General features: G+C 72.2%; 55 protein-coding genes (1 of these 55 cut by a window edge). 35 read left to right on the top strand and 20 right to left on the bottom strand.

Going from position 1 to position 57049, the window contains the following annotated elements; genetic code table 11:
* Nucleotides 1–177: the 3' portion of a D-aminoacyl-tRNA deacylase gene (dtd, locus tag AC07A4_RS40950; protein WP_478609588.1), read on the top strand. Its footprint begins 249 nt before the window's first position; the window shows 177 of its 426 coding nt (coding positions 250–426); its start codon lies beyond the left edge, outside the window; its stop codon occupies nt 175–177.
* 263 nt (nt 178–440) lie between these two features.
* Here dtd and ygfZ read toward each other — a convergent pair whose 3' ends face one another.
* From ygfZ to AC07A4_RS40895, 11 genes are all read right to left on the bottom strand, one after another.
* Nucleotides 441–1406, bottom strand: coding sequence for a CAF17-like 4Fe-4S cluster assembly/insertion protein YgfZ (ygfZ, locus tag AC07A4_RS40945; protein WP_478609586.1), 966 nt, complete (start codon nt 1404–1406; stop codon nt 441–443).
* A gap of 34 nt (nt 1407–1440) precedes the next feature.
* A complete protein-coding gene (locus tag AC07A4_RS40940; protein ID WP_478609634.1) occupies nt 1441–1920 on the bottom strand; it encodes a Fur family transcriptional regulator in 480 nt (159 codons plus the stop codon).
* 20 nt (nt 1921–1940) lie between these two features.
* The gene (locus AC07A4_RS40935) at nt 1941–2513 is read right to left on the bottom strand and encodes a heme-binding beta-barrel domain-containing protein (protein ID WP_478609585.1); all 573 of its coding nucleotides are present in this window, start codon (nt 2511–2513) and stop codon (nt 1941–1943) included.
* Between the two features lie 250 nt (nt 2514–2763).
* Nucleotides 2764–3021, bottom strand: coding sequence for a DUF3099 domain-containing protein (locus AC07A4_RS40930; protein ID WP_478609583.1), 258 nt, complete (start codon nt 3019–3021; stop codon nt 2764–2766).
* A gap of 86 nt (nt 3022–3107) precedes the next feature.
* A complete protein-coding gene (locus AC07A4_RS40925; protein WP_004986406.1) occupies nt 3108–3395 on the bottom strand; it encodes a DUF1416 domain-containing protein in 288 nt (95 codons plus the stop codon).
* A 36-nt stretch (nt 3396–3431) separates the two neighbouring features.
* Nucleotides 3432–4277: a sulfurtransferase gene (locus AC07A4_RS40920; protein WP_478609581.1), complete on the bottom strand. Its 846-nt coding sequence runs from the start codon at nt 4275–4277 to the stop codon at nt 3432–3434.
* A 142-nt stretch (nt 4278–4419) separates the two neighbouring features.
* Complete coding sequence (locus AC07A4_RS40915; protein ID WP_361843195.1) at nt 4420–4500, bottom strand: putative leader peptide; 81 nt, start codon at nt 4498–4500, stop codon at nt 4420–4422.
* 260 nt (nt 4501–4760) lie between these two features.
* Entirely contained in the window at nt 4761–5513 is a 753-nt protein-coding gene (locus AC07A4_RS40910) for an LmeA family phospholipid-binding protein (RefSeq protein ID WP_478609578.1), read from the bottom strand.
* Nucleotides 5514–5662: 149 nt separating this feature from the next.
* Nucleotides 5663–6916, bottom strand: coding sequence for a hypothetical protein (locus AC07A4_RS40905; RefSeq protein ID WP_478609576.1), 1254 nt, complete (start codon nt 6914–6916; stop codon nt 5663–5665).
* 1 nt (nt 6917) lies between these two features.
* The gene (locus tag AC07A4_RS40900; protein WP_478609574.1) at nt 6918–7172 is read right to left on the bottom strand and encodes a MoaD/ThiS family protein; all 255 of its coding nucleotides are present in this window, start codon (nt 7170–7172) and stop codon (nt 6918–6920) included.
* Nucleotides 7173–7203: 31 nt separating this feature from the next.
* Nucleotides 7204–8049, bottom strand: coding sequence for an alpha/beta hydrolase (locus tag AC07A4_RS40895; protein WP_478609572.1), 846 nt, complete (start codon nt 8047–8049; stop codon nt 7204–7206).
* Between the two features lie 303 nt (nt 8050–8352).
* On the opposite strand from AC07A4_RS40895, the gene AC07A4_RS40890 reads away from it, so the two are divergent.
* The 6 genes from AC07A4_RS40890 (at nt 8353) to abc-f (ending at nt 15573) form a co-directional block, all read left to right on the top strand.
* Complete coding sequence (locus tag AC07A4_RS40890) at nt 8353–9153, top strand: response regulator transcription factor (RefSeq protein WP_478609570.1); 801 nt, start codon at nt 8353–8355, stop codon at nt 9151–9153.
* Nucleotides 9154–9176: 23 nt separating this feature from the next.
* A complete protein-coding gene (locus AC07A4_RS40885; protein WP_478609568.1) occupies nt 9177–10199 on the top strand; it encodes a LacI family DNA-binding transcriptional regulator in 1023 nt (340 codons plus the stop codon).
* Nucleotides 10200–10324: 125 nt separating this feature from the next.
* On the top strand, nt 10325–11284 hold the full coding sequence (locus AC07A4_RS40880; protein WP_478609566.1) for a S1C family serine protease: 960 nt from the start codon (nt 10325–10327) through the stop codon (nt 11282–11284).
* Nucleotides 11285–11590: 306 nt separating this feature from the next.
* Nucleotides 11591–12331 (top strand): response regulator transcription factor, encoded by a 741-nt coding sequence (locus AC07A4_RS40875; protein ID WP_478609563.1) that lies wholly within the window; start codon nt 11591–11593, stop codon nt 12329–12331.
* A complete protein-coding gene (locus tag AC07A4_RS40870) occupies nt 12328–13797 on the top strand; it encodes a HAMP domain-containing sensor histidine kinase (protein ID WP_478609560.1) in 1470 nt (489 codons plus the stop codon). The genes AC07A4_RS40875 and AC07A4_RS40870 overlap by 4 nt, the downstream gene beginning before the upstream one ends.
* 138 nt (nt 13798–13935) lie before the next feature.
* Nucleotides 13936–15573 (top strand): ribosomal protection-like ABC-F family protein, encoded by a 1638-nt coding sequence (gene abc-f / locus AC07A4_RS40865; protein ID WP_478609557.1) that lies wholly within the window; start codon nt 13936–13938, stop codon nt 15571–15573.
* A 160-nt stretch (nt 15574–15733) separates the two neighbouring features.
* Here abc-f and AC07A4_RS40860 read toward each other — a convergent pair whose 3' ends face one another.
* Nucleotides 15734–16948, bottom strand: a complete 1215-nt coding sequence (locus AC07A4_RS40860) for an LmeA family phospholipid-binding protein (RefSeq protein ID WP_478609555.1) — start codon at nt 16946–16948, stop codon at nt 15734–15736.
* 88 nt (nt 16949–17036) lie between these two features.
* Nucleotides 17037–18896 carry a bifunctional metallophosphatase/5'-nucleotidase gene (locus AC07A4_RS40855; protein WP_478609553.1) on the bottom strand — a complete coding sequence of 620 codons (1860 nt, stop codon included), beginning with the start codon at nt 18894–18896 and terminating at the stop codon, nt 17037–17039.
* A gap of 305 nt (nt 18897–19201) precedes the next feature.
* Between AC07A4_RS40855 and mshD the strand changes: the two genes are divergently transcribed.
* From mshD to AC07A4_RS40795, 12 genes are all read left to right on the top strand, one after another.
* Nucleotides 19202–20146, top strand: coding sequence for a mycothiol synthase (gene mshD / locus AC07A4_RS40850; RefSeq protein WP_478609550.1), 945 nt, complete (start codon nt 19202–19204; stop codon nt 20144–20146).
* 105 nt (nt 20147–20251) lie between these two features.
* Nucleotides 20252–20671, top strand: a complete 420-nt coding sequence (locus AC07A4_RS40845) for a GntR family transcriptional regulator (RefSeq protein ID WP_478609547.1) — start codon at nt 20252–20254, stop codon at nt 20669–20671.
* The gene (locus tag AC07A4_RS40840; protein ID WP_478609545.1) at nt 20668–21570 is read left to right on the top strand and encodes an ATP-binding cassette domain-containing protein; all 903 of its coding nucleotides are present in this window, start codon (nt 20668–20670) and stop codon (nt 21568–21570) included. Before AC07A4_RS40845 ends, AC07A4_RS40840 begins: the two co-directional genes overlap by 4 nt.
* Nucleotides 21567–22511 (top strand): ABC transporter permease, encoded by a 945-nt coding sequence (locus AC07A4_RS40835; protein WP_478609543.1) that lies wholly within the window; start codon nt 21567–21569, stop codon nt 22509–22511. Before AC07A4_RS40840 ends, AC07A4_RS40835 begins: the two co-directional genes overlap by 4 nt.
* Before the next feature lie 98 nt (nt 22512–22609).
* Nucleotides 22610–25000 carry an RNA degradosome polyphosphate kinase gene (locus AC07A4_RS40830; protein ID WP_478609540.1) on the top strand — a complete coding sequence of 797 codons (2391 nt, stop codon included), beginning with the start codon at nt 22610–22612 and terminating at the stop codon, nt 24998–25000.
* Nucleotides 24981–26042 carry a CHAD domain-containing protein gene (locus tag AC07A4_RS40825; protein ID WP_478609537.1) on the top strand — a complete coding sequence of 354 codons (1062 nt, stop codon included), beginning with the start codon at nt 24981–24983 and terminating at the stop codon, nt 26040–26042. Before AC07A4_RS40830 ends, AC07A4_RS40825 begins: the two co-directional genes overlap by 20 nt.
* Nucleotides 26039–26470 (top strand): NUDIX hydrolase, encoded by a 432-nt coding sequence (locus AC07A4_RS40820; RefSeq protein ID WP_478609535.1) that lies wholly within the window; start codon nt 26039–26041, stop codon nt 26468–26470. Before AC07A4_RS40825 ends, AC07A4_RS40820 begins: the two co-directional genes overlap by 4 nt.
* Before the next feature lie 388 nt (nt 26471–26858).
* On the top strand, nt 26859–27980 hold the full coding sequence (gene pstS, locus AC07A4_RS40815) for a phosphate ABC transporter substrate-binding protein PstS (RefSeq protein ID WP_478609532.1): 1122 nt from the start codon (nt 26859–26861) through the stop codon (nt 27978–27980).
* A gap of 105 nt (nt 27981–28085) precedes the next feature.
* Nucleotides 28086–29111: a phosphate ABC transporter permease subunit PstC gene (gene pstC / locus AC07A4_RS40810; protein WP_478609529.1), complete on the top strand. Its 1026-nt coding sequence runs from the start codon at nt 28086–28088 to the stop codon at nt 29109–29111.
* A complete protein-coding gene (pstA, locus tag AC07A4_RS40805) occupies nt 29108–30163 on the top strand; it encodes a phosphate ABC transporter permease PstA (protein WP_478609527.1) in 1056 nt (351 codons plus the stop codon). The genes pstC and pstA overlap by 4 nt, the downstream gene beginning before the upstream one ends.
* 74 nt (nt 30164–30237) lie before the next feature.
* Entirely contained in the window at nt 30238–31014 is a 777-nt protein-coding gene (gene pstB / locus AC07A4_RS40800; protein ID WP_478609524.1) for a phosphate ABC transporter ATP-binding protein PstB, read from the top strand.
* Between the two features lie 216 nt (nt 31015–31230).
* Nucleotides 31231–32661, top strand: coding sequence for an integrin alpha (locus AC07A4_RS40795; protein WP_478609522.1), 1431 nt, complete (start codon nt 31231–31233; stop codon nt 32659–32661).
* A 77-nt stretch (nt 32662–32738) separates the two neighbouring features.
* Here the strand turns inward: AC07A4_RS40795 and AC07A4_RS40790 are convergent, their stop codons facing one another.
* Nucleotides 32739–33737, bottom strand: a complete 999-nt coding sequence (locus tag AC07A4_RS40790; protein ID WP_478609519.1) for an inorganic phosphate transporter — start codon at nt 33735–33737, stop codon at nt 32739–32741.
* A 9-nt stretch (nt 33738–33746) separates the two neighbouring features.
* On the bottom strand, nt 33747–34367 hold the full coding sequence (locus tag AC07A4_RS40785) for a DUF47 domain-containing protein (RefSeq protein ID WP_478609517.1): 621 nt from the start codon (nt 34365–34367) through the stop codon (nt 33747–33749).
* Between the two features lie 167 nt (nt 34368–34534).
* Between AC07A4_RS40785 and AC07A4_RS40780 the strand changes: the two genes are divergently transcribed.
* Nucleotides 34535–34915, top strand: a complete 381-nt coding sequence (locus tag AC07A4_RS40780; RefSeq protein ID WP_478609515.1) for a metal-sensitive transcriptional regulator — start codon at nt 34535–34537, stop codon at nt 34913–34915.
* Nucleotides 34916–36076: 1161 nt separating this feature from the next.
* On the opposite strand, the gene AC07A4_RS40775 is transcribed toward AC07A4_RS40780, so the two are convergent.
* A complete protein-coding gene (locus AC07A4_RS40775) occupies nt 36077–36268 on the bottom strand; it encodes a hypothetical protein (protein ID WP_478609512.1) in 192 nt (63 codons plus the stop codon).
* A gap of 141 nt (nt 36269–36409) precedes the next feature.
* Nucleotides 36410–37231 carry an SCO4651 family lipoprotein gene (locus tag AC07A4_RS40770; protein ID WP_478609630.1) on the bottom strand — a complete coding sequence of 274 codons (822 nt, stop codon included), beginning with the start codon at nt 37229–37231 and terminating at the stop codon, nt 36410–36412.
* A 136-nt stretch (nt 37232–37367) separates the two neighbouring features.
* On the opposite strand from AC07A4_RS40770, the gene AC07A4_RS40765 reads away from it, so the two are divergent.
* Entirely contained in the window at nt 37368–37520 is a 153-nt protein-coding gene (locus AC07A4_RS40765) for a hypothetical protein (protein ID WP_478609509.1), read from the top strand.
* 88 nt (nt 37521–37608) lie between these two features.
* Nucleotides 37609–39192: an FAD-binding oxidoreductase gene (locus AC07A4_RS40760; protein ID WP_478609628.1), complete on the top strand. Its 1584-nt coding sequence runs from the start codon at nt 37609–37611 to the stop codon at nt 39190–39192.
* Between the two features lie 375 nt (nt 39193–39567).
* On the opposite strand, the gene AC07A4_RS40755 is transcribed toward AC07A4_RS40760, so the two are convergent.
* Nucleotides 39568–40269 carry a phosphatase PAP2 family protein gene (locus AC07A4_RS40755; RefSeq protein WP_478609507.1) on the bottom strand — a complete coding sequence of 234 codons (702 nt, stop codon included), beginning with the start codon at nt 40267–40269 and terminating at the stop codon, nt 39568–39570.
* Between the two features lie 281 nt (nt 40270–40550).
* Complete coding sequence (locus tag AC07A4_RS40750) at nt 40551–41684, bottom strand: C40 family peptidase (protein WP_478609625.1); 1134 nt, start codon at nt 41682–41684, stop codon at nt 40551–40553.
* Between the two features lie 197 nt (nt 41685–41881).
* Here AC07A4_RS40750 and AC07A4_RS40745 point away from each other — a divergent pair, with 197 nt between their 5' ends.
* From AC07A4_RS40745 to AC07A4_RS40705, 9 genes are all read left to right on the top strand, one after another.
* Nucleotides 41882–42133 (top strand): DUF397 domain-containing protein, encoded by a 252-nt coding sequence (locus AC07A4_RS40745; RefSeq protein WP_478609505.1) that lies wholly within the window; start codon nt 41882–41884, stop codon nt 42131–42133.
* Between the two features lies 1 nt (nt 42134).
* A complete protein-coding gene (locus AC07A4_RS40740) occupies nt 42135–42683 on the top strand; it encodes an N-acetyltransferase family protein (protein WP_478609503.1) in 549 nt (182 codons plus the stop codon).
* A gap of 336 nt (nt 42684–43019) precedes the next feature.
* On the top strand, nt 43020–44696 hold the full coding sequence (locus tag AC07A4_RS40735) for a hypothetical protein (RefSeq protein ID WP_478609500.1): 1677 nt from the start codon (nt 43020–43022) through the stop codon (nt 44694–44696).
* 310 nt (nt 44697–45006) lie between these two features.
* Nucleotides 45007–45315, top strand: coding sequence for a hypothetical protein (locus AC07A4_RS40730; RefSeq protein WP_478609497.1), 309 nt, complete (start codon nt 45007–45009; stop codon nt 45313–45315).
* Nucleotides 45316–45507: 192 nt separating this feature from the next.
* A complete protein-coding gene (locus tag AC07A4_RS40725; protein ID WP_478609495.1) occupies nt 45508–46353 on the top strand; it encodes a DUF8175 domain-containg protein in 846 nt (281 codons plus the stop codon).
* Nucleotides 46343–47671 (top strand): hypothetical protein, encoded by a 1329-nt coding sequence (locus AC07A4_RS40720; RefSeq protein ID WP_478609492.1) that lies wholly within the window; start codon nt 46343–46345, stop codon nt 47669–47671. Before AC07A4_RS40725 ends, AC07A4_RS40720 begins: the two co-directional genes overlap by 11 nt.
* Nucleotides 47668–49227, top strand: a complete 1560-nt coding sequence (locus tag AC07A4_RS40715) for an SCO6880 family protein (protein ID WP_478609489.1) — start codon at nt 47668–47670, stop codon at nt 49225–49227. Before AC07A4_RS40720 ends, AC07A4_RS40715 begins: the two co-directional genes overlap by 4 nt.
* A 100-nt stretch (nt 49228–49327) precedes the next feature.
* Nucleotides 49328–50758 carry an ATP-binding protein gene (locus AC07A4_RS40710; RefSeq protein WP_478609487.1) on the top strand — a complete coding sequence of 477 codons (1431 nt, stop codon included), beginning with the start codon at nt 49328–49330 and terminating at the stop codon, nt 50756–50758.
* Nucleotides 50759–50849: 91 nt separating this feature from the next.
* Nucleotides 50850–52337: a type IV secretory system conjugative DNA transfer family protein gene (locus tag AC07A4_RS40705; RefSeq protein WP_478609623.1), complete on the top strand. Its 1488-nt coding sequence runs from the start codon at nt 50850–50852 to the stop codon at nt 52335–52337.
* Nucleotides 52338–52341: 4 nt separating this feature from the next.
* On the opposite strand, the gene AC07A4_RS40700 is transcribed toward AC07A4_RS40705, so the two are convergent.
* Nucleotides 52342–52893, bottom strand: a complete 552-nt coding sequence (locus AC07A4_RS40700) for a GNAT family N-acetyltransferase (RefSeq protein WP_478609484.1) — start codon at nt 52891–52893, stop codon at nt 52342–52344.
* A 278-nt stretch (nt 52894–53171) separates the two neighbouring features.
* Between AC07A4_RS40700 and AC07A4_RS40695 the strand changes: the two genes are divergently transcribed.
* The 4 genes from AC07A4_RS40695 (at nt 53172) to AC07A4_RS40680 (ending at nt 56947) form a co-directional block, all read left to right on the top strand.
* A complete protein-coding gene (locus AC07A4_RS40695) occupies nt 53172–54116 on the top strand; it encodes an ABC transporter ATP-binding protein (RefSeq protein ID WP_478609481.1) in 945 nt (314 codons plus the stop codon).
* Complete coding sequence (locus AC07A4_RS40690; RefSeq protein ID WP_478609478.1) at nt 54113–54919, top strand: ABC transporter permease; 807 nt, start codon at nt 54113–54115, stop codon at nt 54917–54919. Before AC07A4_RS40695 ends, AC07A4_RS40690 begins: the two co-directional genes overlap by 4 nt.
* Before the next feature lie 61 nt (nt 54920–54980).
* Complete coding sequence (locus AC07A4_RS40685) at nt 54981–56273, top strand: sensor histidine kinase (protein WP_478609621.1); 1293 nt, start codon at nt 54981–54983, stop codon at nt 56271–56273.
* Nucleotides 56270–56947 (top strand): response regulator, encoded by a 678-nt coding sequence (locus AC07A4_RS40680; RefSeq protein ID WP_478609476.1) that lies wholly within the window; start codon nt 56270–56272, stop codon nt 56945–56947. Before AC07A4_RS40685 ends, AC07A4_RS40680 begins: the two co-directional genes overlap by 4 nt.
* Nucleotides 56948–57049: the final 102 nt, after the last annotated feature.

Raw genomic sequence — 57049 nt, 5'->3', positions numbered from 1 at the left:
GGCCGCAGGCCCACGTGGAACGCGGCCGCTCCCGGGGACGTGGCGGAGCCGCTGGTCGAGGAGGTGGTGGCGCGGCTGCGGGCGCTGGGGGCGACCGTCTCCACGGGGCGCTTTGGAGCGGCCATGCGGGTGGGGCTCACCAACGACGGCCCGTTCACGGTGCTCCTGGACCTCTGACCTGCCGTGTGGCCTGCGGGCCCCGCTCACAGCCTGTCGGCGCTCCGCGCCTCGTCCTCAAACGCCGGACGGGCTGAAATACCCGCGCTGGCGCGCTTGTCCTCAAACGCCGGACAGGCTGGATGTTCGCTGGCGCGGCTGTTTTTCCCACCCACCCACGCGAGAGCCGCTAGGTCGGGGGGTGCGGAGCAACCGCAGGTGTAAGGGCGGGCGGGTGGGGAAAATAGCCCGTCCGGCGTTTGAGGACGAGGGGCGCGCACAGGCTACGGCTCGACCACGGTTTCCTGGGCCGCGGCGGTGGTGCCCGCGAGAAGCTCCGCGTCCACGGGCACGTTCCGCTTCACCAGGGCCAGAGCGATCGGCCCCAGCTCGTGATGGCGTACGGACGTCGTGATGAACCCGAGCTTCCGCCCGTCGGGCCCGTCCGCGGCGAGGTGCAGCGGCGTACCGTGCGCCGGCAGGTGCACCTCGCTGCCGTCGAGGTGGAGGAAGACCAGGCGCCGCGGCGGCTTGCCGAGGTTCTGGACGCGGGCGACGGTCTCCTGGCCGCGGTAGCAGCCCTTCTGGAGGTGCACGGCGGTGCCGATCCAGCCGAGCTCGTGCGGGATGGTGCGGTGGTCGGTCTCGAAGGCGAGCCGCGGCCGGTGGTGCTCCACGCGCAGCGCCTCGTAGGCGAGGAGCCCGGCGGCGGGCCCGTGCGACGCGGCGAAGGCGGGCAGCCCGGCGCGCGGCAGGAAGAGGTCGCGGCCGTGCGGGGTCTCGCGTACGGCGGCGCCCTCGGGCACGGGGCCGATCGACCCGGCGGGCAGGTGCACGACGGCGAACTCGTCGGTGCGGTCGGCGACTTCGACGCGGTAGAAGAACTTCATGCTCTCCAGGTACGCGAGGAGCGCGCCCTGAGTGCCGGGCTCGACGTGCGCCCACATCGTCTCGCCGTCGTCGACGAGGTACAGGGCGTGTTCGATGTGGCCGTTGGCGGAGAGGATCAGGGCCTCGGTGGCCTGGCCCGCCGGGAGCTCGCTGACGTGCTGGGTGAGCAGCAGGTGCAGCCAGCTCAGCCGGTCGGCGCCGGTCACGGTGAGCACGCCGCGGTGCGAGAGGTCGACGAATCCGGTGCCGTCGGCGAGGGCGCGCTGCTCGCGGAACAGATCGCCGTAGTGGGCCGCGACGCCTTCGTCCACGCCCTCGGCGGGGACGGCGCCGGGCAGGGACAGCAGAGGGCTCTTCATGTTCACAAAGACTACGACCCGCCGGCGGCCGTGTTTATTTCTCCGGGGAGCCGTCCGGCCCGCACTTCTCGCACCGCCCGAAGATCGCGAAGTGCTTCATGTCGGTGTCGAAGCCGAACTGCCGCCGCAGCTTGTCGGTGAACTCGGCGGCGACCGCCACGTCGGCCTCGATGACGCCGGTGCAGTCCCGGCACACCAGGTGGATGTGGTGGTGGCGGTCCGCGAGGTGGTACGTGGGCGCGCCGTGCCCCAGGTGGGCATGGCTGACCAGGCCCAGCTCCTCCAGGAGCTCCAGGGTGCGGTAGACGGTGGAGATGTTGACCCCCGACGCCGTCCTGCGCACCTCGCAGAGGATGTCGTCGGGGGTCGCGTGCTCCAGGGCGTCCACGGCTTCGAGCACGAGCTGGCGCTGCGGCGTCAGGCGGTATCCGCGCTGCCGCAGGTCGCTCTTCCAGTCGGTCGAGTCAGTCGCGTCGGCCGTGCCGTCCGGCGTACCGCCGGTGTCGGTGCTCACCACACCCCCGAGTCTAGGGACTACTTGAAGAAGGCGATGCCGTCGTCGGGCAGATCGCCGAGGTTGCGCGCCATCTCGGCGACCTCCTCGGGCGAGACGACCTTCTTGAGCTGCGCGGACATGTACGGCCGCAGCGGGATCTCGGGGGTCTGCTTCTCGCCGACCCACATCAGGTCGCTCTTCACGAAGCCGTAGAGGCGCTTGCCGCCGCTGTACGGGCCGGAGGCGGCGGTGCGGGCGACGGCGTCGGTGGCGAGGTCGATCTGCGGCTTCTGGTCGGCGAGCTCGCCGTACCAGACCTCGACGACGCCGTCCTGGCGGACCATGACGACCTCGACCTTGCGGTCCTTGTCGACGCGCCAGAAGCCGGACTCGGACTCCAGCGGCTCGGTCTTGTTGCCCTCGGCGTCGAGCACCCAGGTGTGTGAGTGGTACTCGAGGAAGTCCCGGCCGTCGTGCGTGAAGGTGACTTCCTGGCCGAAGTTCGCCTTCTGCGCGCCGGGGAAGTCGGTGACGCCCGCGCCTTCCCAGGTGCCAAGGAGCCACACGAGGGGGACGAGGTCGGGGTGCAGGTCGGACGGGATCTGGATCATGGGATCGCTCAGAGGTCTTTCAGTGGGGGGTCAGCGCTGGCCCTGGTACAGCTTCTTCACGGTCAGACCGGCGAAGGCGAGGACGCCGACGCAGACCAGAACAAGGAGGGCGGAGAAGAATGCCTCAAGCACGGGGTGCTCCTCGGTGAGCGGTGATAGGGCGGTACAGAGCCAGGCTCCACTGTAGTGGGGCCGCGCGGCCCCTTCTCGGTGAGGTGTCCACCCGTGGCACGACGGCCGCCGGTGGCGGCTACCGGCGGTGCCTGCCGTCGAGCTCGTCCCACCACTCGTCGGACTTGGGGTCCCCCGAGGGGTCGTCCCACCAGCGGTCGTCGGGGCCGCGCCGATTGGCGGCCATCGCGGCGAGCGGCGGGATGACCATGGCCACCACGCACATGCCGACGGCGACGGGCACCGACCAGAGCCGCACGACGCCCCAGGCCAGGACGAACAGGGTCAGACAGGTGCCCATCATGGCGAAGTACACCTGACGCCGTCGCGCGTACATGCCTCCAGCGTACGGCCGGAGGGCCGCACCCCTCCAGTGGCGTCCAACCCCTGGGGTGCGGCCCTCCGGCCCGCGTGCGGTGCCGGTCAGACGGCGATCGCGACCTCGGCGAGGCCGCCCTGCTGGGCGACCACCGTGCGGTCGGCGGTGCCGCCCGGCACGAGGGCGCGCACCGTCCACGTGCCCTCGGCCGCGTAGAACCGGAACTGGCCGGTCGCGGAGGTCGGGACCTCCGCGGTGAACTCGCCGGTCGAGTCGAGGAGACGGACGTAGCCGGTCACCGGCTCGCCGTCGCGGGTGACCTGGCCCTGGATGGTGGTCTCACCGGGCTTGATCGTCGAAGCGTCAGGGCCGCCGGCCTTGGCTCCACACATGGGTACTCCTAGAGGTCTCGGGGGAAGGGCGGCGGACTACTTGTTGGCGCCGAGCTCGATCGGCACGCCGACGAGGGAGCCGTACTCGGTCCAGGAGCCGTCGTAGTTCTTGACGTTCTCGACGCCGAGCAGCTCGTGCAGGACGAACCAGGTCAGGGCCGAGCGCTCACCGATGCGGCAGTACGCGATGGTGTCGGTGGCCAGGTCGACGCCCTCCTCGGCGTACAGCGCCTTGAGCTCGTCGTCCGACTTGAAGGTGCCGTCGTCCTTGGCGTTCTTCGACCACGGGATGTTGCGGGCGCTGGGCACGTGGCCGGGGCGCTGCGACTGCTCCTGCGGCAGGTGGGCCGGGGCGAGGAGCTTGCCGGAGAACTCGTCGGGCGAGCGCACGTCGACCAGGTTCTGGGAGCCGATGGCGGCGACGACGTCGTCGCGGAAGGCGCGGATGGACTGGTCCTGCGGCTTGGCCCGGTAGGTGGTGGCGGCGCGCTGCGGCACCTGGGAGCCGTCGACCAGGTCGCGGGAGTCGAGCTCCCACTTCTTGCGGCCGCCGTCGAGCAGGCGCACGTCCTGGTGGCCGTACAGCTTGAAGTACCAGAAGGCGTACGACGCGAACCAGTTGTTGTTGCCGCCGTAGAGGACGACCGTGGAGTCGTTCGCGATGCCCTTGGCGGAGAGGAGCTTCTCGAAGCCCTCCTGGTCGATGAAGTCGCGGCGGACCGGGTCCTGGAGGTCCTTGGTCCAGTCGATGCGGATGGCGTTCTTGATGTGGTTCTTGTCGTACGCCGAGGTGTCCTCGTCCACCTCGACGAGGACGACCTTCGGGTCGTCGATGTGGGCCTCGACCCAGTCGGCGTCTACCAGGACGTCGCTGCGGCTCATGCGTTTCTCCTCCGGAGCAGGTGCGGCGAAGCTGAACGGTGAGGTGCGGGTACGCGGGTACGGGGAGGCACGGGCGTACGGCACGTGAGGGCCCTGACGGATGTCAACGGGCCGGGGGGAATACGGGAGTCGGGCATCCCGCTCAGAGAGCGCGACAGAGCATGGCGGCGACGCGGCACAGGTCCACTGCCCGCCGCTTCGTGAGATCCGCCTGTCGGTGCATGGGTCCGATCGTAGGGACGGGGGGACGGCCGTGTCACCGGGGTGTCGGATGGTGAGACGATTTCGTCCAGCATGTGAGCGGAGTGCCGCTTTCCGGCCGCCGCCGGGGGCGCGCCGCCCCGTTCCCGCGGGAGGAATGCGCGCCCGCCATCTGAAGGACGGACACCCGCGTCTCGTACTACGGACAGCGGGCGCGGCAAAACCGGCGCGCCGGACGAAACCGGAGGCCGGGGTCAGGACACCGGACCCCGGCGGCCGGGCTCAGGAGACCAGGTCGACGTTCTCGCCCTTGACCGCCACGTCCACGCCGTCCGGCGCGGCCCGCACCGTGTCGAGGCGGATGCCGCCGGGCAGGTCGGTCACCTTCTCCTCGAAGTCGGTGACGTCGCGGACCAGGCCCTCGGGCAGCGGGACGCTGACGCCGAGCACGTCGAGCTTGTCCGGGATCTTGTCGGCGTGCACGCGGATGGTGTCGCCCTCGACGCTGACCGAGCTGAGCACGTGCACCGGCTTGGGCAGCTTCGTGCCGTTCTTGCTCACCTCGACCGCGACCTTGATCTTGCCGTCGCCGCCGTCGGAGAGCCCGACGACCCGGCCCTTCGCGCCGAGCGGCAGCTCGACCGGCTCGTCCTGGGCGGTCTTCAGGAGCTCGTCGTAGGAGATCCGGGCGACGCCCGCGGCCCGGTCGGCGGTGGCGGAGCTGTAGTCGCTGGAGAAGTCGACGCCGTGCATGGTGGCGCTCAGGTCGGCGATGCGCAGAGTGTCGCCGTCGGACTTGGCGTCGTAGTCCTTCATCGTGACCTCGACGTCGTCGAGCTTGCCGCCGAGGAACTGGGTCAGGAACGGGAAGCCCTTGATGGACACGTCCGGGGTGCTGCTGAGCCCCTCCTGCGTCTTGATCTTCTCGGCCGCCTCGCTCTCCGCGTACGAGACCGCGAAGCGGTCGGCCGCGACGAACAGGCCGCCGAGGACCACGACGACGATCAGGAGTATGCGTATCGCGCGCTTGCTCATGCCTGGTTTCCCGTTCCCCCGCCTCAAGAGTCAGTTGCCGCGAGCCTAAAGGACAGGTCCCCGGCCGGAGCGCCCGGCCGGGGACCTGTCGAACAGCTGTGACGATCGCCTCGCACCCGTACGAGTCGGACACGCCGCGTCCTCGGGGGTCAGCCGATGGCGCGCCCCAGGAGGTACACGGCGGGCGCCGCGGCCGCGAGCGGCAGCGCGACCCCGGCCGTGAAGTGCACGAACCGCGAGGGGTAGTCGTAGCTGGCCACGCGGTGGCCCACGACCGCGCAGGCGCCCGCCGCGAGGCCGAGAAGGGCGCCGCCCGAGCCGAGGTCGGTGGCGCCGCCCACGGCGATGCCCGCGCCCGCGGCGGCGAGCAGCGCCACGACGACGGACGCCGGGGTGGGCAGCGGCAGCGCGCGGGCCAGGACGGCCGCGGCGACCGCGACGCCGCCGACGGCCGCCGCCTCGTGCGCGGCGGCCAGGTGCCCGGCGGCGATGATCGCGAGCGCGCTGGAGGCGACGGTCGCCATCAGGCCGTACATGCGCTCGTCGGCGCCGGCGCGGCTGCGCAGCTGGAGCACGAGCACCAGGAGCACCCAGACGCCGAGCGTGCCGAGGATCGCGGCCGGGGCGTGCCCGTCGTCGGTGGCGAGCAGCGCGACGTCGGCGACGACGCCGCCGAGGAACGCGAGCGCGATGCCCTGGCGGGCGGGCCACATGCCGTTGAGCCGGAACCAGCCCGCGGCGGTCACGGCCTGGAGGAGCACCAGCGGCACGAGCAGCCCGTACGGACCCACGGCCGCGCCCCCGGCGAGGAGCAGCCCGAGCACGGCGGTGAGCAGCGCGGGCTGCATCCCCGGCTCGATGATCGGCGACCGCCCTTCGGCACGGGCGCGCTGAGCGTCAGTTATCCGGGCGTTACCGGTGGTGGTGGCGGGTCCGTAGGAGGGTCCGGCCTCTTCGGGGGTTCCCTCCTCGGTCCCGTCTGTGGGCGGCTGGTCCGCCCAGAGGGCGGAACGGGCGGGCACAGCCCCACCGCCGGGTTCCGTGTACTGGGGCTCGGCGTAAGGGGCATAACCGGAGGCATCGGGCGCGGGGGCGTACCCGGAGGCCTCGGGCGCGGGGGCCCACTGGGGCGCGGGCGCAGCCGCCTGCGGCGGCAGATACGCCGTCTCCGTCACGTCCGCCACCGGCGCCACGCCACCGACCTGGGTCTCCCAGGTCTGCCCCTGCCACTGCTGGGTGTGGTCCTGCTGCCCGGCATACGGGTCCTGGTACCCCCACTGCGGCTGCGACGGCTGCTGCTGTTGCTGCTGCGCCTGCTGCTGATAAGGGTCATAGGGGTCGTACCCCTGCTGTTCGGGATACCCGGGGTATCCCGGATACCCCTGGTGCGGCTGGTCGCTCAAGTCATCCTCCTGCGAACGGCGGGAGCACCTCGACCGTGCCGCCCTCGGCCAGACGTACCGTCTCATGGGCACGCGTACCCACGGGGTCGCCGTCGATGAGGAACGAGCAGCGCAGCAGGACGCGCTCCAGCTCCCCGGGGTGTCGCACGCGGGCCGCGTTCAGCGCGTCGGCCAGCGTGGCCTCGGCGTAGGGCTCCTCGGCGACACCGGCGGCCGCCTTGGCGGCAGCCCAGTACCGGATCATCCCGGTGGCCATCCCACGCCTCCTCTCGTCCGTCTCTCACGCGTCACTCGGCGGTTGCCGACGTCCATGATGCCGTGGCCCAGACGGCGATCCGCCCAAGGAGCGCCTCGTCCGCCGCGTGCTCCGCGTGCCCCATGCCCGCCTCCAGCCAGAGCTCCGCCGCGCCGTCCGCGGCGGCGGCCAGCATCCGGGGATGGTCCAGCGGGAAATAGGGGTCGCTGTCGCCGTGCACGATCAGGAGCGGCGTCGGCGCGAGCAGCGGCACCGCCTCGGTCGGCGACAGCGGCACCGGGTCCCACTCGCGCGCGTGGATGCGGGTGCGCAGGCCGAGCCGCCCCACGACCCGGCCCGCCGGACGCGTGACCAGCCAGTGCAGCCGCCGCATGGGCGCCGTGCCCCGGTAGAACCAGCGGGCCGGAGCACTGACGGCGACGACCGCGTCAACCCGCGCTTCCGTGCGCCCCCTGTGCAACGCGGCCTGGCGGAGCACGACGGAGCCGCCCATGGAGAAACCGACCGTCACCACGCGCGCGTGCCCGAGCGAGCGCGCCCACGCCACCGCCGCCGCCAGGTCGAGCACCTCCCTGTCGCCGACCGTGGAGCGCCCGCCGGACTCCCCGTGCCCCCGAAACGAGAACGTGACCACGGCCGCACGCTGCGCGAACGCCCGCGCCGCACGCCGTACGTGCGGCCGGGCGCGGTCCCCGGTGAAGCCGTGCGCCACCACGATCGCGGGCCCGCCGACCGGGCCAGGGCCCGGGTCGTACGCGGCGTCGATCGTTACCCCGTCAGCGGTACGAAGCGTCGTACGCAGCGTGGCGCTCCGCTGAACGCGAGTGAGCGGGGGCACAGAAGATCGCGCCGTTTGACCTGCCGGACCGGAACTCATGTGGGCTATTCTGCTGCGCAGAGGATCCGGGCAACGCAGCCCCCGGGTCCTTTCGTGCTTTCTGTGACCGGGCCCAGCGGACCCGGTGTGCGGGCCGGTGACAGTGCGGTCGGCGGCCCGGAGTAAACGAAGCCTCAAGAACGGCGAGCGCGACGGCCTCCCAGGGCGCGGGAGGTGTAGCAACGTACGAAGCAGTGCCCCAACGTCCTCGCACGGGACCCGAGGAGGAACCGACGTAATGGGCGAGCGAAACGTGCACGGCAGCCGGTCGGACCGGCCGACCCCGCGGGCAGGTGGGGTCCGATGAGTTCCCTGCTGCTCCTGACCAACGCCCTCCAGCCGTCGACGGAGGTGCTGCCCGCGCTCGGCCTGCTCCTGCACAACGTGCGGGTGGCCCCCGCCGAAGGCCCCGCCCTCGTCGACACCCCCGGTGCCGACGTCATCCTGGTCGACGGCCGCCGCGACCTGCCCCAGGTCCGCAGCCTCTGCCAGCTCCTGCGCTCCACCGGGCCCGGCTGTCCGCTGGTCCTCGTGGTCACCGAGGGCGGCCTCGCCGCCGTCACCGCCGACTGGGGCATCGACGACGTCCTGCTCGACACGGCGGGCCCCGCCGAGGTCGAGGCGCGCCTGCGCCTGGCCATGGGCCGCCAGCAGATCACCGCCGACGACTGCCCCATGGAGATCCGCAACGGCGACCTCTCCGTGGACGAGGCGACGTACAGCGCGAAGCTGAAGGGCCGGGTCCTCGACCTGACCTTCAAGGAGTTCGAGCTGATCAAGTACCTGGCGCAGCACCCGGGCCGGGTCTTCACGCGCGCCCAGCTCCTGCAGGAGGTCTGGGGGTACGACTACTTCGGCGGCACGCGGACGGTGGACGTGCACGTCCGGCGGCTTCGCGCGAAGCTCGGCGTCGAGCACGAGTCGCTCATCGGCACCGTGCGCAACGTGGGCTACCGCTTCGTCGTACCGGAGAAGCCGGACAAAACGGTCCGCGCGGCCGACGAGGACCAGCCGAAGTCGACGCGGGCGAGGGCCAAGGACGCCGCGGCCGCCGCCGCGGCGCCCCCGCGGGAGGAAGCCGTCGCACGCCCTGCTCAGGGCTGACTCCATCCGCGTAGACTGCGCGCGTGGCCAAGGTGACGCGGGACGATGTGGCGCGACTGGCGGGTACTTCGACCGCGGTCGTGAGCTACGTCATCAACAACGGCCCCCGGCCGGTCGCCCCGGCCACGCGCGAGCGTGTCCTCGCCGCGATCAAGGAGCTGGGCTACCGCCCGGACCGGGTCGCCCAGGCCATGGCGTCGCGCCGCACGGACCTCATAGGCATGATCGTGCCGGACGCGCGCCAGCCGTTCTTCGCGGAGATGACCCACGCCGTCGAGCAGGCGGCGGTCGAGCGCGGAAAGATGGTCCTCGTCGGCAACGCCGACTACGTCGAGGAGCGTGAGACGCACTACCTCCGCGCCTTCCTCGGCATGCGGGTCTCCGGCCTGATCCTGGTCAGCCACGGCCTGAGCGACCAGGCCGCCGCGGAGATCGACGCCTGGGACGCCCGCGTGGTGCTCCTGCACGAGCGGCCCGAGGGCATCGACGACGTCGCCGTCGTCACCGACGACATCGGCGGCGCCCAGCTCGCCACCCGGCACCTGCTCGAACACGGCCACGAGTACGTCGCCTGCGTCGGCGGCATGGCCGAGACCCCGACCGTCGGCGACCCCGTCTCCGACCACGTCGAGGGCTGGCGGCGCGCGATGCGCGAGGCCGGGCGCTCCACCGAGGGCCGCCTCTTCGAAGCCCCGTACAACCGCTACGACGCCTACCAGATCGCCCTCGGCTTCCTCGCCGCCCCCAACCGCCCCACGGCGATCTTCTGCTCCACCGACGACCAGGCCATCGGCGTGCTGCGGGCCGCCCGCGAGCTGCGCATCGACGTGCCGGGCGAGCTGGCCGTCGCGGGCTTCGACGACGTGAAGGAGGCGGGCCTCACGGACCCGCCCCTCACGACGGTCGCCTCCGACCGCCCCGCCATGGCCCGCGCGGCCGTCGACCTGGTCCTCGACGACGGCCTCCGGGTCGCGGGGTCCCGGCGCGAGCGCCTGAAGCTGTTCCCGTCGCGCCTGGTGGTACGCCGGTCCTGCGGCTGCGGCTGACGCCTGGGTTTCCGGCCTGACCGGCGCCTCGCGCCGCTGGGCCTTATCTCGGGCAAACAGGGTTCTGCCGGGCTTCTCAGGGCCGGTTCAGACGGTTCTCATGTGCGGCCAGCAGGCTCGGGGACATGACAGAACCCTTCCGCCACCACAGCGAATACCCGGCCCCGCCCGCCTACGCGCCCGTGGCGCCCGCGCCCGCCCCGCGGCGCGCGAAGGGCCCCGTCGCACTGCTCGCCGCCGTCGCGCTCGCCGCCGCGGCCGTCGGCGGCGGCACCGCCTACGCCGTCCAGACCCTCACCGGCGGCTCCGACGGCTCCGGCGCGAAGAACATCAACGGCACCAGCGTCTCCACCGGCAGCAAGGGCACCGTCGCCGGCGTCGCCGCCGCGGTCACGCCCAGCACCGTCGAGATCAACGCCACCACCAACGCGGGCAAGTCCACCGGCTCCGGCGTGATCATCACGTCCGACGGGGAGATCATCACCAACAACCACGTCATCTCCGGCGCCACGTCCATCACGGTCAAGACCAGCGACGGCAAGACCTACCGGGCCAAGACCGTCGGCACGGACAGCGCGAAGGACCTCGCGCTGATCAAGCTGGAGGGCGCGTCCGGGCTGCGGGCCGCGAGCCTCGGCGACTCCGACGGCGTCAAGGTCGGCGACCAGGTCGTCGCGATCGGCTCGCCCGAAGGGCTGACCGGCACCGTCACCAGCGGCATCGTCTCCGCGCTCGACCGGGACGTGACCGTGTCCGCCGACCCCGGCAAGGGGCAGGAGCGGCAGGGGTCCGGCGGCGGGTGGCCGTTCGAGTTCGGGGGGCAGGAGTTCAACGGGGACACGGGGTCCTCGAAGACCACGTACAAGGCGTTGCAGACCGATGCCTCGCTCAACCCCGGGAACTCCGGGGGTGCCCTCATCGACATGAACGGGAACATCGTCGGCATCAACTCCGCGATGTACGCGCCCAGTTCGGCCGGGGGTGGCGGGGGCGGCGAGTCCGGGAGCGTGGGGCTGGGGTTCGCCATCCCGGTCAACACGGTGAAGGCGGACCTGGCGAAGCTCAGGGCTGGCGCCGAGGGCTGACCCTCGCGGGGCGCCCCAGACCCGCCCCTTCCCGAACCGGGTGCGGCTGCCCCCGTTCCCCCGCTCAAAGATGTTGGCGCTTCGCGCCTCGTCCTCAAACGCCGGACGGGCTGGATCTGTCTCAGCCACGGCCGGGGATCTTCAGCCCGTCCGGCGTTTGAGGACGAGGCCGCAGGCCGATGCTTTTGGGGGTCCAGGGGGCGCAGCCCCTTGGTTTCGGGAAGGGGCGGGGTGGGGGAACACCTCCGCCGTGCGACGCTGATAGCGGCCCCCGCCCACCCCGTACCCCGAGGAAGACGACACCCCATGAGCCCCGCCGAAGGCGACCCGCAGCGGATCCTGATCGTGGACGACGAACCCGCCGTACGCGAGGCGCTCCAGCGCAGCCTCGCCTTCGAGGGCTACGCCACCGAGGTCGCCGTGGACGGCGCGGACGCCCTGGAGAAGGCCGCGGCCCACCGCCCCGACCTGGTCGTCCTGGACATCCAGATGCCCCGCATGGACGGCCTCACCGCCGCCCGCAGGCTCCGCGCCACCGGCTCCACCACCCCCATCCTGATGCTCACGGCCCGCGACACCGTCGGCGACCGCGTCTCGGGCCTGGACGCGGGGGCGGATGACTACCTGGTCAAGCCGTTCGAGCTGGACGAGCTGTTCGCCCGCATCCGCGCCCTGCTGCGCCGCAGCTCCTACGCGGTGGCCGCGGGCCAGGCCGCCGACGGCGACGTCCTGGCCTTCGCCGACCTGCGCATGGACCTCACGACGCGCGAGGTGACGCGCGGCACGCGGACGGTGGAGCTGACCCGTACGGAGTTCACGCTGCTCGAACTGTTCCTGGCGCACCCGCGCCAGGTGCTCACGCGCGAGCAGATCCTCAAATCGGTGTGGGGCTTCGACTTCGAGCCGACCTCCAACTCCCTCGACGTATACGTCATGTATCTGCGCCGCAAGACCGAGGCGGGCGGCGAGCCGCGCCTGGTGCACACGGTGCGGGGCGTGGGGTACGTGCTGCGCGCGGACGGCGCGGGAAGCGGCGGCCGGGAGTGAGGCCGTCGCTGCGCCACTTCCGCGCGCTGCCGCTGCGCTCGCGGCTCGCGCTGCTCGTCACGACGGCGGTCGCGGTCGCCGTCGCGGCGGCGGCGGTGGCGTGCTGGTTCGTGGTGCGCGACGCGCTCGTCAGCTCGCTGGACGACGCGCTGAGCAGCAACCGCCCGAGCGACGACGCGGTGCTGCGGCGCGTCGACGACGTCACCGGGCGCTGTCTGACCACCTTCCCCGACAGCCGCCAGAACCCGGACCTGTTCAAGCAGGTCATCCAGGTCGTCGACGCGGACGGCGGCAGCTGCGTCATCGTGGGCCGCCAGCCGGTCAAGGTCACAGGGGCGGACACGCAGGTCGCCCGGCGCACCTCGGCGGGCGAGTACCACGACGCGAGGGCGGCCGACGGCGCCAAGTACCGCGTCTTCACCTACCCGCTGGCGAACCGGACCCTCGCCGTCTCCGTGGCCCGCCCGCTGAGCGAGGTCGAGGACACACTGAACAACCTCACTCTGGTCCTGATCGCCGTCGCCGGATTCGGCGTCCTCGGCGCCGGTGCCGCGGGCCTGTGGGTGGCCCGTACCGGACTGCGCCCCGTGGACGAGCTGACCGCCGCCGTCGAGCACGTGGCCCGTACCGAGGACCTCGACCTGCGCATCCCGACGGACGAGGCCAGCGACGACGAGATCGCCCGGCTCTCCCGGTCCTTCAACGCGATGACGTCCGCGCTCGCCTCATCGCGCGACCTCCAGCAGCAGCTGATCGCGGACGCGGGCCACGAGCTGCGCACCCCGCTGACCTCCCTGCGCACCAACATCGAGCTCCTCGCCCGCAGCGAGGAGACCGGCCGCGCCATCCCGCCCGACGACCGCAAGGCGCTGCTCGCCTCCGTCACCGCGCAGATGACCGAGCTGTCCTCCCTCATCGGCGACCTCCAGGAGCTGTCACGCCCGGACGCCGCGCAGGGCGGCGGCCGGGTCCAGGTCGTCGCGCTGCACGACGTCGTGGACACCGCCCTGGAGCGGGCGCGGCTGCGCGGCCCCGAGCTGGAGTTCGCCGCGGACCTCGCGCCGTGGTACGTCCGCGCGGAGCCTCCGGCCCTGGAGCGGGCCATCGTGAACGTCCTCGACAACGCGGTGAAGTTCAGCCCCGCGGGCACGGCCGTCGAGGTCGTGCTCAAGGACGGCGTCCTGACGGTCCGCGATCACGGCCCCGGCATCCCGGCGGACGAACTCCCGCACGTCTTCGACCGCTTCTGGCGCTCCCCGACGGCCCGTGGCCTGCCAGGATCGGGCCTCGGCCTGTCGATCGTGGCCCGCACGGTGCGCCAGTCCGGGGGCGAGGTCACCCTCGGCCCGGCGGACGGCGGCGGCACGGTGGCGACCGTACGGCTGCCGGGTGCGGGCGCGCCGCCGCCGGGCCCGCCCGCGACACCACCGCCGACGGCCGGGCCCACCGAGCACGCGGCGACCTGAGAGGCAGGTCACACCCATAACGAGACGCAACGTCTTGCCTGGTGCGAGGTGAGGCGCTAGGGTGAAGCTCGTTCATGACGAGACGATACGTCTCGTCACTTCATGAACGGTCCCCGTCGCCCACGAAAGAAGCCCCACTTGTTCCGTGCCCCAGCAGCCTCCGCCACCTCCGCCGCCACCTCCGTCCACACCGCCGCCTCCCAGCTCACCCTCACCGACGTCACCAAGCGCTACCCCCACCACGTCGTCCTCGACCGTGTCTCGCTCACCGTCCGGCCGGGCGAGAAGGCGGGCGTCATCGGGGACAACGGCTCCGGCAAGTCCACGCTCCTTCGGCTGCTTGCCGGGGCCGAGCGCCCCGACAACGGCACCGTCACCGTCGTCGCCCCCGGCGGCACCGGCCACCTCGCGCAGACCCTCGACCTGCCGGACACCGCCCGCGTCGGCGACGCCGTCGACCTCGCGCTCGCCGAACTCCGCGCGCTGGAGCGGAAGATCGAGGTCGCGGGCGCGCGCCTCGCCGACGGCACCCCGGCCGCGTACGACACGTACGCCGCCCTCGTCGAGGAGTTCGAGGCGCGCGGCGGATACGGCGCGGACCGCCGGGTCGACGTCGCCCTTCGCCACCTCGGCGAGCACACCGCGCTCGACCGCTCGCGGCGCCTCGGGACGCTCTCCGGCGGGCAGCGCTCGCGTCTGGCCCTGGCCGCGACGCTGGCCTCGGCCCCCGAACTGCTGCTGCTCGACGAGCCGACCAACGACCTCGACGACGAGGCCGTCGCCTGGCTCGAGGACCGGCTGCGCGCCCACCGGGGCACGCTGGTCGCCGTCACCCACGACCGCACGTTCCTCGACCGCGTCACCGACACCATCCTGGAGGTCGACCACGACACCCGTTCCGTATGCCGCTACGGCGACGGCTACGCGGGCTACCTCACCGCCAAGGCCGCCGAACGCGCCCGCCAGGAGCGGGAGTACGAGGAGTGGCGCGCCGAAGTGGCCCGCCAGTCCCGGCTCGCCGACTCCCACATCGGGCGGCTCGACGCGATCCCCCGCAAGGCGCCCGCGGCGTTCAGCGGCGCCGGTGCCTTCCGGGCCCGGTCACGGGCGCACGGCGCGATGAGCCGCGTCCGCAACGCGCGCGAACGCCTGCAGCGCCTCGCCGAGGCCCCCGCGCCCCGCCCGCCCGAGCCACTGCGGTTCACCGCGCGGGTCGAGGGCACGGCGGACCGCGCGGTCGAGCTGGCGGACGTGCGCGTCCCCGGCCGCCTCTCCCTGGCCGGTCTTTCGGTCCCCGCCGGGGGCCGGCTCCTCATCACAGGACCGAACGGCGCGGGCAAGTCCACCCTGCTGCGCGTCCTCACCGGCGAACTGACCCCGGAGCCCGGCGCCACGGTCCGCCGCCCCGAGCGGGTCGGCCTGCTCCGCCAGGTCGAGGCCCCCCTGGACCGGATGACGGAGAGCCGCTCCCTGCTTTCCGCCTTCGGCGCCGACCGCGCCGACGAGCTCCTGGCGCTCGGCCTGTTCCACGAGCGGGACCTGGCCCGCCCGGTCCGCGACCTCTCCACGGGCCAGCGCCGCCGCCTGGAACTGGCCCGCCTCCTGACCCGCCCCCACGACCTGCTCCTCCTGGACGAGCCGACGAACCACATGTCGCCCGCGCTGGCGGAAGACTTGGAGTCAGCCCTGAGCACGTACGAGGGAACCCTGATCGTGGTCACCCACGACCGCCGCCTGCGCGCGTCGTTCCAGGGCCGGACCTTGGCTCTCTCCTGACCGCCGTCAGCCCCGCCGCTTCGCGGCGGATTTCTCCCACCCGCCCACCCTTACACCAGCGGCTGCTCCCGCACCCCCCGACCTAGCGGCTCGCGGCTGGGATTCCAGCCCGTCCGGCGTTTGAGGACGAGGCGCGAAGCGCCAATGGCTTTGAGCTGCCTCAGCCGAACCCGATCCCGTACCCCTTCACCCCCACCCGAATCCCATCCCCCCGCACGGTCACCGCACTCAACCGCATCGCCCCCTCCCCCGGCAGCCGCGGCAGCTCGAAGGAGAGGGAGAGCCGGTCCACGAGAACGGGCCGGGTCAGCCCGTCGAGCCCCTTGAGGAGCGCGGGGTCGAGACCGAGCCGCCGCAGCAGCTCGGGGTGGTCCATGGCGACGTCGAGGAGGTTGAGCCGTGTCACCCCGGCCACGAACCGCGGCGAGCCGGTCACGTCGTTCAGCTTGGCGTCGCTCTTGAGGGCCTCGCGGACGACGCGGTCCGGCACGCCGAGCCGGTGCGCGATCGTCGGCACGGCGAGCAGCGCCTTGGCCCGCGCGGACTCGTCCGCCACGCGCTCGGCGGAACGGCGGCTCAGGTGCAGGCCCTCGCTGGGGCGGCTGCCGGGCCGGTAGGTGGCCAGGTCGCCGATGTCGAGCCGCATCCGGTCGATGTCCGTGGCGATGCCGCGCGCGCCGACCCGCTCGATGTGGGCGTCGGCCCGCACCTTCACATCGTGCCCGGCGACGGGCAGGGTGCCGCGCGCGAGCACCTGGTCGCGACCGTGGCCGGTGAACGTGACCTGGGAGGCGCCGAGTTCGCGGTTCAGGTCGTCGAAGGAGAGGAGCACCTCGCCGCGCATCGAGTTGATGACGGCGCCGGTCAGGGAGGTGGGCCCGGAGCCCTTGAGGGTCACGTCGCTCGCGGTCGCGGAGACCTTGGCGAGGGAGACCCGGTCGGCGGCGACGTCGGGGACGGTGACCCGCACCCGCTCCAGGCGCTGGTCGAGGACCTGGGTCAGGAAGGGGAAGCCCTCGATGTCGACTTCGGGCGCGGCGCTCAGGTCCAGCTGGTCCTTGAGCCTGTCGGCGGCCTCGTGCTCGGCGTACAGCAGGGCCCAGCGGTCGGCGAGGACGAGGAAGGCGGCGCCGACGGCCAGCGCGATCAGCGTCTTGGCGAGGAGGGGAAGCCCAGCGAACCGGTTGCGGCGGCGACGGCTGCCGCGCCGGTGGTTGGGCGGCGCCCACGGCTCGTCGGCGGCGTCGTCAGCGTCACCGTCGGCCTCGGCCTTGAGGAACTCAGCCAACGGCCGGGACGCGAGTTCGCCCAGTTCATCGTAGGGATTGGGCTTGGGCAGGGGGTCAGTTGTGGCTATGCGGTGGGGGGAACGCATCGAGAGATCTCACCATACGTTCACACCCCACCCCAAGCCTCACTGCGGAGAGTTACTTCACAACCGCTACTTCACCACGGTGATACCGCTACTTCACCACGGTGATGCGGTCCGCCTTCGGCGGCGCGATCGGCTTGTCGGCCGTGGAGTTCGCGGCGAAGTAGTCGTTGAGCGCCTTCAGGTCATCCGCGCCGACCAGCGGCTTCGTGCCCTTGCCGAGCTCGCTGAAGCCGTCGCCGCCGCCCGCGAGGAAGGAGTTCAGGGCGACGCGGTAGGTGGCGTTCACATCCAGCGGCTTGCCGTCCAGCTTCACGGAGTCGGCGACCACGCGGTCGGCGCCCGACTTGGTCATGTCCAGCGTGTACGTGAGGCCGTTCGACACCTGGAGGATCTTCGGCGAGGCCGCGTTCGGGCCGCTGACCTGCTGGCGCAGGGCGGTCAGGAGCTGTGCCCCCGTGAGGTCGACGAGGTTCACGGTGTTGGCGAAGGGCTGCACGGTGAACGCCTCGCCGTAGGTCACGACGCCGTCGCCCTCGCCGCCGCTCGCCTTGTGGACGAGGTCGGAGCGGATGCCGCCCGGGTTCATCAGGGCCACGGCGGCCTTCGGGTCCAGGGACTTGGCGTGCGCGAGCTGCGCGTCGGCGATCAGGTCGCCGAGCGGGGACTCGGGCGTCGCGGCGCCGCGGCCGGGGATGTCGGCGGAGATGTAGCCGACGGGCCGGTTGGCGATGGGCGCGGCCAGCTTGTTCCAGCGGTCGATCAGGCGCGTCATGTCGGCGGCCTTGGGCTGCGTACGGCTGACGACGCGGTTGGCGGACTTCACACTCGTCCGCACGATGTCCCGGGTCTTGCGGTCGTACGTGAGGGTGGTGTCCGTGTAGAGCTTCCCGTACGAGGACGCCGAGGTGACCATGCGCGGCTTGCCCGACGGGTCGGGGATGTTGCAGACGTACGCCTGGTGCGTGTGGCCGGTGACGAACGCGTCGACCTTCGGCGACGCGGCCTTGGCGATCTCGGTGATGGGCCCGGAGATGCCGTCGCCCGCGCCCGGCGAGTCGCAGTCGTAGTTGTAGGCCTGGCTGGCCGGGGAGCCGCCCTCGTGGATGAGGGTGACGATCGACTTCACGCCCTGCTTGTCGAGGATCTTCGCGTACTTGTTGATCGTCTTGACCTCGTCGTGGAACTTCAGGCCCTTGATGCCGTCGGCCGAGACGATGTCCGGGGTGCCCTCCAGGGTCAGCCCGATGAAGCCGATCTTCACGCCCTTGTGCTTCCACACCGAGTAGGGCTTGAGGAGGGGCTTGCCGGTCTTCTCCTTGGTCACGTTCGCCGTGAGGTAGGGGAAGTCGGCGCCCTTGAACTTCTTCGGCTTGCCGTGCTTGTCCTTCTCGTAGCAGCCGTCCTTGGGGTGACAGCCGCCGTTCTGGATGCGCGCCAGTTCCTTGGCGCCCTCGTCGAACTCGTGGTTGCCGACGCTGGAGACGTCGAGGTCCATCTTGTTCAGGGCCTCGACGGTCGGCTCGTCGTGGAAGAGCCCGGAGAGCAGCGGGCTCGCGCCTATGAGGTCGCCGGCCGCGGCGGTCACGGAGTACGGGTGGCCCTTGCGGGCCGTGCGCAGGGCCGTCGCCAGGTACTCGGCGCCGCCCGCGTCGATCTTCTTCTCCGTGCCGTCCGGCTGCTTCTCGGTGACCTGTCCCGAGGACCCCGCGGGCGCCTGGAGGTTGCCGTGGAAGTCGTTGAAGGAGAGCAGTTGCACATCGACCGTGCGCTTCTTGCCGTGGTGGCCCACGGCCGCCATCCGGTCCTCGCCGCGCTCCGGGCCCCGCTCCTGGCCCGCGGACGCGGGCAGCGCGGCGGCGAGCGCGCCGACGGTGGCGAGGCCTGCCGTGAGAGCGAGGGCGCGGGCGGCTCTGCGCCTGGGCCTGCGTGGCTGCGATGTGGCTGACACGGTTTCCCCTGGGGTGGTGTGGACGACTGGGGCCGTCCCGCAGCCTAAGGTCAACGCGCGTAGCGCAACAGAGGCCCGCTGGTTACAGCCTGATAGCCATTGGCTGACGTGAGCTGGCCGAAGGCCTTGCGCGGCGTGGAACCCACCCAGCCGCGAGCCGCTAGGTCGGGGGGTGCGGGGCAACTGCCGGTGTAAGGGTGGGCGGGTGGGAGAGTACCTAGCCCGTCCGGCGCTTGAGGACGAGCCGCGGAGCGGCGATGACGCCTGCTCAAGGCCCCCGGCCAGGCGCGGCGTAGGCTCGACGCATGACAGACGAGACGCCCGCCAAGGCCCCCGCCGCCCTCCGGCAGATCGACAGCCATGACGCGCTCACGGCCGAGCAGGCCGCCGCCGTGCTCGGGCTGCTCGACGCCGCCGCCCGCAGCGACGGCCAGCAGGCCGTGTCCGAGCAGGGGCGGCTCCAGCTGCGCGGCGGCGCCCGGGCGGGCGTACGGCATCTGCTGCTCCTCGTCGACGGTGAACTCATCGGCTACGCGCAGCTGGAGGACACCGACCCCGTGGAGGCCCCCGCCGCCGAGCTCGTGGTGCACCCGGCGCACCGCGGCCGCGGCCACGGCCGTGCGCTCGGCACCGCGCTGCTCGCGGAGTCCGGCAGGCGGCTGCGGGTGTGGGCGCACGGCGGGCACGCCGCCGCCCGCCACCTCGCCCAGGTGCTCGGGCTCACCCTGTTCCGCGAACTGCGCCAGATGCGGCGCTCCTTGGCGGGCCTGGAGCTGCCGGAGCCGGTGCTGCCCGAGGACGTGCGCGTACGGGCCTTCGTACCCGGCCAGGACGACGCGGCGTGGCTCGCGGTGAACGCCGAGGCGTTCGCGCACCACCCCGAGCAGGGCTCCCTGACGCAGCGGGACCTCGACGACCGCAAGGCCGAGCCGTGGTTCGACCCGGCCGGGTTCTTCCTCGCCGAGCGCGTGACAGCGGGCGGGGACCCCGAGCTGATCGGCTTCCACTGGACGAAGACGCACGCCGCGGAGCGCCTCGGCGAGGTGTACGTCCTCGGGGTGCGGCCGGGCGCGCAGGGCGGCGGCCTCGGCAAGGCGCTCACCGCGATCGGGCTGCGCCACCTGGCCGCCGCGGGCCTGCCCACGGCGATGCTGTACGTGGACGCGGACAACAAGTCCGCGGTGAGCGTGTACGAGCGCCTCGGCTTCACCACCCACGAGACGGACCTGATGTACCGCACGGAGTCCTAGCCTCCGCGCACCCGCCGAGCGACCAGGGGGCGGCGTCACTTGACGCCGCCCCCTCTCTTGCACCACCCTTTCACTACTCAATTAGTGAAAGGGTGGTGCAAGGCAGTGGTCGAGTACCGCATCGACCGGCGCAGCGGCGTCGCCACGTACCTCCAGATCGTCCAGCAGACGCAGCAGGCCCTGCGGCTCGGACTCCTGGAGCCCGGCGACCGGCTGCCCACCGCCCGCGAGGTCGTCGAGGCCACCGCCATCAACCCGAACACGGTCCTGAAGGCGTACCGCGAGCTGGAGCGCGAGGGCCTGGTCGAGGCGCGGCGCGGCCTCGGCACCTTCGTGCGGGCGACGCTCGGCAGCGCGCCCGCCGACTCCCCGCTGCGCGGCGAACTCGCCGACTGGGTCCGGCGCGCCCGCACCGCGGGCCTGGAGCGGGAGGACGCGGCGGCGCTGTTCGCCGCCGTGCTCGACGAGCAGTTCACCCGGCAGGAGCCCCTGCCGGCAGCGAAGACCGAGGGGGACCCCGCATGACCGACACCGCCATCGAGGCGGCCGACCTCACCCTGGCCTACGGACGGCGCCGCGAGCCCGCGCTGCGCGGCTGCTCCTTCCGGCTCGCCACCGGGCGCGTCTGCGCCCTCGTCGGCCCCAACGGCGCCGGAAAGTCCACGCTGCTCGCGCTCGCCGCGGGCCTCCTTCGGCCCACGTCGGGGCGGCTCGCCGTGCTCGGCGCCGACCCGGCCGCCGCCCGCCCCCGCGTCGCCTACGTCGCCCAGGACAAGCCCCTCTTCCCGCGGCTCACCGTGGCCGAGACGCTGCGCCTCGGCGCCGAGCTGAACCCCGCGACCTGGGACGCCGCGACCGCGCAGCGCGTCCTCGGCGACGGCGACGTGGCCCCGGGCGCCCGCGTCCGCTCGCTCTCCGGCGGCCAGCGCACCCGCGTCGCGCTCGCCCTCGCCCTCGGCAAGCGCGCCGACCTGCTGCTCCTGGACGAGCCGATGGCCGACCTGGACCCCCTGGCCCGCCACCAGCTCCTCGGCACCCTGCTCGCCGCGGCCGCCGAGCACGGCACCACCGTCGTGATGTCCTCGCACATCGTGGCCGAACTCGCGGACGCCTGCGACCACTTGCTGCTCGTCTCCGGCGGCCGGGTGCGCCTGGGCGGCGGCATCGACGACCTGCTGCACGCGCACGCCCTGGTCACCGGGGTCAGACCGCCCGCCGACCTGGCCCGCCACACCGTCGTGGAGTCCCGCGCGACCGGCCGCGGCACCACCGCCCTCATCCGCCCCGAAGGCCCCCTCAGCGACGGCTGGGAGGTCGAAGAGCCCTCCCTGGAGGAGCTGTTGCTCGCCCATCTGCGCTGCCCCGACGCCCCCGCGCTCATCACCCCGGGCACCACCCCGCGCCGTCAGGAGGTGGCCGCGTGAGCGCGCTCCCCACCCTCCTCAGCGGCCCGCGCTGGGCCGTCGTACGACTGCACCGCACCGCGCTGTGGGGCGCGCTCGCCGTCGCGGCGCTCGCCGCGGCCGCGACCCTCGCGCTGCGCCTGGGCGCCGAGCACAACGTCGGCAAGGGCACCTACCTGGGCTTCTCGGACAGCTCCACGTTCCTGGACCAGTACCTCAACAAGTCCTCCCTGGCCCTGCTGCTTCTCCCCGCGCTCATCGCCGCCTTCGTCGCGGGCCCCGTCGTCGGCCGCGAACTGGAGACCGGCCTGGACAAGTTCACGCTCACCCAGTCCGTCACACCGGCGCGCTGGCTGGCCGCCCGGCTCGCCCTGAGCACCGGCCTCGCCGCGGGCGCGGGACTCGCGGCCCTCGGCGTCCTCCGGCTCGGCCACTCCGACACGGTCGCCACCCCGACGACAATCCAGTGGATGGGCCGGGGGATGTACGAGACCACGGGCCCCGCCCTCATCGCCTACTGCGTGCTCGCCGTGGCCGTCGGCGCCCTGACCGGGCTCCTGGTGCGCCGCACCCTGCTCGCCGCCACCACCGCGGGCGGCCTCACCGGCGCCCTGCTGCTCGCGGCGGGCAGCTACCGCTGGGACCTGTACCCGACGAACACCGCCACCGGGGCCGCGAACAGCGAGAACTACTGGCCCCGGGGCCTGCCCTTCGACTCCTTCGTCATGGACCGGGGGGTGCGGAACGCCGCCGGGGACCGCTTCGACGCCTTCGACTGCCTGCCCAAGCCCTCGCCCGGCGACAGCTGCCCGGCGGACGTCCAAGTCGTGAGCTGGTACGCCGACTTCCATCCGCGCGCCCACTTCTGGCACGTCCAGCTCATCGAGTCCGGCATCGCCCTCGCCCTCGCGGCGGCCGCCGTCTACGCCGCGTTCCGGGTCCTTCGGCGGCGTACGCCCTGAATACCCCTCCCGTGTAGACGCCTGGGGGTCCCCATGCGCACTCCCAGGCGTCATGTCGGCGTAACCATTGATTCAGACAGGCTTGCGACGCTCACTCAATGCAGCCCGCCGCGCCCGACCCCGCGCAGGACCGAGCCCCCACGAACGGCCAGGTCCGCACCGTACCCGCGGCCTCCGGCGCGCCCACCCGCGGTCCCGCGCGGAAGAATAGGCCCATGAGCGAGCCCACCGCGCAGCCCGAAGCCCACTCCGCCGACACCGACGGCATCCGGCACGCCCAGCCCTCCGTCGGCTCCCTCGCGGCGCACCGCCCGCACACCATCGCGGCCACCGTCTCCGACCTGGACCCGGACATCGACGCCGACCTGGACTCGTACGACGAGGACGGCCAGACCGGGTACGACGGCGCGGAGCTGCCGCAGGGGCGCTTCCTGGACCGGGAGCGCAGCTGGCTCGCCTTCAACGAACGCGTCCTGGAGCTCGCCGAGGACCCGAACACGCCCCTGTTGGAGCGCGCCAACTTCCTGGCGATCTTCGCCTCGAACCTGGACGAGTTCTTCATGGTCCGCGTGGCCGGTCTCAAGCGCCGCATCGCGACCGGCGTCGCCACCCGGTCGGCCTCCGGCCTCCAGCCGCGCGAGGTCCTCGAACTCATCTGGAACCGCTCCCGCGAGCTCATGGCCCGGCACGCCGCCTGCTACCAGGAGGAGGTCGCCCCGTCCCTCGCCGACGAGGGCATCCACGTGGTGCGCTGGCACGAGCTCACCGACAAGGAGCAGTCCCGGCTCTACACGCTGTTCATGCAGCGCATCTTCCCGGTGCTCACGCCGCTCGCCGTGGACCCCGCGCACCCCTTCCCGTACATCTCGGGCCTGTCCCTGAACCTCGCCGTGGTGATCGAGAACCCGGTCACGGGCCACGAGCACTTCGCGCGCGTCAAGGTCCCGCCGCTCCTGTCCCGCTTCCTGGAGGCCTCGCCGCAGCGGTACGTCCCCATCGAGGACGTCATCGCCGCACCCAAGCACCTCCAGGAGCTGTTCCCCGGCATGAACATCCGGGAGCACCACATGTTCCGGCTCACCCGGAACGAGGACCTGGAGGTGGAGGAGGACGACGCCGAGAACCTCCTCAAGGCGCTTGAGAAGGAGCTCATGCGGCGCCGCTTCGGGCCGCCGGTGCGCCTGGAGGTCGAGGAGTCGATCGACGACAAGGTCCTCGACCTGCTGATGCGGGAACTGAAGATCAGCGAGTCCGAGGTGTACCCGCTGCCGGGCCCGCTCGACCTCACCGGCCTGTTCGCCATCGCGGGCCTGGACCGGCCCGAGCTGAAGTACCCGAAGTTCGTCGCGGGCACCCACCGCGACCTCGCCGAGGTCGAGTCGGCGTCCGCGCCTGACATCTTCTCCGCCCTGCGCGGCGGCCACGACGTGCTCCTGCACCACCCGTACGACTCGTTCTCCACGTCCGTACAGGCCTTCCTGGAGCAGGCCGCCGCCGACGACAACGTCCTCGCCATCAAGCAGACGCTGTACCGCACCTCCGGCGACTCGCCGATAGTGGACGCGCTCATCGACGCCGCCGAGTCCGGCAAGCAGGTCCTCGTCCTGGTCGAGCTCAAGGCCCGCTTCGACGAGCAGGCCAACATCAAGTGGGCGCGGAAGCTGGAGGAGGCGGGCTGCCACGTGGTCTACGGCCTCGTCGGCCTCAAGACCCACTGCAAGCTGTCGCTCGTCGTCCGCCAGGAGGGCGACCAGCTGGTGCGCTACTCGCACGTGGGCACCGGCAACTACCACCCCAAGACCGCCCGCCTGTACGAGGACCTCGGCCTGCTGACCGCCAACCAGGAAGTCGGCGCCGACCTCTCCGACCTGTTCAACCGGCTCTCCGGCTACTCCCGCCGCGAGACCTACCGCCGCCTCCTGGTGGCGCCCCGGTCCCTGCGCGACGGCCTGATCACCCGCGTCAACCGGGAGATCCAGCACCACCGCGCGGGCCGCCCCGCCTATGTGCGCGTCAAGGTCAACTCGATCGTCGACGAGGCCGTCATCGACGCGCTGTACCGCGCCTCGCAGGCGGGTGTCACGGTGGACGTGTGGGTACGCGGCATCTGCGCCGTCCGGCCGGGCGTCGCGGGGCTTTCCGAGAACATACGGGTGCGCTCGGTGCTCGGCCGCTTCCTGGAGCACTCCCGGGTCTTCGCCTTCGGCAACGGCGGCGACCCCGAGGTGTGGCTCGGCAGCGCCGACATGATGCACCGCAACCTCGACCGCCGCATCGAGGCACTGGTCAGGGTCATGGCCCCGGCCCACCGGGCGACCCTCAACCGGCTCCTGGAGACCGGCATGTCGGACAGCACGGCCTCGTGGCACCTGGGGGCGGACGGCAACTGGACGCGGCACGCCACGGACCCGGAAGGCCAGCCCCTGCGGAACGTACAGGAGATGCTCATAGACGCCCGGAGGCGCCGGCGTGGCACAGCAACACCATGAGATGACGGCGGGCGAGGCCCTGTCGGTCTACCTGCAGGACCAGGCGACCGAATTCCTCCGCTCGCTGCGGCTGCAGCGCGAGTCCACCACGGACGCGCAGGGCGCCGAGGAGTCCCTGGCCGCGGCCCGGTCGCTGCGCCGCGCGGCCCGCCGCGTCGGCGCCACGCTGCACACCTTCCGCCCCCTGCTCGACCCGGAGTGGACGGAGGCCCTGAGGCCCGAACTCGCGTGGCTGTCGGGGACGCTGGCGCGCGAGCACGCCTACGCGGCCCGGCTCGACCGGCTGCTCGGCGCCCTGCACCGGCTTTCCACACCCGCCCCGGTGCCCGCTCCCGTGCGCGGCACCCAGGCGCAGCGCACCGCCGGGGCAGGGGCCGGGGCCGCCCCGGTGCCGCGGCCAGGCCAAGGCGCGAAGAAGCCCACAGGACCGCTGGCCATAGGTGCCGCCAAGGCCGCCGCTCTCCTGGAGCGCCAGCTCACCCTGGCCCGCACCCGGGCCCACTCCACGGCCCTCCAGGCCTTCGGCTCCTCCCGCTTCCACGCCGTCGCCGACAGCGTGGCCGTCCTCGCCAGCGAGGTCCCCCTGCGCCCGGCGCCGGAGGCGGACCTGAAGCCGCTGGCCGCCGCGGCGGAGGCGCAGCTCGTGGAGGCGGTCGGGGCCCTGCCGCTGCTGCGCGCGGGCCACCCGTACAACGCCGAGGCCCTGGTCCACGGCCTGGCCGCCGACACCGCCCCGGAGGCACAGGACGCCCCCTGGCTGAAGGTCCGCTCCCTGCTGCGCCTGCACCGGTACGCCCAGGAGGTGCTGCTCGGCGCCACCGCGCCGGACGCGCGCCTGATGGCGGCGGGCGCGGCCCTGGACCGCCACCGGGAGGCGGCGGAGGCCGCCGCCGCGGCGGCCTCGGCGGCCCGCACCCCCCGCATCGCCCCGGCGACCGCGTACGCCCTCGGCGTGCTCCACGCCGACCAGCGGCACGAGGTGGAGGCGGCCCGGTTCGCGTTCCAGCAGGCCTGGCTGCGGGAGGCGGTCACGGCACCGTGACGGACCTGGCGCCGGTGCGCGCGGCGGGCTGCGTCCTGTGGCGCCGCTCGCCGCTGGACGGCGCCCTGGAGATCTGCGTGGTCCACCGCCCGAAGTACGACGACTGGTCCCACCCCAAGGGCAAGCTGAAGCCCGGCGAGACGCCGCTGGAGTGCGCGCTGCGCGAGGTCCAGGAGGAGACGGGCTTCACCTGCGTGCCGGGCCCCGCCCTGCCCACGGCCCACTATCTGGCGAACGGCCGCCCCAAGCGCGTGGAGTACTGGGCGGCCGAGGCCGCCACCGGCCGCTTCACCCCCAACCGCGAGGTCGACCGCCTCCGCTGGCTCCCCCCGGACGAGGCCCGCACGCGCTTGACCCAACTCCGCGACCGGGAACTCCTGGACGCGCTCCTCGCGACGCTCGGACCCTCCAGCCCGTCCGGTGTTTGAGGACGAGGCGCGAAGCGCCCATGTCTGTTGAGCGGGGCCCGGGGCGGCAGCCCCGGTTTCGGGAAGGGGCGGGCCTGGGGCGCCCCGCGAGGCCTACGGCGCACGCCAGCGCACGCACGCCCCCACAACCCCCACACGCCCGTCAACGTAATCAGCCCGTGACCTCACCACAAAGTCCGCGTAGGTTCACCGCGCGTTCACTTATGGCCATCGGCCGCTTCACCTGTTCTGCCTAATTTCGGCCTTACGCGATGCGTGGCGCGACCACTGTGGTCACACCCCACCGCGTGGATGGACCTCACGGCCGAGCACCGGCCACCCGAACACTTCGCACGCCGCCACGACAGGCCAGGACACGGCCGGCGGCTCCCGGAAGGAACTCCCCAAAGTGAAGCTTCAGCGCATGAACCGGCGGGCCCTCACCCTCGGTGCTCTCGCCGTCTCCGGCGCCCTGGCCCTCACGGCGTGCGGCTCGGACGACGACGGCAGCAGCAACGGCGGCAAGAAGACCGCCGCCAACAGCAAGATCGACTGCGAGGGTGCCAAGGGCCAGCTCATGGCCTCCGGCTCGTCCGCACAGAAGGGCGCGATCGACGCCTGGGTCAAGCAGTACCGCGCGGCCTGCAAGGAAGTGCAGCTGCAGTACAAGCCCGACGGCTCCGGCGCCGGCATCACCTCCTTCCTCCAGGGCCAGACCGCCTTCGCGGGCTCCGACTCGGCCCTGAAGCCGGACGAGGTCGCCGAGTCCAAGAAGGTCTGCAAGGGCAGCCAGGCCATCGACCTGCCGATGGTCGGCGGACCGATCGCGATCGGCTACAACGTCCCGGGCGTCGACAGCCTGATCCTCGACCCCAAGACCGTCGCCGACATCTTCAACGACAAGATCAAGACCTGGGACGACAAGGCGATCGCGAAGCTCAACCCCGACGCCAAGCTCCCCAGCACCAAGATCCAGGCCTTCCACCGCTCGGACGAGTCCGGCACCACGGACAACTTCACCAAGTACCTGAAGGGCGCCGCGCCCTCCGCGTGGCCGCACGAGCCCGCGAAGATCTGGGCCGCCAAGGGCGGCCAGTCCGCGAGCGGCTCCTCCGGCGTCGCCCAGCAGGTGAAGCAGACCGAGGGCGCCATCTCCTACATGGAGCTGTCGTACGCCACCGAGGGCATCAAGACCGTCGACATCAAGACGGGCGCCAAGGCCCCGGTCAAGGCCACCGTCGACAACGCCTCCAAGGCCATCTCCGAGGCCCAGGTCGTCGGCAAGGGCAAGGACCTGTCGATGAAGCTGAACTACAAGCCCACGGCCGAGGGCGCGTACCCGATCATCCTGGTCACGTACGAGATCGTCTGCGAGAAGAACAACAACAAGGACACCCTCGCCACCACGAAGTCCTTCCTGAACTACATCGCCAGCGAGGACGGCCAGTCCGTCCTGAAGGACGAGTCCTACGCGCCGATGCCGACCGAGATCATCACCAAGGTCCGAGAGACCGTCAAGGGCCTGAGCTGAACCTGAGCGCGGCCCGCCTCCCCGGCGGGCCGCGCCGTCCGGTGCACCGCCGCCTGGAGCCGTCCGCGCACCCCGCACGGCCTGCTCCGCAGACCGGAGAACCCCATGGACATACCCACCGACACCCCGCCCCCGCCCTCGCACGTCGAGGACGCCAAGCCAACGACCACCGAGCAGAAGCGCGCCGCACGCGGCGCCACCCGCCCGGGTGACCGGATCTTCCTCGCGCTCTCGCGGGGCTCCGGCATCGCGCTGCTGATGATCATGGCCGCCATCGCGGCCTTCCTCGCCTACCGCGCGTCCATCGCGCTCGCGGACAACGAGGGCAGCTTCCTCACCACCTTCGAGTGGGACCCCGCCGGCGCCCTGCACGACGGCAAGCCCTACTTCGGCATCGCCGTCCTGGTCTTCGGCACCATCGTGAGCTCGATCATCGCGCTCGCCATCGCCGTGCCCGTGGCCATCGGCATCGCGCTGTTCATCTCGCACTACGCGCCGCGCAAGCTGGCCGCCCCCATCGCCTTCGTGATCGACCTCCTGGCCGCCGTGCCCTCGATCGTGTACGGCCTGTGGGGCGCCCTCGTGGTCGCCCCGAAGCTGACCGGGCTCTACAGCTGGCTCGACGACTACTTCGGCTGGACCGGCATCTTCGAGTACGAGGGCGGCGCCCCGCGCTCCCTCATGACCGTCGGCATCCTGCTCGCGATCATGATCCTGCCGATCATCACGAACGTGAGCCGCGAGGTCTTCCTGCAGTCCCCGAAGATGCACGAGGAGGCCGCGCTCGCCCTCGGCGCCACGCGCTGGGAGGTCATCCGCATGTCGGTGCTCCCCTTCGGCCGCTCCGGCGTCATCTCCGCCTCGATGCTGGGCCTCGGCCGCGCGCTCGGCGAGACGATCGCCGTGGCCACCGTGCTCTCCCCGACCTTCGTGATCCAGGCCTCCGTACTCGACTACGGCGGCGGCACGTTCGCGCAGAACATCGCCAGCAAGTTCAGTGAGGCCAGCGAGTACGGCCAGGACGCCCTCATCGCCTCCGGTCTCGTCCTCTTCGTTCTCACTCTTCTTGTCAACGGCGCGGCCCGGATGATCATCGCCCGCCGCAAGGAGTACTCGGGGGCCAACGCATGAGCACCACCACCGTCAAGCCCGCGCCCTCCGGCCTCAAGGCCGCGCGCCTGCCCCGCTGGACGCCCTACGTCGTCGCGGCCGGCTCCCTCGCCGTGGCCAGCGGCATCGGCCTCGCGGCGGACCTGAGCTCGCGCGCCCAGTGGGGTCTGATCGCGGCCCTGCTGTTCGTCGGCGTCTCCTACGCCCTCGCGGCCCGGGTGGAAGGCACACGCCAGGCCAAGGACCGCCTCGCCACCTCGGTGGTGTGGGTGATGTTCCTGCTCGCCGTGGTCCCGCTGGCGTCGCTGATCTACGAGACCGTCAAGCGCGGCGTGAAGGTCCTCGACGGCTACTTCCTCAGCCACTCCATGGGCGTCGTCGCCGACGACGAGACCGGTGGCGGCATCTACCACGCCATCGTCGGCACCCTCCAGCAGGTGGGACTCGCCTGTGCGATCGCCGTGCCGATCGGCCTGCTCACCGCGATCTACCTGGTCGAGTACGGACGCGGCAAGCTCGCCAGGGCCGTCACCTTCTTCGTCGACGTGATGACGGGCATCCCGTCCATCGTCGCGGGTCTGTTCGTCCTCAGCTTCTGGATCCTGATCCTGGACTTCGACCCCTCCGGCTGGGCCGGCGCCATGGCCCTCTCGATCCTGATGATGCCGGTGGTCGTGCGCTCCACCGAGGAGATGCTGAAGCTCGTACCGAACGAGCTGCGCGAGGCGTCGCTCGCCCTCGGCGTACCGAAGTGGCGCACCATCCTGAAGGTGGTCCTGCCCACCGCCATCGGCGGCATCACGACCGGCGTCATGCTGGCCGTCGCCCGTATCGCCGGTGAGACCGCGCCCGTCCTGCTCCTCGTCTGGACGACCCCCTTCATCAACACGAACCCGTTCGACGGCGCTCAGGGCTCACTGCCGCTGTACATCTACCAGCAGTACTCGTCCGGCACGAACGCCGGTTACGACCGCGCCTGGGCGGCGGCCCTCACCCTGATCGCCTTCATCATGATCCTCAACCTCGTGGCCAGGGGCATCGCCCGCTGGAAGGCCCCGAAGACCGGTCGCTAACGCGACACCCCCGGCTCCCTGGAGCCAGCAGCGACCGACGGCTTACGCCTAGATTTCCGAAAGCAGTGATCCCCATGGCCAAGCGAATCGACGTCTCCGGCCTGAACGCCTTCTACGGCTCCCACAAGGCCATCGAAGACATCTCCATGACCGTGGAGCCCCGCTCCGTGACGGCCTTCATCGGCCCGTCCGGCTGCGGCAAGTCCACGTTCCTGCGCACGCTGAACCGCATGCACGAGGTCACCCCGGGCGGCCGCGTGGAGGGCAAGGTCCTCCTGGACGGCGACGACCTGTACGGCTCCGGCGTGGACCCCGTGAACGTGCGCCGCACCATCGGCATGGTCTTCCAGCGCCCGAACCCCTTCCCCACGATGTCGATCTACGACAACGTCGCCGCGGGCCTCAAGCTCAACGGCAGCTACAAGAAGTCCGAGCTCAACGACGTCGTCGAGAAGTCCCTGAAGGGCGCCAACCTCTGGAACGAGGTCAAGGACCGCCTGAACAAGCCGGGCTCTGGCCTCTCCGGCGGCCAGCAGCAGCGCCTGTGCATCGCGCGGGCGATCGCGGTCGAGCCCCAGGTCCTGCTCATGGACGAGCCCTGCTCGGCCCTCGACCCGATCTCCACCCTCGCCATCGAGGACCTGATCGGCGAGCTGAAGGAGCGCTTCACGATCGTCATCGTGACGCACAACATGCAGCAGGCGGCCCGCGTCTCGGACCGCACGGCGTTCTTCAACCTCGCGGCGGTCGGCCAGCCCGGCAAGCTCATCGAGATCGACGACACCGAGCGCATCTTCTCCAACCCGTCGGTCCAGGCGACCGAGGACTACATCTCCGGCCGCTTCGGCTGAGCCGGCCCGACTCCCCGCGGTGCTGCATGGCGGTGCCACCGCAGGGAAAACAAAGGCCCGCCCCCCGGCTCCCGGGGGGCGGGCCCGTTGTGTCTACTCCCCCGTGCGGCCCCGCGCCACCACAACTATCCGCTCCCCCCGTTGGTCAACTCCGGCAGCAGGAAGCACGGCCGGGTCCCTTTCCCGGCCCGGCAGACACCCTGGGGGGACTCTCTCTTGCGCAGCACCACCTATCTGACAGCCGCGGCCTGCGCCGCGGCCCTGCTCGCCGTCACCGCCCCGGCCCAGGCGGCCCCCGCCGCCAAAGCCGCCGCCGTGACGAAGCCGGCCGCCGACTTCAACGGCGACGGCTACCCGGACCTGGCCGTCGGCGCGCCCAGCGCCAAGATCGACGGCGTCAAGCGGGCCGGGCTCGTCTCGATCGTCTACGGCTCCGCCGACGGCCTGCGGCGCGACAAGCAGCAGCTCGTCAGCCGGGCCACGCCGGGCGTCCCGGGCGAGCCCAAGGAGACGGACTACGGCTGGGGCACCAAGGCCGACTACGGCGACCTCGACGACGACGGCTACGACGACCTGCTGATCAGCGACGGCGCCGACCAGCTGGTGCTGTGGGGCGGCAAGGACGGCATCTCCGGCGGCACCCAGGTCGTCGGCGGCGACGGCAGCTCCGCGAAGTCCCCCGCCTTCCGCTCGGCCTGGCACGGCATCGGCGACATCAACGGCGACGGCAAGGCCGACATCGTCGGCGCCGCCCAGGTCGGCTCGTGGGGCGACGCCCAGTGGGGCGTGGGCATGCTGTACGGCCCCCTCAGCCGGACCACCGGCAAGCCCGCCGCCCTCGCCTTCCGGAACACCGAGGCCGAGGACGGGATCTCCGTCAGCGGCGCCGAGATCGGCGACATGACCGGCGACGGCATCGACGACGTGGTGGCCATGGGCTCCGCCCGCACCCCCTACTGGACCTCCCAGGCCCGCGTCCTGAAGGGCACCCGCGACGGCCTGGTCCCCGGCGGCACGATCGACTCCCGCCACACCGGCACCTTCGGCGACCTGAACGGCGACGGCTACCAGGACTTCGTCGGCACCCCGCAGGCCTCCGACATCAAGATGTACGGCGGGATCACCGTCACGTACGGCGGCCCGGACGGCGTGAGCAAGACCCTGCCCGCCCGCGTCTACGACCAGGCGAGCCCGGGTGTCCCCGGCGCCCACGAGAAGGGCGACCGCTGGGGCACCGACGTGGCCATCGGCGACCTGGACAAGGACGGCTACGGCGACCTCCTCGTCGGCGCCTCCTGGGAGTCCGCCAAGGACCCCGCCACCGCCGTGTCCGGTTCGGTCACCATGCTGCGCGGCTCCAAGACCGGCGTGACCACCAAGGGCGCCAAGGTCCTCACCCAGAACTCCAAGGGGGTCCCCAGCACCTCCGAGAAGTCCGACCACTTCGGCGAGTCGGTCGGCGTCCTCGACGCCGACAAGGACGGCACGCCCGAGGTCTACGTCGGCGGCATGGGCGAGGACACCTGGGTCGGCCGCGTCTGGCAGCTGCCGACCGGCCCCGAGGGCGTGACCGGCACCGGCTCCAAGAGCTTCAACCTGGGCGGCGGCTACGGCTCCGCCCACTTCGGGGAGTACTTCGCGAAGTAGGGACGTACGCCCGCATACGACAGTGCCCCCGCCGGATCAGTGATCCGGCGGGGGCACTCACGTACCGCATCCCGCCCCTACAGGAACGCCAGATTCACGATCCAGAAGCTCAGCGCCGCGACCAACGCGGCAGCGGGCATGGTGATGAACCAGCCCAGGATGATGTTCTTGGCGACGCCCCAGCGGACCGCGTTGACCCGCTTGGTCGCGCCCACGCCCATGATCGCCGAGGTGATCACATGCGTCGTCGAGATCGGCGCGTGGAACATGAACGCCGTGGTGAACATGATCCCGGCGCCGGTCGTCTCGGCGGCGAAACCCTGCGGCGGGTCCAGCTCGATGATCTTCCGGCCGAGCGTCCGCATGATCCGCCAGCCACCGGCGTACGTGCCGAGGGACAGCATCACCGCGCAGGAGATCTTCACCCAGACCGGAATCGGGTCGCCGGGGTTCTCCACATCGGCGATGACCAGGGCCATCACCACGATGCCCATCGTCTTCTGCGCGTCCTGCAGGCCGTGCCCGAGGGCCATGCCCGCGGCCGACACGGTCTGCGCGATGCGGAAGCCCCGCTTGGCCTTGTGCGGGTTGGACTTGCGGAACATCCACATGATCGCGCACATCACCAGATAGCCGACCAGCAGACCGACGAGCGGCGACAGGAACATCGGGATGACGATCTTCTCGACCACCCCGGACCAGATCACCCCGATGCCGCCCGCGAGGGCCGCGCCCACCAGACCGCCGAACAGCGCGTGCGAGGAGGAGGACGGCAGGCCGAAGTACCAGGTGACGAGGTTCCAGACGATGGCGCCGACCAGACCGGCGAAGAGGATCCACATCCCCTTGGTGCCGTGCGGCGTCTCGATGAGACCCTCACTGACCGTCTTGGCGATGCCGCTGCCGAGGAAGGCACCGGCGAGATTCATGACCGCGGCCATGGCGAGCGCCGCGCGTGGCGTCAGGGCACGCGTGGAAACGGAGGTGGCGATGGCGTTCGCGGAGTCGTGAAAGCCATTCGTGTACGTGAAACCGAGCGCGACGCCAATGGTCACGACCAACGCGAAGGTGTCCATGGAGGTGCCTCAGGACTCCTTGACCGCGATGGTCTCCACGGTGTTGGCGACATGCTCGAACGCGTCGGCCGCCTCTTCCAGTACGTCCACGATCTGCTTGAGCTTGAGCACCTCGATGGCGTCGTACTTGCCGTTGAAGAGGTGCGCGAGGAGCTTGCGGTGGATCTGGTCGGCCTGGTTCTCCAGGCGGTTGACCTCGATCCAGTATTCGGTGAGGTTGTCCATGGTGCGCAGGTGCGGCATGGCCTCGGCGGTCAGCTCCGCGGCGCGCGAGAGGACCTCGATCTGCTGCTCGACGCCCTTGGGGAGCTCCTCGATCTGGTACAGGACGACCAGGTCGACGGCCTCCTCCATGGCGTCCATGATGTCGTCGAGCGAGGACGCGAGGGAATAGATGTCCTCGCGGTCGAACGGCGTGATGAACGAGGAGTTCAGCTGGTGGAAGATCGCATGCGTCGCGTCGTCCCCCGCGTGTTCCGCGGCCCGCATACGCTCTGCGATCTCGGCTCGGGCCGAGGCGTCGGCCCCGAGCAGTTCCATCAGGAGCTTGGAGCCTGTGACGATGTTGTCCGCGGATGCGGCGAACATGTCGTAGAAGCTCGTCTCCCTGGGGGTCAGACGAAATCGCACGTGGGGTCCTCGGGGTGCTTTGGATGCGGTCAGGCTGATGCTAGGCGCATCATCTGGCCACGGCTAACCGGCCATACCCCAGTGTCGCCCATCAGGCACAGTGATCAGCACACCACCCGAGAAATCAAGTACCCTATACCCACCAGGGGTATGCACAGGAGGACGCGATGACGACGACAGAGGCGGCCACGGCGGCCGCGGCGGCCACGACCACCGAAGCGCCCTCCGGCTCCGCGGACACCGCGCGGGAGCACGCGGGGCACCAGACGCACGGGTACCACAAGCAGAAGGACGAGCACCTCAAGCGGCTGCGCCGCATCGAGGGCCAGATCCGGGGCCTGCAGCGCATGGTCGAGGAGGACGTCTACTGCATCGACATACTCACGCAGGTCTCGGCGGGCACCAAGGCGCTGCAGTCCTTCGCCCTGCAGCTCCTGGAGGAGCACCTGCGCCACTGTGTCGCGGACGCGGCGCTCAAGGGGGGCGACGAGATCGACGCGAAGGTGGAGGAGGCGACGAAGGCGATCGCCCGCATGCTCCGGACGTGACGCCGCCGCGCCCGCCCTCATCGCCGGGCGGGCCGCGCCCCCACCCCGCCCGACGTTGAGGGCGGGCCCGATCGCGCCACCACACGCGCCCTCGGCGCCGGGCGGGCTGTTCCCCCCACCCACCCGCCCTTCTCCCCTGACGGACCTCAGGCGCAGCCCGATAGCCCCACCACGCTCACCCTCAGCCCCCGGACGGGCTTCCCCCCACCCACCCGCCCTCCTCCCCTGACCGGCCTCACGGCGCCCCCAATCGCGCTAGCGCGCTCGTCCTCAAACGCCGGACGGGCTATTTCCCCCCACCCACCCGCCCCTTCTCACCTGACGGGCTGGTCCTGCCCACCCACCCCCTCGCCTGACAGGCCTCGGGGGAACGGCGGGACGCTGGCGCTCCCGTGGTGAGTGGGGGGCACGCACCCATCCCGTCTCGCCTGACAGGCCACAACCCACACGGCGGGGCGCTGGCGCTCGCGTGGCGAGTGGAGAGTCACCCACCCACTCCACCTCGCCCGACAGGCCACAACCCGCACAGCGGGACGCTGGCGCTCCCGTGGCGAGTGGAGAGTCACCCACCCATCCCAGCTCGCTGACAGGCCACAACCCACACAGCAGGACGCTCACACCCGCATGGCGAGTGGAGAGTCACCCACCCATCCCAGCTCGCTGACAGGCCACAACCCACACAGCAGGACGCTCACACCCGCATGGCGAGTGGGGAGTCACCCACCCACCCCAACTCGCCCGACAGACCACAACCCACACAGCAGGACGCTCACACCCGCATGGTGAGAGGGGAGTCACGCACCCACCCCGTCTCGCCCGACAGACCACAACCCACACGGCGGGGCGCTGGCGCTCGCGTGGCGCGTGGACAGTCACGCACCCACCCCAGCTCGCCTGACGAACCACAGCCCGCACGGCGGTGCGCTTACGCTCGCGTGGTGAGTGGGGGGCACGGGTGGGTGGGTGGGAAAGACGCCGCGCGGAGCGCGGCGGGATCTCGCCGCGGTAGCGGCGGGGGCGTGGGGGACGGCCCGCGGAAGAAGGACCGGCGGACGGCAGGAACCGGCAAGCCCCTGCCACAGGCCCCGCAGGAACCGGCAAGCCCCTGCCACAGGGCCCCGCAGGAACCGGCAGCCCCCGCCAAGGCCCACGGGAACCGGTTCAGCCCCCGCCAGGGCCCGCGTCGTCGTCGCGCCCGCCCGCCACCTGCAGCACCTCGTCGATCCGGTCGGCGCTGAGCCGCTCCCCCCGCGCGGTGGACGCCGCGATGATGAGTTCGCCGCACAGCTCGATCTCGGCGAGGGCAACGTGGTCCTGAACCGCCGTGCCGCGCACCAGAGCCACGTTCACCACCTCTTCCTGACCACGGTTAAAGCCGGTACCGGCTTTCTAGAGTAGGGAGCGCCCTACGTACCGCGCATGGCACGGACGGACCATTTTGCGACTACCGGCCACGGGCCGAAGGCCCCTTCCCCAGGCCCCTAACCCAGGCCCCTAACCCCCGGCGATCTTCCCGGAGTAGACGTCCCCGTCGGCGGGCAGCCGCACCCGCACCGGCGCCCCGAACGCGTACAGCGACGTGGTCGACGCCACCTCCGCGCCCGCGACCTGGAACCGGTGCCGCAGCTCGCGCGGCCGCCCCCGCTCGTCCACGTACACGTCGAAACCCACCCGCCCCTTGCTGAACCCTTTCGCCACCGCCGCCCGCAGCGCGCCCCGGTACTGCGCGGACGCCGCCGAGGCCGCGCGGGCCAGTTCGGCCACGCCCCGGTAGTGCCGCACGGGCACGCCGTCGACCCGCGTCGCGCGCACGTACGTCACCTGCCGCGCCCCGCGCAGCAGTTCGGCGGCGACCAGCGGGTCGGTCGCGCCGCCCGTGACGAGGTTGCCGTCCGCCAGGGAGGCCGTCTCGACCCGTACCCACTTGTCGGCGGGCACCCCGGCCCCACGGTTCTTCATGTACAGGTCCCCGCCCTTCATCACCTCGGTGACGGGCGCCGCCCGCCCGCCCCCGCCCCCGGCGTCCCGCGGCACCACCACGGCGATGCGGCCCTGGCGCCGCCGGTAGTCGTAGGCCCCCCGGCCGTGGATCGTCACGCGCGTACCGCCGCTGTCCAGCTCCATGGACGTACGCGCCCGGGAACTGCCCACGCGCACCAGGGCGTCGGCGGCGTCCCGCACCAGCCGGGCGGGGTCGTCGCTCGCGGCGGCCCCGCCGCCCGAGCAACCCGTGACGAGCGCGGCGAGCGTCAGGAGACCCGCCGTCGCGGCCGTGGCGGCCGCCGCTGTGCCCGTGCGCCTGCGCTGCTGCCCCATCGCCCTGCCGACCCCCAGCCTCTCCACGGCCTCGCGACGCGCCGAGCGACGTCCCGACCCCGTCGTTCCGACTAACGAGGCGCCCGAGGTGTCGTCACGCGGCACCGCGTTCACCCGGTCGGCGTACCGTGGCACCGTGCCCGAGCAGCAGAGCCCACCGCACCGCACGACCACCGTCGAGAACGGGCGTTTCTGCGCCGCTCGGTGCAGCTGCGGCTGGCGCGGACCCGCGCGCCGCGCCCGCAGCAAGGCCCGCGCCGACGCCGAGGCCCACAGCGAGACCCCCTGACCGGCCGCGTCCCCGGAACCCCTCGGCCCTCGGTGTCGTCTCGTTGTTCGGGACGGCAACGGGAGGGCACATGGGACACATGGGACAGCTGGCACGACGTACGTTCATGGGGACGGCGGCCGCGGCGGCCGCGGCGGTCGGCACCGCGGCCTGCAGCGGCGACAGCGGCGGCCGCGCGGCGAAGGCCACCGGCACCGGCACCCCCGCGGGCACCGCGAGCGGCACCACCCCGATCAGGACGGCGGCCTCCTCCGCCGCCGCCAACCTCACCGCGCTCGCCCGGGACCTGGACGGCACCCTGATACGCCCCAACGAGTCCCAGTGGGCGACCGCCCGCCAGCTGTACAACACCCGCTTCGACAGCCTGAAGCCGACGGCGGTCGCCTATGTGGCGCACCCCGACGACATCCGCACCACCCTCGCCTACGCCCGCGCCCACGACGTCCCCGTCGCGGTCCGCAACGGCGGCCACTCCTACGCGGGCTGGTCCTCGGGCACAGGACGTCTGATCCTCGACGTCTCCAAGCTGAACCGCACGCGGGCCTCCGGCACCACCGCCACCATCGGCGGCGGCGCCAAGCTCATCGACGTCTACCGCGCGCTCGCCGCGAAGGGCGTCACCATCCCCGCGGGCTCCTGCCCGACCGTCGGCATCAGCGGCCTGACCCTCGGCGGCGGCCACGGCGTGGTCTCCCGCGCGTACGGCCTGACCTGCGACAGTCTCACCTCCGCGACGCTCGTCACCGCCGAAGGCAAGCTGATCAGGGCCGACAAGAGCGAGCACAAGGACCTGTTCTGGGCGCTGCGCGGCGCGGGCAACGGCCAGTTCGGCGTCGTCACCGAGCTGACGTTCCGCACGCACCCGGCCCCGCAGGCCGTCTCGGCGTATCTGACCTGGCCGTGGGCGAAGGCCGCCGCCGTGGTGAAGGCCTGGCAGCAGTGGGGCCCCGCGCAGCCGGACGAGATCTGGTCCTCGCTGCACCTCGCGGCCGTCCCCGGCGGCACGCCCACGATCTCCGTCGCCGCGTTCTCGCTCGGCACGTACGGCGAACTGCAGAACGCCGTCGACCGCCTCGCCGACAAGGCCGGCGCCTCGGCCCGCAGCGTCTCCCTCAAGCGCCGCGGCTACGAGCAGGCGATGGAGGTGTACGCGGGCTGCTCCTCGTTCCCGACGGACGCCCAGTGCCATCTGCCGGGCAAGACGCCGGGCCGCACCCCGACCGGCGCGCTCGGCCGCGAGACCTACGCGGCCCGCTCGGACTTCTTCGACCGCTCCCTCTCGGCGGCCGGAATCCGCGCGCTGCTCGCCCAGATCGAGCACGTCCGCGGCGAGCGCGGCACCGCGGGCAGCATCGCCCTGACCGCGCTCGGCGGCGCCATCAACCGCGTCGACCCGACCGCGACGGCGTTCGTGCACCGGCGCTCGCGGATGCTCGCCCAGTACATCGCCTCCTGGCGCCCCGGCACCGCGGGCACCACCGCCCAGGCCTGGCTCACGTCGGCGCACGGCGCGATGCGGCGGCACGCCTCCGGAGCGGCGTACCAGAACTACACGGACCCCACGCTCACCAACTGGCGCGAGGCGTACTACGGGCAGGCCGCGCCCCGCCTGAAGAAGGTGAAGAAGACGTACGACCCGACGCGCTTCTTCAGCTTCCCGCAGGCCCTGTGAGCCACTTCCCGCAGGCCCCGTGAGCCACCGGGCCCACGGGGCCCGCCAGGGCCGGCGGGCCGCCACTCCGACGGCCCCGGCCTGAACCCGTTCGGCCCCGCCGATGCCGCCCCCGGGTGGCCCGGCGGACGCCGGACCGCTGGCCTGAGTGCATGACACGTACCCACATACGCATAGCGGTGGCGGCGGTCGTCCTGGTGCTCGCCCTGGCGGGCACCCCCGCCGCCGCCCACTCCGCGACGGCCGCCGTGCACCCGGCGGCGGGCCCGCTGGCCCTGCTCTCCGCGGCCGTCACCGCGCTCTCGGGCTCCACCGGGGTGTGGCTGCTGCGCCGCCGGGGCGGGCGCGCCGGGCGCTCGGTGGCGCCGGACGCCTCTACGCGGCGAGGCCCTTCTCATCGGTCCCCGCGGACTCCTGCTCCGGCAGCGCCGCCACCGGCCCCACCCCGTGCTCCTTGGCCCACACCAGACGAGCCGACCTGCCGGAACGCGCGATCGCCTTGGTGACGGGCGTGAGCAGCGCCATCGCGAGCGGCGAGAGCAGCAGCGCCACGGCCGTGCCGAGCGCGAAGCCGCCGACGACGTCCGTCGGGTAGTGCACGCCCATGAAGACGCGGCAGAAGCCCTCAAGGGCGGCGAGCCCGATCCCGATGAGGCCGAACTTGCGGTTGGCGACGAACAGGCCGACGCCGATGGCCATCGCCAGCGTCGCGTGGTCGCTCACGAAGGAGTAGTCGGTCTTGCCGCCGACCAGGACCTCCAGGCCCTGGTGGTCCTCGAAGGGGCGGGGGCGCTCCACGAAGCCCCGTATCGGCACGTTCACGAGGACGGCGATGGCGGCGGCGAGCGGCGCCCACACGACGGCGGCGACGGAGGTGGCCGCGTCGTCGAGCGCCCCGCGCTTGCGAGCGCCCCACCAGCACCACAGCACGAGCAGCACCAGGGCGAGCAGCAGGCCGTACTCGCCGGTGAACTCCATGACGCGGTTGAACCAGCCCGGGGAGTCCTCCGCCAGGCCGTTGATGTCGTAGAGCAGGCTGACGTCGGGGTTCGACCCGGATGTATCGAGTCCAGCCATGATGCCGCGGCCCCTTGTCTTCTCTCGCTCAGGAGCGCGCCCCGCGGCGCGCCCTTGTCATCAACCCCCGTGGCCAGTGCGTGCTGTACCAGTCAGTGCGTGCTGTACCAGTCAAGGGAACGCACAGTCCCCTTCTCTACGTTCCACTCTCCACCGAATGATCACTCAGACGTTATCGAAGAGAGACTCATCACCGCAGCTCAGGGGGGCGTTTCAACGGAACGTTCCAGCCAGCTCAAGCGGCGCGTGCGCCGGGCGTACGCCTCCGCTCCTGGCTCCGGTCAGACCTCGGTCCCCTCCGGCGACGGCTCCCCCGAGGGCGCGGACGGGCTTCCGGACGGGCTTCCGGACGGGCTGCCGGACGGCTCTTCGGAGGGCTCTTCGGAGGGCCGCCGGGTCGGCGTGCCGCTCGGCTCGCCGTCCTTCCCGGGCTTCGCGGGCTTCTTCTCCCGCTTCTCCGGGGGCTCGCTGGGCACCGCTTTTGCGCCATCTTCGGTGACTCGAGTGGCGCCGAAGTAGTCCGGCGTATCAATGGGGTCGAAGCGGATCACCGCGCCGGGCCGGGGCGCGTCGATCATGTAGCCGCCGCCGACGTAGATGCCGACGTGCCGGATGGCGCGGGAATTGCTCAGGTCGTCGGAGAAGAACACCAGGTCGCCGGGGAGCAGCTCGTCCCGCTTGGGGTGCGGCCCCGCGTTGTACTGGTCGTTGGCGACGCGCGGCAGGTCGATGCCCACGCTGCGGTACGCGGCGAGCGTGAGCCCCGAGCAGTCGAACCGCCCGTCCTGGTCGGAGGTCCCGTTCCCGCCCCACAGATACTCCGTGCCGAGCTTCTTCTGCGCGTAGTAGATCGCCCCCGCCGCCTGCTGCGACGGCAGCACCCGCCCGATGGGCCGGGCGAAGCTCTTCTCCAGGGTCGTGATGATCTTGACGTAGTTCTGCGTCTCGCGGTACGGCGGCACGCCCCCGTACTTGATCACGGCGTACGCGCCCGCGTTGTACGCGGCGAGCATGTTCTTCGTCGGGTCGCCGGGGGCGTCCTTCACGTACTTGGCGAGCTCGCAGTCGTACGACGCCGCCGACGGGATGGCGTCCTTGGGGTCCCAGACGTCGCGGTCCCCGTCCCGGTCCCCGTCGATCCCGTGCGTCGCCCACGTCCCCGGGATGAACTGCGCTATGCCCTGCGCCCTGGCCGGGCTCTTCGCGCGCGGGTTGAAGCCGCTCTCCTGGTACAGCTGCGCGGCGAGCAGCGCCGGGTTGATGGCCTTGCAGAGGTTGCCCCACTTCTGCACGAGCGGCTGGTACGTGGCGGGCACGGCGCCCTTGGCGAGGCCGACGTTCCCGCCGCCGGAGCCGCCGGTGAGGCTGCCCGCCGCGATGAACGTCCCGAGCACGAGCAGCGCGATGAAACTCATGGACCCGCCGAACGCGACGGCCGCGAGCACCCACGTCTTACGCACCGTCAACCACCCCTCGGCCACCGGGAGTCCGCCGCGCCCAGTGTAGGGGCGCGATCGCCGCCCGGGGTGGATGCCGGGGTGGCTGATCGCCCCGGCGGGGGCGGATACTCGAAGCCGCAGCCCGCAGCCCACAGCGAAGGAGCACGCGCCCCGTGGCCGACACCCACCCGACCCCGGACCGCCCCGCCGCCCTGGAGTGGACCCGCGCCGCCCCCGAGGACGCCGAGGGGCCAGGGCCCTGGATCGAGGTCGCCTTCGGCGCGGGCGACGCCGTCCACCTGCGCGAGACCGACGCCCCGGACACCGTCGTCACGACGACCCGCGCGAAGTGGGACGCGTTCGTGCTCGGGGTGCGGGCGGGCGAGTTCGACCACTTCACGGAGACGGAGAGGGAGGGGAGCTGAGGTGCGCCCACCCCGGACGGCGGCGTCGTCACCGGCGGCACCGGCGGCACCGCTGCGGCGGGCCGTCCCCGGCGACCACGCCGCGATCGTCGCGGCCGTGCGCACCTGGTGGACCGACCGGAGCCCCGCCGAGATGCGCGAGCTCTCCCTGCTCCTTCCGAAGCTGTTCCTCCAGTTCTTCGCCCGCACCAGCCTGGTCCGGGAGGACGAGCGCGGCGTGCGCGCCTTCCTCGTCGGCCTCCACCCGTCCGACCACCCCGAGGAGGCGTACATCCACTTCGTGGGCGTCGACCCCGAGCTGCGCGGGCGGGGCGTCGGGCGCGAGCTGTACGAGACGTTCTTCCGGGACGCCGCCGCCGCGGGGCGCACACGGGTGCGGTCGGTGACGTCGCCGACGAACGCCCGGTCCATCGCCTTCCACCAAGCCCTGGGCTTCCGCGTCGAACCGGGCGACGGCGTGGGGCCGCACGGCGTGTCCGTGCACACCGACTACGACGGGCCGGGACTCGACCGAGTCTGTTTCCTGAAGCCGCTCAGCGGCGTACGCTGACCGCCACAGACAATTGACGGAGCGCCAACTGTGGCGGACTGTAGGGGCGTTGGGCGCTAGGGGATGGGGATGCGACCACGCCGAGCGCCGCCGCGTCCACGCTCCCGCACGTCACGCTTGTCCCGCTTGTCCCGCACGTTCAACGTCCCATGACGGTGTTCTCCGTCTCACGGCTGGGGGGAGCCGCCGATGGAACCGAACGACCCCAGAGACACGCCCGCGCCCGAGGACCGCCCCACCGGCGGCTCCCCCGGCGGCTTCGGCCCGCCCGCTCCGCCATCCACTCCGCCTTCCACTCCGCCGGCCGCCCCACCGCCACCGCCGCACGCCCCGCCCGTGCCCGGCCCGCCCGCCCCGCACCCCGCGTACGGCCCGCCGCAGGCCCCGCCCGGCCCGGCCCAACCGCCCGCCGCGCCGCCACCCGCCGCGCCGCCGCCCCCGGTGCCGCCCGCCTACGGCCCGCCCGAGCTCCTCGAGCCCCCCGCCGCCACGCCCCCGACGCCGCCCGCGCCGCCGGAGCCGCTGCGGCCCCTAGCCGCCGCGCTGCTCAACCTCACCGGGCTCGGCCTCGGCTACGTCCTCATCCGCGCCTGGCTGCCCGCCCTGGTCTCCTTGGCGGCCACCGCCGCGCTGCTGTTCGCCGCCCTGCCCGCCGACGTCGACGGCGTCCCCGGTGGCCTCCTCATCGGCTACGCCGCCCTGCTCGCGCTCGCCGCCGCCGACGCCGCCCGCCGCGCCCGCCGCACCGCCATCGGCTGGCGGCTGCGCGCACCCCTCGCCGTCGGGCTCGGCGTCCTGCTGCTCGCCGTGCCCGCCACCAGCGCCTACGCCTACGAAGCCGCCAAGGACGAGGCCGTCGAGGACATGCTGCTCGACCGGCTCGACACCGCCGACCGGCTCGTCGAAGCCCAGGACGGCCGCGACTTCGCCGCCGCCGAGCGCCACTACCGCTCCGCCCTCAACACCTACCGCGACCTCGTCCGCGACCACGAGGGCTCCCGCGCCGCCGACCGCGTGCCCGACCGCCTCGACGCGTACTACAAGTCCGTCGCCACGCCCTACGCCGACCGCGAGTACTGCCAGGCCATCGCCCCCCTGAAGTACCTGCGCACCGTGCCCGCCGCCCTCGGCGAGGACCGCGCGGGACGCCTCGCCGACTGGCCCGACGACCGGCTCGCGACCTCCCTCTACGAGTGCGGCAGCACCGCCCTCGACCGGGGCGACGGCACCCACCTGCGGGAACTCCTGACGACGTTCCCCAAGTCCACGGCCGCCGGCAAGGTGGTCCCCGCCATCGGCGACGCCATCGACGCCCGCGCCAAGGACCTCAAGGGCGCCGACCCCTGCTCCGCCACCACCAAGCTGGCCAGCATCCGCGCCATCGCCTCGTCCCTGCCCGGCGGCAAGGGCGGCCCGCTCGCCCCCCGCGCCGCGCGCGCCGTCCAGTCCGGCGAGTACGCCTGCGGCGTGGACGAGTTCAAGGACGGCAAGTTCACCGCGGCCGCCAAGCGGCTGCGCGACTTCGCCGACACCTACAAGGACAGCGGCAGGCGCGAGCGCGCCCGCACCATCGCCATCGCCGCCGAGGTCGCCGCCGACCGCCCGCAGGCGGGCCGCTCGCTGCCCGCCCAGCGCGGGCCCGGCTCCGGCCAGGAGTTCATCGTCAAGAACGACGGCCCCAGCGCCGTCGAGGTCCTGTTCACAGGACCCGTCACCGGCAGCGTCAAGCTCGGCGCCTGCCTCGGCTGCACGACGTACGCCACCCGGGCCGAGGGCAAGAGCAAGGCCTGCAAGTCGAGCGGCAGGAGCTACCCGCAGAAGACCCTGCGCCTGCCGCCCGGCGAGTACCACTTCCTCTACAAGCGCGGCACCGGCACCACCGGCCTCGTCCGCGACCACAGCGACGGCGCCAAGGTCCAGAGCGGCTACCGCTACACCGACTGCACCTACGTCGTCCGCGGCGGCCTCGGCGATCTCGGCGGCGGCCTCGGCGACCTCGACGACCTGACCTGACGGCCCGTCCGGACCCCCGCACGCCACCGCTCCTGAATCGACGTCAGTGGCCACGCCGGGCATTCATTGCCCGGCGTCACACCGCGTGATACACAGAGTGACCATACGTTCCTTCGTATACCGTTCTGCGCCCGGCGCGGGACGGTGACGCGGGTTGCGTACGACGAAACGTACGAAGTCGGCCAACGAATGGCGTCAAGGCGGCACGCTCCGGGCCTATTGTCGGCGACAATGAGCCTCGACCTCTGCTCCGCGGTAGCAGGGGTGGGCAGAGGTGCAGGAACAACCCACTAGGGGCGGTGAGTTACACATGCTTATGGCAGCCGAGAAGGGCGACATCACCACCATCATCGGTGGGATCGCCCCCGACTGGGGTCCCTTCGGAACCCTGGGCAACGAAGCGCGCGTGATGATCGAGGTCGTGATGGCCGTCGCGATCCTGCTGTGCCTGGGCATCGCGATCTGGGGCGCGGCCAAGCAGCGCATCGGAGCGACGGCGCTGCGCGACACGTTCAGCGCCGAACAGGGCAAAGGCCTGATCATCGCGGGTCTGACCGGTGTCTTCATCATCGGATCACTCGGCACGCTGTTCACCATCGTGTACGGCATGGCCGTCTGACCCCGCGTCGGCGCCCCCGCACATCCCCCTTCCCTCCTCCCCACCGTCCGTCATGCCCACCGGCTGAGGTTGCAACTCCCTGATGTCGAGTCACCACACCGCGCCCGCGCGGGAACCAGCACGGCTACCGTCGTATCTGGCGCACCTGGCTGGCCCGGCGGCCGAGGAAGAGGTTGAGGGGACGTACGCGGCATGAGCGATGACGATGACCTCTTCGGCGGCACGGGCGAGACCCGCACGCGCCTCCCCGACCGGGACGGCCCGGACGGGTACGGCTCGACGCGCAGATCCGGCCGTTCTGGCGGCCGCTCCTCCTCCCGCAGCCTCGTCACCGTCATCGGCGTCGTGGTCCTCCTCATCGCCGCCATCGCCTTCGCGAACCGGGACGACTCATCATCCGACGGAGGCGACGACGGCGGCGGCCGCGGCGGCGGCAAGAGCGACCGGACGTCCCCCACGGCCCCCACCGGCCAGCGGCCGGTGGACGGGAAGACCGGGGGGATTCCGTCGGGGTTCGCGAAGAGTGAGCAGGGGGCGCAGAGCGCGGCCGCGAACTACGCGGTGGCGCTCGGCTCCGCCGAGATGTTCGACAAGGGCGAGCGCGACCGCATCCTGAAGGCCATCATGGCCCCCGCCAGCGTGAACCGGTTCAAGGCGGATCTCGACAAGGCGTACACCGCGGGCTTCTTCAAGAACGTGGGTCTGAACGCGGACGGCTCCACCCCGAGCGGCTACCAGTTCGTCTCGCGCACGAGCCCGGTCGGCACCAAGGTCACCGAGTTCTCCGGCGGCAAGGCCACGGTGGAGACCTGGTGCTCAGGCCTGCTCGGTCTCGCGGGCGAGCGGTCCACCAAGCCCGTCACCAGCAGCTGGTTCACGATCACCATGAAGCTGACGTGGACCGCCGGCGACTGGAAGATCACCACGCACTCCCAGAAGAACGGTCCCGCCCCGGTCCCGGGCGACGACCGCGCGTCCGGCTCCGACGAGATCGCCGAGGCCGTCGAAGGGTACGGAGGGTTCACCTATGCCCGGTAGTCGCCCCGTGCTCAAGCTCACCGCCGCCGTCGCGGCCGTACAGACCGCGGCCCTCCTGTTCGCGACGCGGGCCACCGCCGAACCGGACGACGACCCGTGCGCGCTCATCCACGGCCCCGCCAAGAAGTACTGCCAACAAGGCGAAGGCGGCGACAGCGGAACCCCCAAGTCGCCCAAGGACGACGCGCTGTCGCAGCTCGATCCGCTGACCTCGCTCGCGCGCGGCTTCGGGGACGCCGCGTCGTGGATCGTCAACAAGCTCACCGAGTACGTGAACGACACCGCCGCAGTCGACTTCACCAACGAGAGGTTCCTCCAGCAGTACGCCGTGGTGTTCGCCGCGTCGACGATCCTGACCCTGATCGTGTGGCTGCTCGCGGTCACCAAGCGGGCCGTGCGCGGCGTGCCGCTGCTCACCGCCCTGTCGGAGGCCATCGGCTTCCTGTGGCTGACGGTGCTCGCCTCCGCGTTCACCCCGCTGATCCTGTCCACCGTGGTGTCCGCGACGGACGGCGTGTCCGAGGTGCTCGCCAAGTCCGTGGGCGGCGACACCGACCGGTTCTTCGGCACGTTCTCGCAGGCCCTCGACAAGGGCACCGACATCGGCGGCGGCCCGATCATGCTGATCGTCGTGTCCGCCGTGTCCATCGCCGCCGCCGGCATCCTCTGCCTGGAGCTGGTGATCCGCGCCGCGATGCTGTACGTCGGCGCGCTGCTCGGCACCGTCGTGTACTCCGGCCTCGTCGACAAGAACACCTGGGGCCGCATCCGCCGCTGGGCCGGCCTGATGATCGCGATCATCCTGGTGAAGCCCATCATCGTGATCGTGCTCGGCGTGGCCGGAGCCCTCCAGGGCGAGGACGGCCCCGACTCCCTCTCGGCCGTCGTCTCCGGGCTCTCCGTCATCCTCCTCGCCATCTTCGCCAGCGCCTCCATCTACCGCTTCATCCCCGGCTTCGGCGACGACATCATGGCCACCCGCAACAACCGCCTGATGCGCGGCGCCGAGAACCGCGCCGCGACCGCCCTGAACTCCCCCGCCGCCTGGGTCGCCCAGGGCATCCGCACCCACAGCGCGCGCCCGGGCGGCAAGGCGGGCGGCGGCCAGGGCGGAGGCGGCGACACCCCGCCGCAGGCCGCCACCGCCAACGCCGTCGGCAGCGGCCTGTCCTCGCACGCCCACCGACAGCCGGGCCCCGCCCAGAACGGCGGCGGAACTGTCCCCTCCGCCGCACCCCCACCCCGTACGAGCCCGTCGAACACCCCGCACGCGGGCAACCGCGGCGGTACGAACAGCACTGGAGGTGAAGGGCGTTGACGACCCAGTCCCATGTGTCCCCACCGGTCACGCCCCGCCGCACCTATCTGATCGGCCGCGCCCGGCCGAACGCCGTCATCGGCCGCAACCGCGAGACCGGCGAGATCGCACTGATCATCGGCGGCGCGTTCGTCGGCATGATGTGCGGCATCCTCATCCCCTTCCTCGCCCCGCGCATCGTGCTGCTCATGGGCTTCCCGCTGCTCGCGATCGCCGCGGTGTACGTCCCGTACAAGGGCCGCACGTTCTACAAGTGGTTCGAGATCAACCGCAGCTACAAGCGGTCCCTGCGGAACGGCACCACCTACCGCTCCGGCTCCGCCGAGGCCGGAGTGCGGCTCGACGGGCGCGAGGTGGAGGTCGGGCCGCCGCCCGGCATCGGCCGCATCAGCTGGCTGGCCGCGCCCTTCGGCCCCGACGAGATCGCCGTCCTGCTCCACGCCGACCGGCGCACCGTCACCGCCGCCATCGAGATCGAGGGCCCGGGCGTGGGCCTGCGCGACAGCGAGGACCAGGAAGCCCTCGTCGACCGGTTCGGCACGCTCCTGAAGCACGTCGCCAACGGCGACGGCTTCGTGACGCGCCTTCAGATGCTGGCCCGCACCCTGCCCGCCGACCCCGACGCGCACGCCAAGGACGTCACGGCCCGCGGCGACGACCGCGCCCTGCCCTGGCTCCAGCACTCCTACGACCAGCTCCAGTCGATGGTCTCCACCAGCAGCGAGCAGCACCGCGCCTACCTCGTCGCCTGCATGCACTACTCCCGCGACCTCGCCGCCGAGGCCCAGGCCATGGCCCGCGCCTCCCGCCCGCACGGCGGCAGGAAGCTCGACAAGGACGCCGGGCTCGCCGTCGTCATGGCCCGCGAGCTCACCGACATCTGCTCCCGCCTGCAGGAGGCGGACATCCGGGTGCGCCAGCCCCTCGGCCAGGGCCGCCTCGCCTCCCTCGTCCACTCCATGTACGACCCGGACCACCCCATCGACCACATCCAGGCGATGACGAAGCGCAACGCCTGGCCCGCCGAGCTGGACGCGATGGAGCCGACGTACCTCCAGGCCAAGACCCGCGAGTCCGCGACCCGCGCCCCCTGGTGCCACGCCACGGCCTGGGTGAAGGAGTGGCCGATGACGCCCGTCGGCGTCAACTTCCTCGCCCCGCTGCTCGTCCACACCCCGGACGTGATCCGCACCGTCGCCGTCACCATGGACCTGGAGCCCACCGAGGTCGCCATCGAGCGGATGCTCACGGAGAAGACCAACGACGAGGCGGAGGCCAGCCGCCAGGCCAAGATGAACCGCACCGTCGACCCCCGCGACATCGCCTCGCACTCCCGCCTCGACCAGCGCGGCGAGGACCTCGCGAGCGGCGCCGCGGGCGTCAACCTCGTCGGCTACATCACGGTCTCGTCCCGCTCTCCGGAAGCCCTCGCCCGCGACAAGCGGACGATAAGGGCATCGGCCGGAAAGTCGTATCTGAAGCTGGAGTGGTGCGACCGCGAGCACCACCGGGCATTTGTGAACACGCTGCCGTTCGCGACCGGCATCCGGCGATGACGGCGACGACGCCGGGGACGGCGTGGACGGCGGGCACGGCGGCACGGACCATGGCGGTGCCGACGACGACCAGGCCAACGGTTAAGGGTGTGAAGGTGCGATGCGGGATCCGCTGACCGTCCTCACGGACGCGTTCACCTCCTTCCTGTTCGGGAAGGTCGAGACCACGCGCCTGCCCGTGCGCACCTCCACGGGCCAGGCCCAGGCGGTCTACCTGCCGACGGCCGCGCCCGGCCTCGGCGACTCCGGCGTGATCATCGGCCGCGAGGTGTACTCCGGCAAGGGCTACATCTACGACCCGTTCCAGCTGTACGGACAGCAGCTCCCGGCCCCCCACTGGCTGGTGCTCGGCGAGTCCGGCAACGGCAAGTCCGCCCTCGAGAAAACGTACGTACTGCGCCAGCTGCGCTTCAAGGACCGCCAGGTCGTCGTCCTGGACGCCCAGGGCGAGGACGGCGTCGGCGAGTGGAACCTCATCGCGCAGGAGCTGGGCATAACCCCCATCCGGCTCGACCCCACGGCCGCCCTCGACATGGGCATCCGCCTCAACCCCCTCGACCCGGCGATCACCACGACCGGCCAGCTCGCGCTGCTCCGCACCATCATCGAGGTCGCGATGGGCCACGGCCTGGACGAGCGCTCCGGCTTCGCCCTCAAGGTCGCCCACGCCTTCGTCAACGAGACCATCCTCGACCGCCAGCCCGTCCTCACCGACATCGTCGAGCAGCTGCGCCACCCCGAACCGGAGTCCGCCGAGGCCATGAACGTCGCCATAGACGACGTACGGGCCTGGGGCCTGGACGTGGCCCTCGTCCTCGACCGCCTGGTGGACGGCGACCTGCGCGGCATGTTCGACGGCCCCACGACCGTCGGCATCGACCTCGACGCCCCCCTCATCGTCTTCGACCTCTCCCACATCGACCGCAACTCCATCGCCATGCCGATCCTCATGGCGATCGTCGGCGTGTGGCTGGAGCACACCTGGATCCGCCCCGACCGGAAGAAGCGCATCTTCCTCGTCGAGGAGGCCTGGCACATCATCAACTCGCCCTTCGTGGCACAGCTGTTCCAGCGCCTGCTGAAGTTCGGCCGCCGCCTCGGCCTGTCGTTCGTCGCGGTCGTCCACCACCTCTCCGACGTCGTCGACGGCGCCGCCGCGAAGGAGGCCGCGGCCATCCTCAAGATGGCCTCCACCCGCACGATCTACGCCCAGAAGGCGGACGAGGCACGCGCCACGGGCCGTGTCATCGGGCTGCCCCGGTGGGCGGTTGAGATCATCCCCACCCTGACCCCCGGCATCGCTGTCTGGGACGTCAACGGCAACGTCCAGGTGGTCAAACACCTGATCACGGAAACGGAACGCCCCCTGGTCTTCACCGACCGCGCCATGACCGAGTCCGCGAGCGACCTGCTCGCCGACGACGCGCTGGCCGCGGCGGAACGGGAGGCGGAGGAAAGGGCGGCGTACATGGAACGGCAGCTGGGCGAGGGCCCCACGGGCCCGGCCGGTTCCCGGTCGACGGTGGCCTGACGTGCCGGGGGACCGCTACCAGGAACAGCGCGGCCGCGAACGCGGCGTCCCCGACGCCCTGCTGGTGGGCGTCCTCGCCTTCGTCCTCGGCATGGTCGTCCTCATGTGGTCCGCGACCGGCATCGCGGGCCTGTGGGCCCACGGCGCGTGGCCGGACCACGTCACGTTCAACAACACCCCGCCCGCCGTGCGCCACCTCATCCAGGAGCCCCACGACATCGCGGGCGCCTGGCCCGGCACGCCCCGCGACCAGCTCTCCGGCTACGGCCTGTTCTGGGGCTTCCTCATCGGCCAGGTGATGGTCCTGGTCGTGCTCACGGTCTTCGTGATGGGCACGCTGGCCCGCTACCGGGCGGTGCGCAGGGCCCGGCGGACCGGCACGAGCCTCACCAAGCCGACGCCCCGCCCCGCGGACACCCCGGTCCAGGCGGCCCCCCAGCCGCCCGCGGACCACCACGCCGAGCCCGTAACACCGGAAGCCCCGGAGGCGACGGGCCACCCACAGGCCGCCCCCGCCGCTGCCCCCGCCGCCGCCCAGGCGGACCCGGCGACCCCGGCGACCCAGCCCCCGGGCCAACGCCACGACACCGCGCCCGAAGCCGAGCCCCACCCGGCCCCGCTCCTGGCCAAGCGCACCCCCACGGTCCCCACCCCCCGCACCCCCCTGGTCCTCGGCACCCCCGAGACCCGCCGCCCGCTGGCCGCCGAGGCCATCGCGGACGCCGAGTCCGCCGCCCTCGTCATCACCTCCGACCCCACCCTGTGGGAGGAGACCAAGGACGCCCGCGCCAAGCTGGGCCCGGTCCTCGTCTACGACCCCTCGCACCTGTGCGACACCCCGGCCCGCCTCCACTGGCAGCCCACCACCGGCTGCGAGGACAAGGCCACGGCCGCCCAGCGCGCCCGCGCCCTGCTCGCCCCGATAAGACCAAGCGCCAAGCTGGACACGGCGGTCGCGGACACCGCCGAGACCCTCCTGCGCAGCTTCCTGCACGCCGCCGCCGTCGACGGCCGCTCCGTGAAGCACGTGCACCGCTGGGCCCAGGGCACCCAGGTCCAGGAAGCCGTCCGGGTCCTGCGCACCCACCCCAAGGCCAGCTCGGGCGCCGCGGGCGAGCTGGAGTCCGCGCTCACCGCCTACGCGGAACGCCGCGACATGGCCCAGGAACTGACGGCCCGTGCCCTGTCCTGCCTGTTCACGGTCAACGTACGGGAGTCCTGCACGCCCAACCGGTCGGACGCCCTCACCCTGGACTCCTTCGTCGACGAAGGCGGCACGCTCTTCGTGGTGGGCGAGGCGATCGAGGACCCGAAGGCCAACCCCGCCGCGATGCCGCTCCTGACGGCACTCGCCTCCAGCGTGGTCGAACGCGGCCGCCGCATGGCCGAACGGTCGTCCTCCGGCCGCCTCGACCCGCCCATGACGCTCGTCCTGGACGACGTGGCGGCGGTGGCACCGCTCCCCCAGCTGCCGGAGCTGCTCGCCTCCGGAACCGACCGGGGCATGCCGACGCTCGCCCTGCTGCGCTCCCGCGAACAGGGCCGCGCCCGCTGGCCCCACGACGAGCTGATCGGCTAGGGCCCTAGCCGCGGCCGGGGTCTCGCGCGAACACCATCTCGTGCTCCATGGCCGCGTCGTCCCCCGGCACCGGCACGATCACTCCGCTGGGCACGAAGCCGAACTTCCGGTAGAAGGCCGCGGCACGCGCGTTGTCCTCGTGCACGAACAGGCGCACCCGCTCGACCCCGGCCCCCTCCGGCGCCCGCGCCCACTCCACGGCCGCCTCGAACAACGCCTCGGTCAGCCCCGTGCCCCGGTGCTCGGGCCGGACGTACACGGCCACGATCTGCGCCTGCCGGACGTCGACACCGCCCCCGAGCGGGCCGGACGCTCCCGGCTCCTCCACCATCACGGTCACCGACCCGGCCCAGTCGCCGTCCGGCCCCTCCGCGATGAACTGCCGGGGACCCCCGCCCGCGACCCGGTCCCGCCAGACCGCCTCGGGCCTGGCCACGGCCCTCTCGTACGTCTCCAAGAACGCGACCGGAGCCGCCGGGTCCCGCAGCGCGAGCAGCCGCAACGCACGAGCCTGCCGCCATTCATCGGCGCGGACGGAGCGTATGAGGTGTTCCATACACCGATCTTAGGCACGCACCCCAAGCCCGCCCCAACGCTTTAACCCAGCCCAATCCAGCCCGTCCGGCGTTTGAGGACGAGGCGCGAAGCGCCAATGCAGTTAAGCGGGGGAACGGGGGCGGCAGCCCCCGTTTCGGGAAGGGGCGGGCCTGGGGCGCACCGCGAGGACACCCCGCCACCCCGCCACCCCCCGTCGTACCCCGGTACTACCCCCACCCCCACCCCAAGACCCCAGTCCGACGCGCCACCCCCCACCCCACCCCGACCATCGAACCCATGATTAAGGCCCACGCCCTCACCAAGCGCTACGGCGGCAAACACCCCAAGACAGCCGTATCCAACCTCACCTTCGAGATCAGCCCCGGCACGGTCACCGGCTTCCTCGGCCCCAACGGCGCGGGCAAGTCCACCACCATGCGCATGCTGCTCGGCCTGGACACCCCGACCGGCGGCCACAGCACGATCGGCGGCCGCGCGTACGCCGACCACCCCGCGCCCCTCACCGAGGTGGGCGCGCTCCTGGAGGCCCGCTCCCTGCACCCGGGCCGCTCCGCGTACCACCATCTGATGGCCCTCGCGCACACCCACGGCATCCCCCGCTCCCGCGTGGAGCACGTCCTGGACGCCACCGGCCTCACGGACGTCGCGGGCCGCCGCGTGAAGGGCTTCTCGCTCGGCATGGGCCAGCGCCTCGGCATCGCGGCGGCCCTGCTCGGCGACCCGGCGACGCTCATCCTGGACGAGCCCGTCAACGGCCTCGACCCGGAGGGCGTCCTCTGGATCCGCACCCTCCTCAAGGCTCAGGCCGCCGAGGGCCGCACCGTCCTCGTCTCCTCACACCTGATGAGCGAGATGGCCCTCACCGCCCACCACTTGATCATCATCGGCCGGGGCAGGCTGCTCGCCGACACCACCGTCGAGAAGTTCGTCCGCGAATCCGGCACCGGCTCCGTCCGGGTCGCATCCCCCGACGCGGCCCGCCTCGCCGAACTGCTCGCGGGCCCCGGCACCGTCCTCACCAGCGACGCCCCCGGAACCCTCGACGTCCGCGGCACCGACGCCGAGCACGTCGGCCGCACGGCGGCCGCCCACGGCATCCCCCTGTTCGAACTCACCCCGCAGACCGCGTCCTTGGAACAGGCCTTCATGGACCTCACCCACGACTCCCTGGAGTACGGGACGACACCGGACGCCACACCTCTGGAAGGAGCGGCGGCATGACGACGACCACCCCCACCCCCACGGCCATGCTCACCTCTCACCACCGCTACCGGGTCACCCCGGCCAGGGTCCTGCGCTCGGAGTGGCACAAGCTGTGGACGCTGCGCACCACCTGGATCGCGCTGCTCACGGGGAGCGCCCTCGTCCTCGCGGTCGGCATCACCATGGGCAGCACCTACGACGGCGACGACTCCGACATCGACACCGTCGTCTTCACCCTCTTCGGCACCCAGCTCTCCCAGATCTGCCTGGCCGTCCTCGGCATCCTGATCACCGCGGGCGAGTACTCCACGGGCATGATCCGCGCCTCCCTGACGGCCGTGCCGCGCCGTCTGCCCGTGCTGTGGTCCAAGGCCGCGGTCTTCACGGCGGTCGCGTTCGCCGCCTGCCTCGTCACGAACCTCACCACCTTCGCCGTCGCCCAGATCTGGCTCGCGGACACCGACAAGGAGCTCGCCCTCACCGACTCCGGCGTCCTCGGCGCCCTCGCGGGCAACGCGGCGGGCATCACCCTGATGAGCCTGATCGCCCTCGGCCTCGGCGCGCTGCTGCGCTCGGTGCCCGGCGGCATCGGGGCGTTCGTCGCGGCCGTCCTGGTCCTGCCGGAGATCATGACGACGCTGCCGTTCGACGCCGTGGACTCCGTCGTCCGCTGCTTCCCCGGGCAGGCCGCCTCGTCGCTCGGCTCGATCACCCGCGTGGAGAACACCATCGCCCCCGGCGCGGCCCTGCTCACCCTCACCCTGTGGGCGCTGGCCGTCCTCACCACGGCATCGGCGCTCCTCAAACGCCGCGACGTCTGAGCCCCGGCCATGCGCCCCATGGACGTACGAACGACTCCTTCGACTGATGTACGAGCGACTGATGTACGAGGATGAGCGCGTGGCCCGCGAACCCGGAACCGCCGACCAGCATCCGCTGACCCAGCACGTCCACCGCCTGGTCGAGCGGGTGCGCTCCTTCGACCGCGGCCGCCCCCTCGCCTGGGATCTGCTCCTCACGGGCTTCTTCGTGACGGCCGGGGTCATCGACTTCACGGGCGGCGGCTGGCGCAACATCGCGCACAACACGGAGGTGCCCGGCTGGCTCGTCCTCGGCACGTCCCTCGGCATCACGGTGCCGCTGCTGTGGCGCCGCCGCCACCCGCTGGCGGCCCTCGCCGTCATGGTGGCCTTCAGCCTGGTCAGCAGCGGCACCGGGGCCATGCTCCAGGTGGCCTTGGTCCAGCTCATCGCCTTGTTCGGCATCGCGCTGCGGCTGCCGCTCAGGACGCTCGGCTGGGCGGGCGCGCTGATGCTCGCGCCGCTCGTCGTGGGCACGGTCCGCTATCCGAAGGGCAGTTGGGACCAGCAGATCGTGCCGCAGGTGTGGGCGTACGCGATCGTCGCGCTCCTCGGCATCGCGGTGCGGTCCCGCCAGGACTACACGCAGGCCCTCGTCGAGCGCGCCCGCCAGCTCGAGGTGGAGCGCGACCAGCAGGCCCAGCTCGCCGCGGCCGTCGAACGCACCCGCATCGCCCGGGAGATGCACGACATCATCGGCCACAACCTGTCCGTCATCACGAGCCTCGCCGACGGCGGCAAGTACGCCGCGGCGCGCTCTCCCGAGCACGCCGCCAGGGCTCTCGACGCCATCGGTTCCACCAGCCGCCAGGCCCTGGACGAGCTGCGCCGCCTGCTCGACGTCCTGCGCGAGGACGCCCCGGAGGCCGCCGCCCTCGCACCCCAGCCCGCCCTCGCCGACCTGAACCGCCTCATCGAGGGCGTGCGGTCCGCGGGTCTTCCCGTCCGCAGCACCTTCCACGGCCGCGCCGAATCCCTGCCCCAGGGCCAGCAGCTCACAGTGTTCCGCGTGGTGCAGGAGGCCCTGACCAACACCCTCAAGCACGCGGGCCAGGGCGTCACGGCGACCGTCGACGTCACGTACGACGACAGCGGCGTCACGGTCACCATCACGGACACCGGCACCGGGGGCTCTTCCGGGGCCAGGTCCGGCTCGGGCCGCGGCCTGTCCGGAATGCGGGAGCGAACGGCGTTGTACGAGGGCACACTTGAGGCCGGCCCGCGGCCCGCGCCGACGGGCGGCTGGCAGGTCCGTCTCCACCTGCCCCGGCCGGTGACTCCGGCCCGTCCACCGCTTAAGGAATCCGCTCAGTGACCTCTGTCCTCATAGTCGACGACCAGCCTCTGCAACGCTTCGGTTTCCGCATGCTCCTGGAGAGCCAGGACGATATGACGGTGGCCGGAGAGGGCGGCAACGGCGCGGAGGCGGTCCGTATGGCCGCTCAGCTGCGCCCGGATGTGGTCCTGATGGACATCCGCATGCCGGATCTGGACGGCATCGAGGCCACCCGCCGCATCGTCGCTTCCGGTTCGCCGTCCCGGGTGCTCATCCTGACGACGTTCGACCTGGACGAGTACGCCTACGCGGGGCTGCGTGCCGGGGCTTCCGGTTTCCTCATCAAGGACGCCCAGCCGGAGGAGCTGCTCTCCGGTGTCCGCGCGGTGGCCACGGGCGACGCGGTGGTGGCTCCCCGTCTGACCCGCCGTCTCCTGGAGGCCTTCGCCGACCATCTGCCGGGCGGCCCGGACGCGGACGCGGGCGCCGATCCGGCCCGGCATCCCCTCCTGGCGCCGCTCACGGACCGCGAACGCGAGATCCTGACGGTCATCGGCCAGGGCTGGACGAACACGGAGATCGCCACGCGTCTGCACCTGGCGGAGTCCACGGTGAAGACGCATGTGGGCCGCATTCTCGCGAAGACGGGGGCACGGGACCGGGTGCAGGCGGTGATTCTGGCGTACGACACGAGACTGGTGAGCCCGTCCTGATGCACAGGCCCTGAAACGCAGAAAGCCCCCGTGCCATACGGCACGGGGGCTTTCTCTCAAAAGGAGTTCGGCGGCGTCCTACTCTCCCACAGGGTCCCCCCT

The organism is Streptomyces sp. NPDC043996 (assembly GCF_056435225.1).
The sequence above is the reverse complement of the archived record's forward strand: the minus strand, read 5'-3'. Positions and strand labels throughout refer to the sequence as shown.

Excerpts from the sequence above, each read along its gene's own strand:
- ygfZ (WP_478609586.1), bottom strand. The coding sequence starts at position 1,406 with ATGAAGAGCCCTCTGCTGTCCCTGCCCGGCGCCGTCCCCGCCGAGGGC.
- AC07A4_RS40935 (WP_478609585.1), bottom strand. The coding sequence starts at position 2,513 with ATGATCCAGATCCCGTCCGACCTGCACCCCGACCTCGTCCCCCTCGTG.
- AC07A4_RS40930 (WP_478609583.1), bottom strand. The coding sequence starts at position 3,021 with ATGTACGCGCGACGGCGTCAGGTGTACTTCGCCATGATGGGCACCTGT.
- AC07A4_RS40925 (WP_004986406.1), bottom strand. The coding sequence starts at position 3,395 with ATGTGTGGAGCCAAGGCCGGCGGCCCTGACGCTTCGACGATCAAGCCC.
- AC07A4_RS40920 (WP_478609581.1), bottom strand. The coding sequence starts at position 4,277 with ATGAGCCGCAGCGACGTCCTGGTAGACGCCGACTGGGTCGAGGCCCAC.
- AC07A4_RS40915 (WP_361843195.1), bottom strand. The coding sequence starts at position 4,500 with ATGCACCGACAGGCGGATCTCACGAAGCGGCGGGCAGTGGACCTGTGC.
- AC07A4_RS40910 (WP_478609578.1), bottom strand. The coding sequence starts at position 5,513 with ATGAGCAAGCGCGCGATACGCATACTCCTGATCGTCGTCGTGGTCCTC.
- AC07A4_RS40900 (WP_478609574.1), bottom strand. The coding sequence starts at position 7,172 with ATGGCCACCGGGATGATCCGGTACTGGGCTGCCGCCAAGGCGGCCGCC.
- AC07A4_RS40895 (WP_478609572.1), bottom strand. The coding sequence starts at position 8,049 with ATGAGTTCCGGTCCGGCAGGTCAAACGGCGCGATCTTCTGTGCCCCCG.
- AC07A4_RS40890 (WP_478609570.1), top strand. The coding sequence starts at position 8,353 with ATGAGTTCCCTGCTGCTCCTGACCAACGCCCTCCAGCCGTCGACGGAG.
- AC07A4_RS40880 (WP_478609566.1), top strand. The coding sequence starts at position 10,325 with ATGACAGAACCCTTCCGCCACCACAGCGAATACCCGGCCCCGCCCGCC.
- AC07A4_RS40875 (WP_478609563.1), top strand. The coding sequence starts at position 11,591 with ATGAGCCCCGCCGAAGGCGACCCGCAGCGGATCCTGATCGTGGACGAC.
- AC07A4_RS40860 (WP_478609555.1), bottom strand. The coding sequence starts at position 16,948 with ATGCGTTCCCCCCACCGCATAGCCACAACTGACCCCCTGCCCAAGCCC.
- mshD (WP_478609550.1), top strand. The coding sequence starts at position 19,202 with ATGACAGACGAGACGCCCGCCAAGGCCCCCGCCGCCCTCCGGCAGATC.
- AC07A4_RS40840 (WP_478609545.1), top strand. The coding sequence starts at position 20,668 with ATGACCGACACCGCCATCGAGGCGGCCGACCTCACCCTGGCCTACGGA.
- AC07A4_RS40830 (WP_478609540.1), top strand. The coding sequence starts at position 22,610 with ATGCAGCCCGCCGCGCCCGACCCCGCGCAGGACCGAGCCCCCACGAAC.
- pstC (WP_478609529.1), top strand. The coding sequence starts at position 28,086 with ATGGACATACCCACCGACACCCCGCCCCCGCCCTCGCACGTCGAGGAC.
- pstA (WP_478609527.1), top strand. The coding sequence starts at position 29,108 with ATGAGCACCACCACCGTCAAGCCCGCGCCCTCCGGCCTCAAGGCCGCG.
- pstB (WP_478609524.1), top strand. The coding sequence starts at position 30,238 with ATGGCCAAGCGAATCGACGTCTCCGGCCTGAACGCCTTCTACGGCTCC.
- AC07A4_RS40790 (WP_478609519.1), bottom strand. The coding sequence starts at position 33,737 with ATGGACACCTTCGCGTTGGTCGTGACCATTGGCGTCGCGCTCGGTTTC.
- AC07A4_RS40780 (WP_478609515.1), top strand. The coding sequence starts at position 34,535 with ATGACGACGACAGAGGCGGCCACGGCGGCCGCGGCGGCCACGACCACC.
- AC07A4_RS40770 (WP_478609630.1), bottom strand. The coding sequence starts at position 37,231 with ATGGGGCAGCAGCGCAGGCGCACGGGCACAGCGGCGGCCGCCACGGCC.
- AC07A4_RS40755 (WP_478609507.1), bottom strand. The coding sequence starts at position 40,269 with ATGGCTGGACTCGATACATCCGGGTCGAACCCCGACGTCAGCCTGCTC.
- AC07A4_RS40750 (WP_478609625.1), bottom strand. The coding sequence starts at position 41,684 with ATGAGTTTCATCGCGCTGCTCGTGCTCGGGACGTTCATCGCGGCGGGC.
- AC07A4_RS40730 (WP_478609497.1), top strand. The coding sequence starts at position 45,007 with ATGCTTATGGCAGCCGAGAAGGGCGACATCACCACCATCATCGGTGGG.
- AC07A4_RS40725 (WP_478609495.1), top strand. The coding sequence starts at position 45,508 with ATGAGCGATGACGATGACCTCTTCGGCGGCACGGGCGAGACCCGCACG.
- AC07A4_RS40720 (WP_478609492.1), top strand. The coding sequence starts at position 46,343 with ATGCCCGGTAGTCGCCCCGTGCTCAAGCTCACCGCCGCCGTCGCGGCC.
- AC07A4_RS40710 (WP_478609487.1), top strand. The coding sequence starts at position 49,328 with ATGCGGGATCCGCTGACCGTCCTCACGGACGCGTTCACCTCCTTCCTG.
- AC07A4_RS40705 (WP_478609623.1), top strand. The coding sequence starts at position 50,850 with ATGGTCGTCCTCATGTGGTCCGCGACCGGCATCGCGGGCCTGTGGGCC.
- AC07A4_RS40700 (WP_478609484.1), bottom strand. The coding sequence starts at position 52,893 with ATGGAACACCTCATACGCTCCGTCCGCGCCGATGAATGGCGGCAGGCT.
- AC07A4_RS40695 (WP_478609481.1), top strand. The coding sequence starts at position 53,172 with ATGATTAAGGCCCACGCCCTCACCAAGCGCTACGGCGGCAAACACCCC.
- AC07A4_RS40690 (WP_478609478.1), top strand. The coding sequence starts at position 54,113 with ATGACGACGACCACCCCCACCCCCACGGCCATGCTCACCTCTCACCAC.
- AC07A4_RS40685 (WP_478609621.1), top strand. The coding sequence starts at position 54,981 with ATGTACGAGGATGAGCGCGTGGCCCGCGAACCCGGAACCGCCGACCAG.